General features: G+C 55.6%; 38 protein-coding genes, 1 tRNA gene and 1 pseudogene. 31 read left to right on the top strand and 9 right to left on the bottom strand.

What is annotated here, in order from left to right:
• The 17 genes and pseudogenes from Q2B33_RS05905 to Q2B33_RS05985 form a co-directional block, all read left to right on the top strand.
• Positions 1 to 797: pseudogene (locus Q2B33_RS05905) on the top strand (phage tail tape measure protein); the annotation flags it as partial.
• Between the two features lie 5 nt (positions 798 to 802).
• On the top strand, positions 803 to 1,753 hold the full coding sequence (locus Q2B33_RS05910; protein WP_172529054.1) for a phage tail domain-containing protein: 951 nt from the start codon (positions 803 to 805) through the stop codon (positions 1,751 to 1,753).
• 2 nt (positions 1,754 to 1,755) lie between these two features.
• Positions 1,756 to 2,802: a siphovirus ReqiPepy6 Gp37-like family protein gene (locus Q2B33_RS05915; protein WP_300913903.1), complete on the top strand. Its 1,047-nt coding sequence runs from the start codon at positions 1,756 to 1,758 to the stop codon at positions 2,800 to 2,802.
• A gap of 19 nt (positions 2,803 to 2,821) precedes the next feature.
• Positions 2,822 to 4,297, top strand: coding sequence for a hypothetical protein (locus tag Q2B33_RS05920; RefSeq protein WP_300815139.1), 1,476 nt, complete (start codon positions 2,822 to 2,824; stop codon positions 4,295 to 4,297).
• Positions 4,298 to 4,317: 20 nt separating this feature from the next.
• Positions 4,318 to 4,830, top strand: a complete 513-nt coding sequence (locus Q2B33_RS05925; protein WP_300822670.1) for a hypothetical protein — start codon at positions 4,318 to 4,320, stop codon at positions 4,828 to 4,830.
• A complete protein-coding gene (locus Q2B33_RS05930; RefSeq protein WP_300815137.1) occupies positions 4,827 to 5,927 on the top strand; it encodes an SUMF1/EgtB/PvdO family nonheme iron enzyme in 1,101 nt (366 codons plus the stop codon). The genes Q2B33_RS05925 and Q2B33_RS05930 overlap by 4 nt, the downstream gene beginning before the upstream one ends.
• Positions 5,928 to 5,978: 51 nt before the next feature.
• Positions 5,979 to 6,374, top strand: a complete 396-nt coding sequence (avd, locus tag Q2B33_RS05935; protein ID WP_135990098.1) for a diversity-generating retroelement protein Avd — start codon at positions 5,979 to 5,981, stop codon at positions 6,372 to 6,374.
• 355 nt (positions 6,375 to 6,729) lie between these two features.
• Complete coding sequence (locus Q2B33_RS05940) at positions 6,730 to 7,752, top strand: reverse transcriptase/maturase family protein (protein ID WP_300815136.1); 1,023 nt, start codon at positions 6,730 to 6,732, stop codon at positions 7,750 to 7,752.
• A gap of 79 nt (positions 7,753 to 7,831) precedes the next feature.
• Positions 7,832 to 8,272 carry a phage holin family protein gene (locus Q2B33_RS05945; protein ID WP_300815135.1) on the top strand — a complete coding sequence of 147 codons (441 nt, stop codon included), beginning with the start codon at positions 7,832 to 7,834 and terminating at the stop codon, positions 8,270 to 8,272.
• A gap of 87 nt (positions 8,273 to 8,359) precedes the next feature.
• Positions 8,360 to 10,018, top strand: a complete 1,659-nt coding sequence (locus Q2B33_RS05950) for an N-acetylmuramoyl-L-alanine amidase (protein WP_300815134.1) — start codon at positions 8,360 to 8,362, stop codon at positions 10,016 to 10,018.
• 199 nt (positions 10,019 to 10,217) lie between these two features.
• Positions 10,218 to 10,358 carry a protein phosphatase gene (locus Q2B33_RS05955; RefSeq protein ID WP_251206850.1) on the top strand — a complete coding sequence of 47 codons (141 nt, stop codon included), beginning with the start codon at positions 10,218 to 10,220 and terminating at the stop codon, positions 10,356 to 10,358.
• A 121-nt stretch (positions 10,359 to 10,479) separates the two neighbouring features.
• The gene (locus Q2B33_RS05960) at positions 10,480 to 10,674 is read left to right on the top strand and encodes a DUF1778 domain-containing protein (protein WP_300815133.1); all 195 of its coding nucleotides are present in this window, start codon (positions 10,480 to 10,482) and stop codon (positions 10,672 to 10,674) included.
• A gap of 336 nt (positions 10,675 to 11,010) precedes the next feature.
• On the top strand, positions 11,011 to 11,538 hold the full coding sequence (locus Q2B33_RS05965; protein WP_300815132.1) for a hypothetical protein: 528 nt from the start codon (positions 11,011 to 11,013) through the stop codon (positions 11,536 to 11,538).
• A gap of 56 nt (positions 11,539 to 11,594) precedes the next feature.
• On the top strand, positions 11,595 to 12,629 hold the full coding sequence (locus Q2B33_RS05970) for an IS30 family transposase (protein ID WP_300815131.1): 1,035 nt from the start codon (positions 11,595 to 11,597) through the stop codon (positions 12,627 to 12,629).
• 132 nt (positions 12,630 to 12,761) lie between these two features.
• Positions 12,762 to 12,834, top strand: a tRNA-Gly gene (locus Q2B33_RS05975).
• 96 nt (positions 12,835 to 12,930) lie between these two features.
• Positions 12,931 to 13,413, top strand: a complete 483-nt coding sequence (locus tag Q2B33_RS05980) for a hypothetical protein (RefSeq protein WP_296465769.1) — start codon at positions 12,931 to 12,933, stop codon at positions 13,411 to 13,413.
• Complete coding sequence (locus tag Q2B33_RS05985; protein WP_296465771.1) at positions 13,406 to 13,834, top strand: hypothetical protein; 429 nt, start codon at positions 13,406 to 13,408, stop codon at positions 13,832 to 13,834. The genes Q2B33_RS05980 and Q2B33_RS05985 overlap by 8 nt, the downstream gene beginning before the upstream one ends.
• An 89-nt stretch (positions 13,835 to 13,923) precedes the next feature.
• Here Q2B33_RS05985 and alr read toward each other — a convergent pair whose 3' ends face one another.
• The 3 genes from alr to vanG all read right to left on the bottom strand — a co-directional run bounded on the left by alr (position 13,924) and on the right by vanG (position 18,455).
• Positions 13,924 to 16,563 carry an alanine racemase gene (gene alr / locus Q2B33_RS05990; protein WP_300782937.1) on the bottom strand — a complete coding sequence of 880 codons (2,640 nt, stop codon included), beginning with the start codon at positions 16,561 to 16,563 and terminating at the stop codon, positions 13,924 to 13,926.
• Positions 16,564 to 16,567: 4 nt separating this feature from the next.
• The gene (locus tag Q2B33_RS05995; RefSeq protein ID WP_300782934.1) at positions 16,568 to 17,320 is read right to left on the bottom strand and encodes a D-alanyl-D-alanine carboxypeptidase family protein; all 753 of its coding nucleotides are present in this window, start codon (positions 17,318 to 17,320) and stop codon (positions 16,568 to 16,570) included.
• A gap of 76 nt (positions 17,321 to 17,396) precedes the next feature.
• Positions 17,397 to 18,455, bottom strand: a complete 1,059-nt coding sequence (gene vanG, locus Q2B33_RS06000) for a D-alanine--D-serine ligase VanG (RefSeq protein ID WP_300769209.1) — start codon at positions 18,453 to 18,455, stop codon at positions 17,397 to 17,399.
• Positions 18,456 to 18,710: 255 nt separating this feature from the next.
• On the opposite strand from vanG, the gene Q2B33_RS06005 reads away from it, so the two are divergent.
• The 9 genes from Q2B33_RS06005 to Q2B33_RS06045 all read left to right on the top strand — a co-directional run bounded on the left by Q2B33_RS06005 (position 18,711) and on the right by Q2B33_RS06045 (position 29,339).
• Positions 18,711 to 20,192 carry a cell wall metabolism sensor histidine kinase WalK gene (locus tag Q2B33_RS06005; RefSeq protein ID WP_300782931.1) on the top strand — a complete coding sequence of 494 codons (1,482 nt, stop codon included), beginning with the start codon at positions 18,711 to 18,713 and terminating at the stop codon, positions 20,190 to 20,192.
• 173 nt (positions 20,193 to 20,365) lie between these two features.
• On the top strand, positions 20,366 to 21,058 hold the full coding sequence (locus Q2B33_RS06010) for a response regulator transcription factor (RefSeq protein WP_296465786.1): 693 nt from the start codon (positions 20,366 to 20,368) through the stop codon (positions 21,056 to 21,058).
• A 149-nt stretch (positions 21,059 to 21,207) separates the two neighbouring features.
• Complete coding sequence (locus Q2B33_RS06015; protein ID WP_300792000.1) at positions 21,208 to 23,277, top strand: RsmF rRNA methyltransferase first C-terminal domain-containing protein; 2,070 nt, start codon at positions 21,208 to 21,210, stop codon at positions 23,275 to 23,277.
• Between the two features lie 274 nt (positions 23,278 to 23,551).
• Complete coding sequence (locus tag Q2B33_RS06020; protein WP_300782925.1) at positions 23,552 to 24,355, top strand: RluA family pseudouridine synthase; 804 nt, start codon at positions 23,552 to 23,554, stop codon at positions 24,353 to 24,355.
• A gap of 121 nt (positions 24,356 to 24,476) precedes the next feature.
• Positions 24,477 to 25,520 carry an AI-2E family transporter gene (locus Q2B33_RS06025; protein ID WP_300782923.1) on the top strand — a complete coding sequence of 348 codons (1,044 nt, stop codon included), beginning with the start codon at positions 24,477 to 24,479 and terminating at the stop codon, positions 25,518 to 25,520.
• Between the two features lie 77 nt (positions 25,521 to 25,597).
• Entirely contained in the window at positions 25,598 to 26,350 is a 753-nt protein-coding gene (locus Q2B33_RS06030) for an RNA polymerase sigma factor (RefSeq protein ID WP_300769205.1), read from the top strand.
• Between the two features lie 48 nt (positions 26,351 to 26,398).
• Positions 26,399 to 27,190, top strand: coding sequence for a hypothetical protein (locus Q2B33_RS06035; RefSeq protein ID WP_300782920.1), 792 nt, complete (start codon positions 26,399 to 26,401; stop codon positions 27,188 to 27,190).
• A complete protein-coding gene (locus Q2B33_RS06040; RefSeq protein ID WP_300782917.1) occupies positions 27,178 to 28,044 on the top strand; it encodes an ABC transporter ATP-binding protein in 867 nt (288 codons plus the stop codon). The genes Q2B33_RS06035 and Q2B33_RS06040 overlap by 13 nt, the downstream gene beginning before the upstream one ends.
• Positions 28,045 to 28,217: 173 nt before the next feature.
• Positions 28,218 to 29,339 carry a hypothetical protein gene (locus Q2B33_RS06045; protein ID WP_300782911.1) on the top strand — a complete coding sequence of 374 codons (1,122 nt, stop codon included), beginning with the start codon at positions 28,218 to 28,220 and terminating at the stop codon, positions 29,337 to 29,339.
• Between the two features lie 72 nt (positions 29,340 to 29,411).
• On the opposite strand, the gene Q2B33_RS06050 is transcribed toward Q2B33_RS06045, so the two are convergent.
• A complete protein-coding gene (locus tag Q2B33_RS06050; RefSeq protein WP_300815129.1) occupies positions 29,412 to 30,566 on the bottom strand; it encodes a helix-turn-helix domain-containing protein in 1,155 nt (384 codons plus the stop codon).
• A 55-nt stretch (positions 30,567 to 30,621) separates the two neighbouring features.
• Positions 30,622 to 30,876: a hypothetical protein gene (locus Q2B33_RS06055; protein ID WP_300815128.1), complete on the bottom strand. Its 255-nt coding sequence runs from the start codon at positions 30,874 to 30,876 to the stop codon at positions 30,622 to 30,624.
• Between the two features lie 240 nt (positions 30,877 to 31,116).
• On the opposite strand from Q2B33_RS06055, the gene Q2B33_RS06060 reads away from it, so the two are divergent.
• The 3 genes from Q2B33_RS06060 (at position 31,117) to Q2B33_RS06070 (ending at position 35,044) form a co-directional block, all read left to right on the top strand.
• Complete coding sequence (locus tag Q2B33_RS06060; RefSeq protein WP_300571711.1) at positions 31,117 to 31,284, top strand: hypothetical protein; 168 nt, start codon at positions 31,117 to 31,119, stop codon at positions 31,282 to 31,284.
• 155 nt (positions 31,285 to 31,439) lie between these two features.
• Positions 31,440 to 32,621, top strand: coding sequence for a sugar MFS transporter (locus tag Q2B33_RS06065; RefSeq protein ID WP_300571709.1), 1,182 nt, complete (start codon positions 31,440 to 31,442; stop codon positions 32,619 to 32,621).
• A gap of 50 nt (positions 32,622 to 32,671) precedes the next feature.
• On the top strand, positions 32,672 to 35,044 hold the full coding sequence (locus Q2B33_RS06070) for a LysM peptidoglycan-binding domain-containing protein (protein WP_300571707.1): 2,373 nt from the start codon (positions 32,672 to 32,674) through the stop codon (positions 35,042 to 35,044).
• A 48-nt stretch (positions 35,045 to 35,092) separates the two neighbouring features.
• Here the strand turns inward: Q2B33_RS06070 and Q2B33_RS06075 are convergent, their stop codons facing one another.
• The 4 genes from Q2B33_RS06075 to Q2B33_RS06090 form a co-directional block, all read right to left on the bottom strand.
• Positions 35,093 to 35,839 (bottom strand): HAD family hydrolase, encoded by a 747-nt coding sequence (locus tag Q2B33_RS06075; protein WP_300571705.1) that lies wholly within the window; start codon positions 35,837 to 35,839, stop codon positions 35,093 to 35,095.
• Positions 35,840 to 35,898: 59 nt separating this feature from the next.
• A complete protein-coding gene (locus Q2B33_RS06080; protein ID WP_300797351.1) occupies positions 35,899 to 36,525 on the bottom strand; it encodes a hypothetical protein in 627 nt (208 codons plus the stop codon).
• A gap of 177 nt (positions 36,526 to 36,702) precedes the next feature.
• The gene (locus tag Q2B33_RS06085) at positions 36,703 to 37,737 is read right to left on the bottom strand and encodes a PD-(D/E)XK nuclease family transposase (RefSeq protein ID WP_300571701.1); all 1,035 of its coding nucleotides are present in this window, start codon (positions 37,735 to 37,737) and stop codon (positions 36,703 to 36,705) included.
• 225 nt (positions 37,738 to 37,962) lie between these two features.
• Positions 37,963 to 38,307: an MATE family efflux transporter gene (locus Q2B33_RS06090; protein WP_296474860.1), complete on the bottom strand. Its 345-nt coding sequence runs from the start codon at positions 38,305 to 38,307 to the stop codon at positions 37,963 to 37,965.
• Positions 38,308 to 38,450: 143 nt separating this feature from the next.
• Here Q2B33_RS06090 and Q2B33_RS06095 point away from each other — a divergent pair, with 143 nt between their 5' ends.
• Both Q2B33_RS06095 and Q2B33_RS06100 read left to right on the top strand, forming a co-directional pair.
• Complete coding sequence (locus tag Q2B33_RS06095; protein ID WP_300571699.1) at positions 38,451 to 39,614, top strand: galactokinase; 1,164 nt, start codon at positions 38,451 to 38,453, stop codon at positions 39,612 to 39,614.
• Between the two features lie 242 nt (positions 39,615 to 39,856).
• The coding region (locus tag Q2B33_RS06100) for a UDP-glucose--hexose-1-phosphate uridylyltransferase (RefSeq protein WP_300913910.1) at positions 39,857 to 41,005 on the top strand (1,149 nt) is incomplete at its 3' end.

The raw sequence follows: 41,005 nt of genomic DNA on the forward strand, positions 1-41,005 counted from the left end.
GGTTTCTCACCATGTTCACCAACGCCTACAATAACGTGACCCGTGTATTTGCGGCCATTGGTTCCTGGTTTGGGGCACGGTGGAACGATATAAAGAACGCCCTGGCCCAAGTAGCAACCTGGTTTCTCACCATGTTCACCAACGCCTACAATAACGTGACCCGTGTATTTGCGGCAATCGGTTCCTGGTTCGGTGCCAGATGGACGGAAATAAAGTCCGCCCTTGCAAACGTGGCATCCTGGTTTTCAACCACATTCCAAAACGCATACCAGGGCGTGGTAAACGCATTTTCAAACGTGGTTTCGTTCTTTTCTGGCTTATGGGAGAAAATCAAGGGCTGTTTTGTGGATGTGGGCGTGAAAATCGGTTCTGCCGTTGGGGATGCCTTTAAATCGGCAATCAATAGCTGTCTTTCCACCATAGAGGGCGTGGTAAATAAATTCATAGGCATGATTAACGGCGTGATTGATGTAATCAATGAGATACCGGGCGTTTCCCTGGGGAAGATAGGAACCTTGTCATTGCCAAGACTGGCAAAGGGCGGCGTATTGAGGGAGGGCCAGGCCATGGTGGCGGAAGCCGGCCCGGAACTTTTGAGCATGGTAAACGGAAAAGCGGTTGTAACGCCGCTTACGGGGACGGCAAGGAACCACGCCATGGAGAACGCCGGAAAAGGCGGCGGTGGATATGTACAGAATGTGAATATAACAAGCCCAAAGGCGTTAAGTCCTTATGAGGTGGGCAGACAGACCAGGCTACAGACCAGGGCCATGATTTTAAGGATGCAAAGGGGGTAAATCCAGTGTCGGACATTAAAGTGATATGCACAAGCGATAAGAACGTGGCATTGACCTTTACCTGGGACGGGTTTACCCCGTTCCACCTGGTAGACATAGAGGGCATATACGGGATAGAAAGCAACGTGGTAACAAGCGAGAACACCACCACGGACGGCAGCACCTACCAGGGAGCCACGGCAAAGGAAAGAAACATTGTGCTGACCGTGGAAATGGATGGGGACTATAAGGAGAACCGAAACCTTTTATACCGCACGTTCCCCATAAAACGGACCGGGACCATGCAGTATATAGAGGACGGGGAAGCCAAGACTATTGATTATGAGGTTGAAAACATCCTGCCGGGAGCCACAACGGGCGTGGTGCGTGACTATACCATTTCCCTAAAATGCACGGACCCGTATTTCAAGGACCTGGCAGACATTGAAGTGGTGATGGCATCATGGGTGAGTGATTTCTTTTTCCCGGCGTGCTTCCCGGAAGAGGGCGTTATATTTGGGCACCGGGAAGCTGAATTGGTAAAGGAAATTGAAAATGACAGCGGAGCCGACAATATCGGCATTGTGGTAATCTTCCATGCGGACGGTGCCGTGAAGAACCCGGCCATATACCATGCCGAAAGCGGAGAATTTACAAAGGTTGGATATACGGAGAACAATTTCACCATGGCATCCGGCCAGTACGTCATCATAAACACTTATACCGGGAAAAAGAACATATATCTTTTGGACGGCGTGACCCAGGCGGAGATTGAGAACCATAAAAACAATTATGGGGTGATTGATTGGGATGCCGTGATTGAACGGTACGGAACCGTGATAAATGAATACCTGGATGAAGATGGGGACTTTATACAGTTGCAGGATGGGACCAATACCCTTACCTATTCGGCGGATGAGGGCGTGAACTATCTTTCCATATCTGTATATTACAGAATTTCATATTTGGGGGTGTAGGAATGGAAATACACGTCTATGACCGCAGCCTTAGACGGTTGGGGCACATTGAGAACCACACGTCCCTACAGTGGCACAGAAAATATTATGAATGTGGGACATTTGAACTTCACTGCCCGGTGACGGCGGAAAATCTTAGGCTTTTGAAGCCTGGGAACGTCATTACCAAAGGGGACAACAAACTGGAAGCTGCCGTGATACGGGGGGACCAGACGGAAGAGGAAAGCACGCTTGTAAATGAGATTACCAGGAATGGAAAGTTTCTTCCCGTGTACCTGGGGGACCGTCTGACCGGGCCGCTTTTCAATTACAGTGGAACCGTGGAAGATGCCATGCGCTTTATGTTGGGCAGGATGGCAGCAGTCCCCCTATTGCAGATTGCGGAGGGGACCGGGGACAAGACAAAAATACAGTTCCAGGCCACTTACAAGAACGTCCTGGAATACCTCACCAAACTGGCGAGGTATGCGGAAATCGGGTTCCGTGTGGTGCCGGATTTCAAGAAAAAGACCATGACCTTTGAAACCTATAAGGGCATAGACAGAACCCAGGCACAAGGGAAAAATCCCAGGGTCATCTTTTCGGAAAGTTACGATAATCTGAACCAGGCAAAGCATAATTACAGTGACGAAAGCATGAAAACCAAAGTAATTGTGGGAGGGGCAGGGGAGGGGTTAAACCGTGTCTATGTGACCGTGGGAGGCGGAAGCGGTTTTGACTTACGGGAAGTGTTCCTGGATGCAAAAGACATAAACAAGGACGAACTGACGGAAGCGGCATATCTGGCCGCATTGCGGACCAGGGGGCAGGAATACCTAAATGAAAACAAGGTATTTGAAAACTTTGAAGCTGAAGCCGAAGCGGATGTGAATTTCATCTATCAAAAAGATTATGACCTGGGGGATGTGGTGACGGTAAAGAAGAAAAAGTGGGGCACTTCCCAAAATCTTAGGATAACGGAACTTTGCGAGGTTTACGAATATGGGGGAATGTATGTTGTGCCCACTTTTGGGGATGCCTTGCCCACGGCAATAAAATGGGACGATTAGAGGAAAGGAGGGAAAGACAATGGCAGTAAGAGGTTTTTTCTACAACGCCACGGATTTGAACGATAAGGAGCGCAGATACAACGGCCAGGATATGAACGAAGATAAAGCCCCTTTCTACAAAGAGGGCGTTGTATACGGCCATTTACAAGTCACGGCAGGGGACGGGATGGAAGTAAGGGTGGATGGCGGAAGCCGGAAAGGGTACGCCTATATTAATCTTCACACCATACACAATACCGCAGTCCTGCCGCTTACCGTGAGCCAGGCAAGCGGAACACTCCACAGGATTGACCGGGTGATTGTGCGGAATGATGAAACGGAGCGCAGACCAAGTATTTTTATCCGGGAGGGTGCATTTTCAAGCAAGCCGCAGCCGCCGGGGCTGATAAACAATGATGTAATCCAGGAAAAGAGCCTGGCCCGTGTCTATGTGAGGGCCGGGGCGGTGGCAATTACCCAGGCAGACATAACAGACGAAAGGGCGGACGATTCCGTGTGTGGGTTTGTGGCTTCACAGTTCAAGGAACTGGATTTCTCACAATTCCTTTCACAGTTCAACGCCTGGTTTGCGGAAGAGAAAAAGGCAATGGAAAAAGACCATGCCGCCTTTGTGAAAGAGTATACCGAACTTATCCGGGATTTCATGGATGGCCGGGAAGATGATTTAGAACAGTTCAATGCCTGGCTTGCCAAAGAGAAAAAGGCAATGGAAAAAGACCGTCTTTCCTTTGTGGAAGAATACGCCGGGATGACAAAGGATTTCATGGAAACCCAGGCGGCGGAATGGGAAAAGTGGTTCCAGGGAAAGCAGGATGAACTTGCCGGGGACGTGGCCGGGAAATTGCAGTTGCAGATTGACGGCCTTAGAAAGAAAGTCCATAACATGGCGTTCAAGCTATGGATTGCCTACCGTCTGGAGAGCATCCAGGGAGCCGTTACCCTCACGCTTACCAACACCATAACGGGGAGCATCCAGACGGCGGATTTCACGGAAAGCGGCATTGGGTTTTACATCACGGAAGCCGGGGACTATACCGTGAGGACCAACAAAGGGGGCGTTGTGGCAACGCCTAACAGATTTTCCGTTGACAATGTGGACCTGATGCACACAATGACCGTTTCCTTGCGTGACGGGGCGGATAGGGGCTATATCGGAAACTATATGGGTGCCTATATACAAAGGCAGACGGTAAGGCTTTATATAGCCTATCTGTTGGAGAGCATCCAGGGAGCCGTTACCCTCACGCTTACCAACACCACAACGGGGAGGGTGCAGACGGCGGCGGTTTCGGAAAGCGGCGTTGGCTTCCATATCCAGGAAGCCGGGGACTATATCATGGAAACGGATATGGAAGCCGTGATGCCCATACCAAGGACGTTTTCCGTTGGAAATGTGGACCATATGCCGCCAGGGCATACAATGACCGTTTCCTTGCGTGAGTGCGCCAATATGGCCTATATAGGCAACTATATTGGAACCCATATATTAAGTTAAAAAGAAAGTGAGGTAAGAGGATGAAAGGATTTCCTAAAGTAATCAAAACAAAGTCGGACCTGGTAAACACGTTCAAGATGGCGAAGAAAGGGAGCCTTAAAAAGTCGGATTGGTTGGAAGCCGTGGTGAAACTGGAAAACCAGAACTGGATTATGTGCCCGGTCATCAATCTGTCAGAGGACAGAAAGGCGGTCACAATCATGTTTTGTGCCGAAGCGGCAGCAGGGCAGAGAGTCAAGAACGGGGCGGTATATCCGACCATACAGAGCGTTGAAACGGTGGAGGTAGGGAAAAGTACCACCGACACGGAAAACGCCGACACAGAGGGCCAGGAAGCGGCCAGGGAGGGCACGGGAAGCGGCCAGGCGGCAGCAGGGCAGCAGAATACCACAACCCACACTATACTGAACCTTTCCAAAGCCGTGAATATCGGCACAATGGAAATCGGCATCCCGGCGGCGGTGACGTTCTATGACCGCCTGGGGATTTCCAGGGAGGAAATAGAGGAAATGAAAGGAGAATTGGAAGCGTGAGCAGATTATTTGTGTATGATGAAAATATGTTGGATGAACGGGCGAAGATTACCGTTGCAAAGATGGCGGCCATTTCTGATATTGTGGCCCCGGACAAAGCGTACATCCAGTACAGCGGACGGGGAGAAATCACGGTCATTGGCGGATGCGTGATTGCGGTGGGTGAAACGTCCGTGTTCAAGACGGCGGAAACCATACTTACAAAGGAAAATCTGGACCAGGGAAGCGATTTTGCACATGGCAATGATTATTATATCTATATTTGTGACCCGGGAACGGATGACCAGGACGAACAGTATTTGATTTCCTTAAATTCCACGTTCCCGGACGGCGAGGGATGGGACGATACCAACACCAGGAAGATTGGCGGATTCCATTATGGCCGCGTGAGGAATACGGACGAATACGGCAGGCCAATCAATACATCCGGGGCGGTAAGGGGTGCCGGATGGGAGGGGAATACCCGTGTGGACATTATCCCCAATTCTGTATGGACAACGAAGCACCGCCCTAAATGTGACCCGTCCGGCATGGTATACCTGGGGAACGCCTTGTGGGGTGATATTTACCTTTCCAGTGATGACGGGGCCAATGGGTTGCAGTCTGTCTATTGCGGCACGCCTATCACGGGTACGGAGGGCCTTAACTGGTATATTGCAGGGGAAAGGGCAAGGCGTGTGGGGAAGCGTCTGCCGGATTACATGGAATTTACCGTGGCAGCAGACGGAAGCCCCCAGGGGTTGGATGATTCCAACACAAACGGGTGGACGGCAACCGCCAACAAGGCAAGAACCGCCGTTGGGAACATTGCAAACGCCGTGAGTGCCTTAAATATATGTGACCTGGTGGGGAACGTGTGGAAATGGTTGGTTGAACTGTTACATGACCCAACGGGGGCATCCTGGGCGTGGCATAATGTGTTAGGCAACGGTTACGGCCAGGCGTATATGGCGAATAGTACGGGCTTGCGCGCCCTCGTTGGCGGCGGCCGTTGGCGCGACGGCGTGCGTTGCGGTTCACGGGCCGTCGGTTGCGACGGTGTTCCGTGGCCCGTGAGCACGAGCGTTGGCGTGTGGTGCGTGTGTGACAGTCTGTAAATCTGTTGGGGTGGGCGAAAGCCCAACCCCGACTTGTAAAGGGATGGAGAAATGGCCCAAGAAAAAGAAACAGAAAACAAGCAAACAAACGGTTTCATGGAAAGCATGAAACTATTCCAAAAAGTTTATGATTTCCTGGTTTATATCTTTCCAATCTTAGGACAGCTTCCGAAGTTTGAAAAGTTCGCATTGCAGCTATACATAAAGCAGTCACTTTTTGAACTGGTAAAGGACATAATACGGTTCAGAAAGACGGGAACGAAAAGCCATATATATGCGGCGGACGTGGAACTGGAATTTATACGGGTGCTGATTCGGCTTGCGTTTGACTTGAAATATTCGGCGGTGAACAAACACCGATATGAAGTGGCAAGCCGGAAACTGGCAGAGGTAGGGAAGATATTGGGCGGCATTATCGGAGCCGTGAAAGACGGAAAATGGAAATAATAAATAAAATATGGGGAAACTGTTAATTCGCACCTGGCCGGGCTTGCACGCCCTCATTGGCGGCGGCAATTGGAACAACGGCGTGCATTGCGGTTCACGGGCCGTCAATTGCAACAATGTTCCGTGGAACGTGAACACGAACATTGGCGTGTGGTGCGTGTGTGACTAATCAACTTTGCAGACTTAGGGGCCTATGGGCTACTAGCAAGATTTATCAATCATTCTGATAAGTCAGACGGTTTTCCCGTTCCGGCGTTCTGTCCGGACAAAATAGAAAAGGCACCGCCTTTTGAGTAGAAGAATATTTGAAAATTGGTAGGGCAAAATGAAAACAGTTAAAGGGTTACATGAAAAAATGTATACCTTTGACAATGCCAATACATCATTCAAGAAAGCCGCAGCAAACAAGCGGTTCCATGAAGAGGTATTGGCATTTTCCATGTCAAAGGAGGATGAACTATTTAGGGCGTGTGAGGAATTGGAGAACCTCACCTATAAGCAGGGGGAATATACCGTTTTCAAGGTGTGGGAGCCAAAGGAACGGCTTATCATGGCGTTGCCGTTCTATGACAGAGTGGTGCAGCACATGATTGTAAATGCCATAGGGCCGGTATTTGAACAAAGGTTTTATACCCATTCCTATGCGTGCCGTGAGGGGAAAGGGATGCACGCCGCAAGCAACCAACTGTATAAATGGATGTATGAATTGATGACGGCCCAGGGATTGCGGCTATACGGCTTTAAAGGGGACATAAGCAAATACTTTGCATCCATTCCGCATGAAGAATTGAAAACGGAAAATAGGCGGTACATAGGGGACAGGAAAGCCCTTTATCTTATGGACAATATCATTGACAAGAACGGGATATTGCCGGACGGCGTGGGCATCCCGGTGGGAAATCTTACATCACAATTATTTGCCAATGTGTACGGGAACCGCCTGGACAAGTTCGTGAAACATACCTTGCATATCAAGTATTACATCCGATACATGGATGACTTTATCATCCTTTCCCCGGACCTGGCACAGCTAAAGGAATGGGTGAAACGGATTGAAGAGTTTTTGGAAGAGGAAATGAAATTGCACTTGAATCCCAAAAGCACCATTCTGTATGCCGGAAATGGGATTGACTTTTGCGGCTATATCCACCACCCGGAATATAGGAAAGTCAGAAAAGCATCCGTCCGGCGGCTGAAAAATGACGTGAAGCACCTGGAAGCCGGGGAACTGGACCGTGAAGCCTTTGAGCGGAAATACAAAAGCCGCCTGGGGCACATGGGGCACGCCGACACATACCACGTCACAAAGGCAATAGAATATGAATTGCTGTTTTGGGAGTGGGAGCAGAGGGAAAGCGGACTTTTGATTCCGGCATAACCGGGTCAGAATTTGAACACAAAACCGCCTACAATAAAACCGTGGCAAAAGGAATAATCCAAGAAAGGAGAAAAGGACAATGAAAAGTGAGTTGATGGAATTTCTTTTGGAAATGGCGGAGAATCCGTTTTTAAGAGCGGTGGCCCTGGCGGTTGTGTTTGATACTATCATGGGCGTACTTAGGGCGGTAAAGGAGCGAAAGTTTAATAGCTGTATCGGCATCAATGGAGCAATCCGCAAAGTGGGCATGGTTCTGTCTATTATATTCCTACGTCTGGCGGATGCCGTTATAGGCATCAACCTTATAGGATTCCTGCCAAAGGAAATGTGGGCAGCAATCGGTATGGATGCACCGCTACACTTAGGAATGGCTGAATTTTTCGCTATTCTCTTTGTGGCCTATGAAATTGTAAGCATCTTAAAGAACATGACGTTGGCCGGGCTGCCAGTAAAAGGTTTATGGCTGAAAATAAAGACCGTCCTTTCCAAGTATACCACGGAATTGCCGGATGACGATTAAGGAGGAAATGGCTATGGATGAAAAAGGTTACAACCAGGTAGAAGATGAAGTCATCCACCCGGACGAAGAAAAGGGGGAAGAGGAATAATGATTACGGTAGTAATAGACCCAGGGCATTATACCAGGTATAACAAGGGAGTGGCAGCCGGATATTATGAGGGTAACGCCGTATTCAAGTTGGCACAGTACCTTAAAGAAGAATTACAGAGTGGCACAGACCAGATAAAGGTTGCCATGACAAAGAACACAATGGCGGAAAATCCGGGCGTATTTGCACGAGGACAGTTTGCTGTAAGCAACAGGGCAACCGTGTTTTTGTCCTTGCACTCTAACGCCGTTGGGGATGCGACAAAGTATGAAAAGGCTTATGGCGTGTCCGTCTACCGCTCTTTGTTTCTCCCGGACAGTGAGGACCTGGGCAAGAAATTGGCGGATGCCATTGTGGAGGTAATGGCCCCGGTAACGGGCGTTACATATTCCAGGGGTGTATTGACCAGGAGAAGCGATACAACGGGAAGAGATTATTATGGAGTTATCCGTGGAGCGGTGAACAATGCAGGAACCGCCGCCCAGGCATCCGCCGGAGTGGTAAAGCACGCCTTTATTATCGAACATGGTTTTCATACAAATAGCCGGGAATGTGATTTCCTGGCCGTGGACGATAATTTGAAAAAGATTGCAAAAGCGGAAGCAGATACCATAAAAGAGCATTTCGGCATCATTGCCGCAGATTATGAGGGATTGCCAATCATGGGAGAATCTACGGCAACCGAAGCGCAGCTATTGGCATATCTGAAAGAAAACAATTCGGCGGCAATGGAGGAATTTGCAGGATTGCCAGGCATTTACATGGAAGAGGGAAAGGCCGAGGGCGTGAGAGGGGATGCCGCTTTTTGTATGGCGTGCAAGGAAACCGGGTTTTTCAAATTCGGTGGAGACGTGAAGAAAGGGCAGAATAATTTTTGCGGCCTGGGGGCAACGGGCGGCGGAAATCCAGGACACTCTTTTGAAACGCAACGCCTGGGAGTACGTGCCAATATTCAGCACTTGAAAGCATATGGAAGTGCGGAGCCGCTTGCAAATGAGTGCGTAGACCCACGGTTTAAGTATGTAAGCCGAGGAGCGGCATTGACTTTTGAGGAACTTGCCGGAAAGTGGGCCGTCCCCGGATATGACACCAAGAAATATGAAAGCCTAAAAGCCGCAAAAGCGGCGGTAGATGCCTATGGGGACAATATTGTGGCAATGTTGGTAAAAGCTATTTCTGGCGGACAGGAGAAGCAGCAGGAACCGCAGATAGGAGCCGCCGGAGCAATGGGAAAGATAAAGGTGATTTATGAGGGGCAGGAGGGCCTAAGCATCCACACAACGCCGGAATGGGGAAGCCTTAACCTTAATCTGAAAAACGGTCCCGTCCACGCCGGCGAGGTTTTCGGCGTGATTGAAAAGGTAACGGTGGGAGCCGGGGCAATGTATAAATTGCTTAGTGGAGCCGGATATATTACAGCTTCCGAAAAGTATGTTACTTTTACGGCATCCAAAGAAGAGAAACCCCAGGAAACGGCAAAGGAAATTAAGGCAGGGGACACGGTGAAAGTCCTTAGAAATGTAACCTACACCGGGAATAGCTTTAAACTGTATTATGACAAATATACCGTTTTGAGCATATCCGGGAACCGTGCCGTAATCGGCATAGGTAAAGTAATAACCGCCGCCGTAAATGTAAAAGATATTGCGGTGGCATAATAACCCCTTTTGGTCAAAAAAGGAAATTGATATGTCACGGGATAGGGAACACGTCAAAGTAGGCGTGTTCCTTTTTCGTAAAAAATTTTTAGGAATATGTCGGAATATGTATTGACATATGACGACATATGTTATATAATAAAGACAGTTAAGGGAGATACTTAACAAATACATGGGCAAGCATAGAAAGGAAGAACGTATGGACGAAGAAATGAACACGAGCGAACTGTTAAAAGAAGTCGTTGAGGAAAACCAGACAAGAAAGATTCTTGAAATCTTGAATGACTGTAAAGACCTTGCGGAAGCAAAGGAAAAAGTAAAAGCCTTACTTAATAAGTAAGACAAAAGGGAACCAGAAAGGGCGGTGGACTTGCCAAAGCCGCCCAATCTGCTAAACGCAATTATACACCATTTGGCAAGGGAAAGGAAGAGTGAATTTGCCGGAAGAAAGGTTGGGACGTATGCCAAGAGCAAAAAGCGGAGAATTTAACCAGATTGCTTACCAGAATGAATTTAATAAAAAAAATTATGACCGTATAGAAATTAAGGTTCCAAAAGGAAAAAAAGCGGTCATAACGGAAGCCGCAGCGGCAGCAGGACAAAGCGTAAGTCAATATATCACCCAGGCCATTGATTCACGTATGAGCCTGGATTAAGATACCCCCGGCAGCAGGACAGCCGCCGGGGGGCAATTAAAACGGCCATGCTGACCATGGGCGGCGTGAGGGTCCAAAGCCCCTACAAACTGTTGATGGGTTGCACTGGTGCAAAAAGTACCTACCAGGGAAGTGTACACGCCTATTCTTCCCAGGTAGGCCGGGAACTAGAAAACCATGCCACGCCCCGGTGAAGTTATCCGGCGTTTAAAAGGTTGTACGATAACACCCGGTATATTGCAAGCTGTCATCCTATAAAGCCGTAGGGCGTGATACGGACGGATGGCCGCTTGCGGTATGCAAAATCACAGATTCATGCAAAGGGAGGAACTTAACATGGGAATTTTAAAAAATCTATTCTCTAAAAAGCAGGAAGAGCCAACACCGACACCACCGCCCCAGGAAGAGCCAAAAAGGCCGAAAGGGATAATCAAGACACAGCGGCATAAACTGGATAATGTAGAAGCCCACATGAAAGATATTATGGAACTTGTGGAGGAAAACGAGGACTATAAACTTTCCAAAAAGGAAATCATAGAAAGCGGCCTGGAAGATGAAAAAATCTATGAATATGAATTGTGCGGAAAAATAGAACTTTTGTTCGGGGGGGTAGAACCTATTCAAGCCTTTATGGGTGATGTATGTATTGGAGAAATAAAGAAAGGCAGCAGGGCAAAGGTAAAAAAGCTGATAGAAAGCGGAACTATCCAGAAGATTGAAGCGGAGGTTTCCGGCGGAAATTATAAAATAGTACGATATGACAGCGGCAGGGACAAATATTTTTATGATTCGTTAGAAGATGCGTTTTGCATCACCATTGAAATCACTTACCGGGAAGAGATTAAAGAGGATGTAAAAAAATAGGACATTGGACGGCACGGATTCTTTCCGTGTCCGTTTCTTTTGGAGGGATGGATTTCATGGGGAAGCATTTAACTAAAAATGATAGGATAAAGATGGAAACAATGCTTAATTCCGGCCATAAGGTAACGGAGGTTGCGGCGTATTTGCACGTTCATAGAAGCACCATATACCGGGAAATGAAAAGGGGAGAATATACCCATAGAAATAGTGACTATACCGAGGAAGTGAGGTATAGCAGCGATTTGGGGCAAAAGAACCATGATTGGAACGCCCAGGGAAAGGGGCGCAGTCTTAAAATTGGGAATGATATGCCTTTAGCTGAATACATAGAGGATAAGATTGTAAACGATAAGTATAGCCCGGAAGCCGCATTGGCAGCAGTAACCCAAAGTGGGATTGAGTTTAAGACCTCTATCAGTGTGAGGACTTTATATAGATATATAGACAATGGTATTTTCTTAAAATTAACCAATAAGGACCTGCCGATAAAAGGGAAGAGGAAAAAGCATAATAAGAAAGTAAAGGTGCAGAAAAGAGCATCCGCCGGGGAGAGCATAGAGAACCGCCCGGAGGAAGTAAAGGACCGGGAAACCTTTGGACATTGGGAAATGGACACGGTAAAGGGAAAGCAGGGCATTACAAAGTCATGTATGCTTGTATTAACAGAACGTAAAACCAGGGATGAAATCATCATTAAGATGCCAGACCAAAAGGCGGCAAGCGTAGTGGAAGCCCTGGACCGGTTGGAAAGGAAATGGGGCGATATGTTCCCTAAAGTCTTTAGAAGCATCACCGTGGACAATGGGGTGGAGTTTGCGGACTATGAGGGGTTAGAACGGTCTGTTTTGCATAATGGGGAAAAGCGGACCTTTCTTTTCTATTGTCACCCATATAGCAGTTGGGAGAGGGGCACAAACGAGAATAGTAACCGCCTTATCCGCCGCCATATACCAAAAGGGGAGGACTTCGAGGAAAAACAGGATAAGGACATAGAGTATATAGAAACCTGGATAAACAACTATCCCAGGGGGATTTTGGGGTTTAAGACTTCCGCCCAACTCTTTGAAGAGGAAATCAAGAAACTGGCCTAATTTTTTCAAAAAGTTGTTGCATAACTATTGACAAAATGCAAAAATGAAAAAAATTTGAAATTCTACTTGACAGACAGGAAGATATGCCTTATACTAATACAAGTCGGGCGGTCATGGTAGCCTGTAAGCAATGCGATAGTGGCTCAGTTGGTAGAGCGCCACCTTGCCAAGGTGGAAATCGCGGGTTCGAGTCCCGTCTATCGCTTTTTTGTTATAGTTACATAGTTTTTGAGGAGGATAATCAAACTTGGGTTTGGTTATTTTTTATATATACAGATTTTTTCTGAGGAGATAATGGGACATGATAAATATAATATCTAAAGACAGGGTGGAAGACATAAAAGATAAATATGGAAACATGGTATATATCGAATTTCCCTGGCAGTTGTTCTATAATGCCTCAAAGGTGCTGAACCAACTAGGGGAATATGAGGAGATAGAGCGGGTGATTCGCGAGGTAGAGGGATGCGAACCGCTGCCGGGAAAGCAGTTCAGAAGCAAATTCAACGGTGAGACATTGGGGATAAGCGAACTGTCAACAGGAAGCAAAGTGGTCATATGTATTTATTATCTGATTAAGATAGACATGGTGCAGAACAGGATAATAGACATAACTGATTGCGGGAGCAACGCTATAAAATATATATTGACACATTATAACGAAAGCGAGTTGAACCTGTTTTTAGGGCATGAGGATTTGCGGGATGATTTTGCGTGTGAGTTCATGCTGAATGGCAATATGGCGCACCATTTATTCGAGATAAGTGAGGGGATGCATGAGTAAGAGGATACAGTTTACACTGGGGACATACCGCATAGACATTCAGTTGAATACGCGCATAACGACCATTTGGGGCTACACGGCCACTGGCAAGACCTTGATATATAATTTGATCAGGGATTATAAAATGATAACAGGAGCAAAGGGTTTTGTGCTCCTGAAGGCGGACAATGAGGATGATGTGGAACCGGTAAGCGTAATCGGCAAATTAAAGAATGCGAATGACAGCGTAGTAGTGATAGATAATGCGGATCATATATTGAGAAGCGAAGAAGTATATGAGTTCATCCTGGAGGATTATTCCAGAGGAAACTATTATATACTGCTCGGACGCGATACAAGACTTGTGCATAAAGTAAGCGACATAGCCAGGCCCAGCATTAAGGGCAATGACATATCCATAAAGTATTTGTCTGGAGGTTGAGAGATAAGTCCTGTATTTATACAGAAGCCCCGGCGCAGGGAAGGCCGGGGCTTTTCTGTCGGTGGTTTTGGGGCGGGAGCCGCGCCGTGCTATACGGTCACCCGGTCCAGGCGGGCTCCCAGGCGGCTCAGGATTTCGTTGGTGATGGTGCCGCACTGCTCGGCTATCTGGCCTGCCGTGATCTCCTCCCCCCGGTCGGTACCGATGATTACGGCCGTGTCTCCGGGCTGGATCCGGGGAATCCCACTGACGTCCACGATGGTCTGGTCCATACAGATCCTGCCGATGATGGGGGCCCTGTGGCCGCCGATCAGGACGCTGCCCTTGCCGTGGGAAAGCTCCCTGGGCAGGCCGTCCGCGTAGCCGATGGAGACGGCGGCGATCCGCATGTCCTCTTCGGCAGTAAAGGCGATGCCATAGCCTGCGCCCTCACCGGCATAGAGGGGCCTCACGGAGACCACCTTTGCCTTCAGGGACAGGACGGGCTTCAGGATGCCTTTCCAGGGGCCTGTGTCTGCCTCAGTGCTCATGACCCCGTAGAGGGCGATGCCCGGGCGGACATAGTCTGCCGCCAGCTTCAGCTCTGCCGAGGCGATCCGCCGCTCCGCAAAGCGCCTGGACTGCTCCTCCCGCAGGCCGCTGCGGCCCTGGAGGAGGGTCAGGAGGCCATAGCTGGCCAGCAGGTGGAGGCTGGGGCAGGGACAGCCCGCCTCCTTCAGATAGTCCACCACCTGATAGAAGGCCCTGACCTGGGCCTCGGTGAAGGCCCTGTGCTCCGGCAGGGGCGAATCGGAGGCGCACAGGTGGGTGAAGAGCCCGTCGATGACGATGTGGGGCAGGTCATATACGGCCCGGATATCATCGATTTCCTCACAGCGTATGCCCAGGCGGTGCATGCCGGTATCGATGCCGATATGGACATGGATGTCCGCTTCCGCCTGGCTCAGCAGGCAGGCGTACGGGTAGTCTATGACAGTCTGGATCAGCTGATATTGGGCCAGCAGGGGAAAGTCCTCGGGGGGCGTATAGCCCAGTATGAGGATTTCGCCCCGGATGTCCGCCTCCCGCAGCTCTATGGCCTCGCCGATGCCGGCCACGCAGAACGCGTCCACGCCCAGAGCGTTCAGCTCTCTGGAGATCAGGACGGCCCCATGGCCATACCCCTGGGCCTTGACGGCGGGCATCAGACGGCAGCCCTGGGGAAGCCGGGCGCGCAGCGTGTCCACATTGTGGGCCAGCGCCCGGGTGTCCACCTCGATCCAGGCCCGGGAGGCGGGGGCAGCCCTGTGCAGGGGATCTGCCGCCTCTCTGTACCCGGCATGGCTCTCGGATTGCTCCTCCGGGAAATCCTCCTCTGTGGTATAGCCGTCTGCTTCCATATGCGCCGCAGCGTCCTCCTCCGGGCCGTCCGTCAGGGGAATCCCGTCACTGAGACCGGACTCCTCCATATAGGCCTCCCCATAGGCTTCCTCCGCCTCCTGAGAGTAATCGTAATTAAACTCATCTTCGCGCGCCATATCGAATTCTCCTTCCGCCATATCTCCCATATTGTCCCAATCGCTGTCCCAATCGTCCTCCGCGCTCTCCTCCGTCCATGCGCCGTCGGAAGCCTCAGGCTGCTTTCTGTTCTGTCCGCGGGCTGCTCCGCGGGCCACAGGGCCCGTTTCCCCGGCGGACTGGCGGCGGGCTTTTAACATGCTCTGGAGCCAGACCATGGCGAAGGCTGCGGCCACGGACAGGAAAGACACCGCCAGGTAATGGACGAGGCTGTTGTCCACCAGCAGCCCCGTCAGGCGCAGGGGCTTCGCGATGCCTCTGACCACCACGATGAAGGCCGGGTGCAGCACGTAGATCCAGGTGGAGGCTGTCCGGAAGGCCCTGTCGGATTTCACCGGGATGCACAGCAGGAACCGGTACAGGAATAACATGACAGGAACCAGCAGCAGGTACATGCTGTCGTGGCGCTGGAACTGGAAATGCCGCAGCAGGAACGCCTCCCCGGTCATCAGGGCAAAGGACAGGGCGAAGAGGGAGCAGAGGAACAGCCGCTTTTCGGAGAGGGCCCTGCCGCCCTGGCCCTGGGCCGCCCCTGCCATCCAGGCTCCCAGCACCAGGAACAGGGGCGCGAGGAACAGCCCGTTCCGGGTGTAGGAGGAAATCTGGAACAGGAACCCGTAGAAGGCCTCCAGCGCGGGCACCTTCTCCACCAGCCCGTAATAGCTGTCGCCCAACAGGCCGATCGCATACAGCACGGCGGATACGGCCGTCATGGCCCCCAGGCTCAGGAACCTGCTCAGCAGGTACACCAGCGCCACTCCCATGATGCATGCCGGGAAGTACCACAGATGGTAAAAGGTGCCGTCAAAGAAGAGCATGCGCAGCAAGACGCCGACAGATATGTCTTCGTAATGCCCTGCATAGATGCCCACCGGCAGGTACAGGATGATGCAGAACAGATAGAGCATGGAAGTCTTGGCAAGAAATTTTCGGAACCGCACCATGCTTTTCGTGGAGGGCGCAGCCTTGCCCGACGGCAGGAAGCCCGCCACCACGAAATGCCCTGTCACCATGAAGAAGAAAGGCACGGCGATCCGCGCCAGCACCCTGGTGAGAAAAAAATCCGCCCCTTCATGGAATGTGGCCAGGGGCGAGGTATGGATAGCGATGACTGCCAGGGCGGCAATGATCCGAAATCTGTCCAGCCAGCCGTAATTGGGTTTCGTCCGCATCTGTCTACCTCCATTCTGTCAAAATAAAGCCGTCCGCATTGTTGCCGGACAGAGACCAGGACGCCTCTTCCGGCAGCTGTAGGGTAACCGGCTCCGGCCCTGCTTCGATATAGGAGATGCGGGCCTTCCGCCCGTCATCCGCCGTGAAGCCCAGGCCCTCTCCTCTGTAAGGATACTGTCTCAGATAATCTATGTATTCCTCCAGGGCCATATTCCGGCTCTGTATAATCGCGGCATGGGGCGTTCCCACATAGCGGAAGTGCCAGGGCTCATGGCCGATGCCGGTAATGCCTTCCTTCCCCTCCGGGTAGCGCAGGATGAAGCCGTGGCCCGCGGCGCCCCTGCGGAAGTCCCCGCAGGGACCGGTATAGGGGAAGTCCGGGCGGATGAAGTCGATCTGCTCCCGCTTTGCCCCCAGGTCGATGGCCAGGCCGGTCTGGTGCTCGCTGTGCCCCGGCAGGGCCACATAGGTGCGGGTGAACTCCGGGCCGTTCTCCCGGAGGCTGCCGTCCCAGATTTCCTGCTGCTCCCTCCGGGAGCGCCAGGCGCTGACAAAGGCGATATGCCGCCAGCCGTCTATCTCGTCCATCAGGCGTGCCAGCGCTTGGGCGGCGGGGCGCCTGAGCAGGACGGCGGGGGCGGATTCCGCCACAGGGGCCAGGTCCGCCGCCGCGCTTTCATGGAGGGCATGGGACTGATTCACCAGAATCAGGTCGCCCCTGTGTATGTCGTCGTAAGTCAAGGACAAGGTCTTCATATAACTCCCTTTGCAAATCGGTTCCGTGAAAGGACGCCGCGGTAGGCCTGCAGCCGCCCGGAATCCGTGTCTAGCGCTACGCCCGGGCCGCGTCCAGGCCCAGCTCCAGGATCCGGGAGATCACTTCCCGGAAAGGAATCCCGGCGGCCTTCATCATGCCGGGATAGCGGCTGTGCTCCGTGAAGCCGGGGATGGTATTCACCTCGTTGAAGACGACCTCGCCTTCCGGCGTCAGGAACATGTCCACCCTTGCGAAGCCCGCGCAGCCCAGGGCCCTGTAGATGCGCTTGGCGGTCTCCTTGATTTCCGCGGCCTTGGCCGGGTCTATCCTGGCGGGTACGTGGATGGCGGAGGTCTTCAGGGTGTATTTTTCCGTAAAATCGAAGAAGCCGCCGGAGAGCTCGATTTCGTCCACCTCGCCGGTGATCAGGTCCCTGTTGCCCAGCACGGCGCAGCCCACCTCGAAGCCGGGGATGTTCTCCTCCAGGAGCACCTGGCTGTCATAGCGGAAGGCCAGGGCCACCGCCGGGGCAAGCTGCTCCCTGCCGGAGACCTTGGTGACGCCGTAGGAGGAGCCTGCCTTCACGGGCTTCACATAGACGGGATAGCCGATTTTCTCCGCGAAGCGCTCCATCTCCTCCGCGGTGGTATCCGGATCCATCACCAGGTGCATGGGCACCCGCACGCCCTCCAGGCTCACCAGCCTGTGGGCCCTGTCCTTGTCCATCCCCAGGGCGGAGGACAAAGTGCCGCAGCCCGCGATGGGGATGCCGGAGAGCTCCAGCAGGCCCTGCAGGGTGCCGTCCTCGCCGTTGCCGCCGTGGAGCACCGGGAAGGCGATGTCCAGGGGCACGCGGGATACGCCCTCCTTCCCCAGCAATAGCAGGCAGTTCTCGCCGCGGTTGGGGGAGAGGACCGCGGGGGTGCAGTCCGCGGGGTTCTGCCAGGAGTCGTCCAGCAGCCTGTCCACGGGGCCCGCGTAATGGAACCATTCTCCCTTCTGGGAGATGCCGATCAGCACGGGCTCGTACTTTTCTCTGTCCAGGTTCAGGATCACCCCGGAAGCCGAGGACAGGGAGACGCTGTACTCCGGGGAGCAGCCCCCGAAGAAGATGCCTACATTTATCTTTTTCATCATAATGACCATCCTTTTCTTTGATTCTATGTTTTTGACCGTACAAGAAATATCCTACAACTAAAGGGCGGAAAAGTAAATAGCGGGAAGATTAAGATTTTTTTAATGATATTATTTTTCTTATTTTACACTTTCCTGAGAAAAATATGATATAGTAGTGCTGATAAGTTGTAAACGGCACGGAGAAGACTGTCCGGGTGGGGCAGCATTCCGGGCCTGTACCGGTTTGGCGTAACGGGCAGAAGGGAGCTGGCGATGAAATTCAGGACGCGGCTGCGGGTCACATTCATAATCATCATAGTCCTGCCGTTGATCCTGACGGCGCTGGCGTTCTGTGGGATCGGGCTGTACCTGATGAATGCCCAGAAGGGATTCCCCATCGTGCGGCTGGACTATACCACCATGACGGAGAACATGCGCCAGGTGGCGGACGCCACGGACAGCGTGTTCTTCGAGCTGAAGGAGCAGATAGAGTCGGATCCGGCCAGGCTGGCGGACATGGAATATCTGGACATGGTGAGCGCAAGGATTCCCCAAAAGACCACATACATCATCGTGAGGAAAGAGGACAGCATCTACTACGCGGGAAATCCTGAGGCGGCCGCGGCGATCTTCCAGAGTCTGCCGGGCTTCGGGGAGCGGGGCACCATAGAGAGCGCGGGCATCTATTACGATGAGATGGACAAATTCGTAAAGCAGTTGGACTTTATTTTCCCGGACGGCGGCAGGGGGAGCGCCTTCGTGGTCACCAAGGTGAATTCCCTGATTTCCAAAAAGCTGCTGGTGGACATGTTCATCGCGATCTTCCTGATCCTGATCTTTACCAGCGTGGTGCTGACCAGGTGGATCCGCAGGGGGGTGTTCAATCCCATAGGCGAGCTGAACGTGGCCATGCGCAAGATCAAGGAGGGGAACTTCGACTATTGCCTCCAGACGGACGCCAAGGGGGAGATCGGCGATCTGTACCGCAATTATGAGGACATGCGCCTTAGGCTGAAGGAGACCACCGAGGAGAACCGGGCCAGCGAGAAGCAGAACAGGGAGCTGGTCAGCAATATCTCCCATGACCTGAAGACCCCGATCACGGCCATCAAGGGGTACGTGGAGGGCATCATGGACGGTGTGGCGGTGACGCCGGAGAAGATGGACAAATACATTAAGACCATCTATAACAAGGCCAACGACATGGAGCGGCTGATCAATGAGCTGACCTATTACTCGGGGATAGATAACAACAGGATTCCGTATAATTTTCATCGGATAAATGTAGCGGATTATTTCGGGGACTGCGTGGAGGAGGTGGGGCTGGACCTGGAGCAGAGGAGCATCGAGCTGAACTATTCCAACCTGGTGCAGCCGGACACGGTGGTCATCGCGGATCCGGAGCAGATGAAGAAGGTCATCAACAATATCATCAGCAACAGCGTGAAATACATGGATAAGCCCCGGGGGACGATCGACATCCGGATCCTGGACGAGACGGAGTCCATCCGGATTGAGATCGAGGACAACGGCAAGGGCATCGCCCAGAAGGACCTGCCGAAGATATTCGAGCGGTTCTACCGCACGGACGCTTCCCGGAACTCGGCCCAGGGGGGCAGCGGCATCGGCCTGTCCATCGTGCGGAAGATTATCGAGGACCACGGCGGCTATATCTGGGCCACCGGCAGGGAGGGCGAGGGCACCTGCATCCATTTCGTGCTGCGCAAGTATATCGAGCTGCAGGACGACAAATAGAGCGGCATGGCCTGTGGGCGGAAGCGGCCTGCACGGGACAGGGGGCCGGAGAAACCGTCGGGCGGGGGACATGCGGGCAGCGGCCTTCATGGAAAGAGGACATGATATAGTCAATAAATGATTGCAAAAACGACATAAGGAATATAAGAAGCGTAAGAAAGGGCGGGCGGAGTATGAGCAGGATATTGATTGTAGAGGATGAGGTGGCGATTGCGGATCTGGAGAAGGATTATCTGGAGCTGAGCGATTTCCAGGTGGACATCTGCAACAGCGGGGACGAGGGGCTGGACATGGCCCTGAAGGGGGATTACAATCTTGTAATCCTGGACCTGATGCTGCCGGGCATGGACGGCTTCGAGGTGTGCCGCAAGATCAGGGAGGAGAAGAACATCCCCATCCTGATGGTATCGGCCAAGAAGGACGACATCGACAAGATCAGGGGGCTGGGCCTGGGGGCGGACGATTATATGACCAAGCCCTTCAGCCCCAGCGAATTAGTGGCCAGGGTAAAGGCCCATATGGCCCGGTACGAGCGGCTGGTGGGCACCAACCAGAAGCCTCAGAACGACATCGTGGAGATCCGGGGCATCCGCATCGACAAGACGGCGCGCCGTGTGTATGTAAACGGCGAGGAGAGGACGTTCACCACCAAGGAGTTCGACCTGCTGACCTTCCTGGCGGAGAATCCCAACCATGTGTACACCAAGGAGGAGCTGTTCCGGGAGATCTGGGACATGGATTCCATCGGCGACATCGCTACTGTCACGGTGCATATCAAGAAGATTCGGGAGAAGATTGAGAAGGATACGGCGAAGCCCCAGTATATCGAGACGATTTGGGGGGTGGGGTATCGTTTCAAGGTGTGAAGATACGGTTTCTGTATGGTTTGGGCGGCTGCGCCGATGTGCCCGGAGACAGGAGGGATTCAGGGTTCCGGGCATATACGGAGAGAGGGCCGCGATGCTATGACCGGATTTTGCGGAGGACATGCCGGTATGACGGACGAGGAGGGGATATGCTGCCGAGGGCTTTTTTGGAGAGGATGCAGGAGATGCTGGGGGAGGAATATGCGGCTTTTCTGGAAAGCTATGGGAGGGAGCATGTTCAGGGCCTGCGGCTGAATCCCGGGAAAATCGGGGCGGACGGGCGCAGCGCGGCGGAGATGTATGGCATTCGGCCGGATGGGCGCAGTGCGGCGGAGGTGGCATGTAGTGGAGCGGCCGGGCAGTGTGCGGCGGAGGTAGCAGGTAGTGAATTGGCTGGGCAGTGCGCAGTGGAGGTGGCAGGCGATGCAGCGGCCGGGCAGTGTGCAGCAGAGATAGTAGGCAATGGAGTGGCTGGGCAGTGCGCAGTGGAGGTGGCAGGCGATGCAGCGGCCGGGCAGTGTGTTGCGGAGTCTGCAGTTAATGTAGCGGCTGGACAGTGTGCCGCGGAGGCAGCAGGCGCTGGGGCGGCTTGCCGGGATGCCGGATTCGCCCGTCTGTCCCGGGTTCCCTGGGCGGAGGACGGCTATTACTATGAAGCGCCGGACCAGCCCGGGAAGCATCCCTTCCATGAGGCCGGGGTCTACTACATCCAGGAGCCCAGCGCCATGGCCCCCGTGGGGCTGATGGATGTGCGGCCCGGGGAGCGCATCCTGGACCTGTGCGCGGCCCCGGGCGGGAAGAGCGTCCAGATAGCCGGGAAGCTGGGCGGCAGCGGCCTGCTGGTCTGCAACGAAATCCACCCGGCCAGGGCGAAGATTCTGTCGGAGAACATAGAGCGGATGGGCATCGGGAACGCCTGCGTGCTGAACGAGACGCCGGAGCGCCTGGCGGAGGCCTTTCCGGGGTATTTCGATCGTGTACTGGTGGACGCGCCCTGCTCCGGGGAGGGGATGTTCCGCAAGAGCGAGGCAGCCAGAGAGGAGTGGAGCCCGGAGAACGTAAGGCTGTGCGCGGAGCGCCAGGACGGCATCCTGGACTGCGCCGCCGGGATGCTGCGCTCCGGCGGGCGGCTGGTGTATTCCACCTGCACCTTTGCCCCTGAGGAGGACGAGGGGAGCGTCTCCAGGTTCCTTAGGCGGCATGGGGAATTCCGGATACTGCCCGCGGAGAAGGAGCGGCTGGGGCTGGAAGGCTGTGACGGGATGCCGGATGTCCTGGAGGAAGCCCTGGAGCAGCGGGATTGCCATGGGCTGGCCGGCAGTCCGGAAGCCGTGGACCGTGGGTCCGGCCTGGAGAATGCCCTGCGGCTGTGGCCCCACCGGATACGGGGGGAGGGGCATTTTGCGGCTGTGCTTGAGAAAGATGGGGCTGCCCGTGAAAATTATCGCAATACAGAATATAATTATACTACAAAAAGTATAACGGAGGGTATGGCAAAAGGGACTGCAAAAGGAGCGGGCACAAGCCTGCCGGAGGAGTTCCTGCGCTTCTGCGCCGAGAATCTGCGGTTGCCGGAGTCCCCTTTGAGTCGGGACCCGGCATCGGTTTTGGCAGAGGCGGGGGAGAGGGCTGGCCTGAGCGCCGGAGGACAGGCACCGGAGAGTAAGACGCAGCCGCCGGAGAATAAGGCGCAGCCGCCGGAGAGTAAGACACAACCGCCGCAGCCGGGGAGAGCGGCCGGAGAGAAGCCGCCGACCGCCGCAAAAAGGATGGCGAAGGGGAAAGCCGGAGCCGGGACAAGGACGGCAGTGGATCCGGGAGCCGAAGAGGTGCTGCCGGGGCTGGGAAGGGCCGCCGGGTTCACGGGCGCTGTCAGGTGCATGCGATTCGGGGACAATCTCTACCTGATCCCGGCGGACATGCCCTCATTCAGGGGGCTGAAGGTGCTGCGGCCCGGCCTGCACCTGGGAGAGGTGAAGAAGAACAGGTTCGAGCCCTCCCATGCACTGGCCCTGGCCCTGCGTCCGGCATGTGCGGCCCACGTCTGGAACCTGGATTCCGACGGGCCGGAGATTGCCGGGTATTTGGGGGGCCAGACCTTCCCGGCGGAAGGGGAGAAGGGCTGGTATCTGATATGCGCGGACGGCTTCGGCACAGGCTGGGGGAAGCTGGCCGGGGGCATTATGAAGAACCATTACCCAAGAGGCCTGCGCAGGTGAGCGCTCGGGCCGTATAAGTATAGCGGGGAAACGCGGCTTCCCGCATCCGGCGGGCTGCATGTGGGCCGTATCCGGGGACAGGCTGTCAGGTTTCCACGCAACGGATGATGCAGATAGCGGCCCGGTTCGGTTGCGGAGCGGCCATGGCAGCGGGAATAGCCGCATACAGGCACGGAATTCCCCGTGCAGCCGCGTTTGCGCTTCACCGGCGGTGACTGTTGCATGGGAATCTTTTTGCCGTATGTATACAAACGAAATGAAGGATGCAGTGGATATGCTGAGTCGAATCCTGTATGAAGACAAAGATATAATCGTGGCGTACAAGCCCGCCGGGCTTGCGGTGCAGACTGCCAGGCTGGGACAGCAGGACATGGTCAGTGAGCTGAAGAACCGCAGGGAAAAGGGCGGCAATAGTGCGGCTGCCGGGCGCGGCGAGCCCTACTTGGGACTTATCCACCGCCTGGACCAGCCCGTGGAGGGGATTCTGGCATTCGCCAGGACCAGAGCCGCCGCGGCCTCCCTCACCGGACAGCTCCGGGCCCAGGGAGACGAAGGGGGCTTTTGCAAGCACTATTACGCCGTGCTCTGCGGCGTGCCGGATTGCCGGGAAGGGCGGCTGGAAGACTATCTGTACAAACAGGCGTTGAAGAACGGAAAACATACGGATTACAGGGCGGTGATTGTAAATCCGGATACCGCGTCAGCGGAATCCGCCCTGGGGGAAGCCGCGAAGGCCCGGCGCGCAGTCCTGGAGTACCGCATCCTGGAGCCGAATAAGGAGCAGGGGCTTGCGCTGGCGGATATCCGTATCCGCACAGGCCGCTTCCACCAGATCCGGGCCCAGATGGCCCACGCGGGCCTGCCTCTTTTGGGCGACCTGAAATACGGCAGCCCGGAGGCGAGGGCGTTGGCCGCAGCCTGCGGTGTCCGGAACGTGGCCCTCTGCGCCTATAGTCTGGGCTTCGTCCATCCCGTGTCCGGGGAGAAGATGGATTTCCGGATCAAGCCGGAGAACCCCGCTTTTTCCTCTTTTCACCTTACAGAAAAGTCCGTCGCCAGACCGACATGGAATCAGTAAGGTGCCATAGGCACTTTTTTACAGTTATGATTTTCCCGAAAGCTACCATACTAATACGAGAAGCCGGTTGGGGGCGCAGGCATGGCGCGCTCCAGGTTCGCGGAAAGGCATGGTGGTCGGTATGGCAGAGAAAATCAAAGAAAACAGATTCGTAGTACTGCTCCTGCTCACAGGGGCAGTTTATTTTTTCCTGAAGGTCATCACGCCGCTGACCGCGCCTGTGCTGACGGCCATGCTCTTCGTGACCATCTTCGGGCCCCTGCTCCAGAAGATGCAGAGGAAGCTGAAAATCCACAGGCAGATAGGGACATTGCTCCTGCTGCTCCTGGCCTGCGGGATCCTGGGCGTATTGCTGTGGATCCTGCTCTCCTGGATCATCGGAAGCCTCCCGGGCCTGGTGGAGGGCCTGGATTCCCTGGAGGCGGAGCTGTCCGGCTTTGTCCATGACACCTGCGGCGTGGTGGGGAGGGCCCTGGGGATAGACAATCTGTACCTGGAACAGCTCCTTCTGGCCAGAATCCAGGACGCAATCGACTATTTCCAGCTACAGTTCCTGCCGGGGATGCTCTCCCAGTCCCTGGCTTATGTGAAGATGTTCGCCTCCGTGGGGGGCTTCCTGGTGACATTCCTGATAGCGGCGGTGCTGCTGGCCAAGGATTATGACGACATCATGAACCGGCTGCTGGAGCGGGAGGAATGCTATGTGTTCCTGGAAATCGTCTGCGGCATCATACGGTACATCGCCACCTTCGTGAAGGCCCAGCTTATCATCATGAGCATCATCGGGGCGGCGGCCGCGGCGGCACTGGGCATCAGCGGGATACGGAACGGTATCCTCTGGGGGCTGCTGGCGGGATTTCTGGACGCGCTGCCCTTCATCGGCACGGGGGTGGTGCTGGTGCCCCTTTCCATACAGCAGTTCATCGGCGGAAGCTATGTCAGGGGGGCGGTGTGCCTGCTGGTGTACGTGGCTTGCATCTTCATCCGGGAGCTGCTGGAGCCCAGGCTGATCGGAAAGAAGATCGGGGTGTCCCCCATCGCGATCCTGCTGTCCATCTACGCGGGAATCAAGCTCTTCGGCATGTGGGGCATCATCGGCGGCCCTCTGGGCTTCATCATCATCTACCAGGCTTTCATGAGCCTAGAGCGGCGCAGGGATTTCTGATTTTTTTCTCTTTTTTTTAAAACCTTTTCCGGGCGGGGGAGGTTATATATAGTGAAAAGGGATACAAAGGAGCCATCGTGGACGAGCGTCAGTGGATTCATGCCATTCAGAAGGGGGATAAGAGATACCTTGAAGATATCGCGGAGAAGTATTATGATGATATCTTCCGTTTCTGCGCCTTTCAGACGGGCAGCAGGGAGGAGGCTTACGACCTGGCCCAGGAGACCTTCCTGCGGTTCATCCGGTATGTGGAGAGCTATCGTGACAGGAACCTGAAAGGATATCTGCTGACCATCGCCATGAACGTGTGCAGGGACTATCTGCGGAAAAGGGGCGTGGAGGAAAGGATGACTCTGGGGCAGACGGACTGGGAGCGCACGGCGGACTGCGGCGGGCCGGAGGCAGGGCGGCCGCGCGGCGGCAGAGCAGCGGAAGCATGTACGGGGCAGGAGAAGAGCCGTGGCGGAGCGGAAGCGGGGATGGGCTGCGGGCAGGGCCACGGTGCGGGGCAGGGAGGCATCTGCCGGGATTCGGATGAGGCGCAGAGGAGGGAACGGGCCGGACAGAAGGGCGTATCGCCGGAGCCGCCGGCAGATTCCGATCCGGAACAGAGAGCGGTGGATGCGGACGTCCACCAAAGGCTGATGGAGGCTTTGGCGAAGCTGCCCCCGATGCAGAGGGAGGCCATCCTGCTGCACTATCTATACGATATGAAGTACCGGGAAATCGGGCGGCTGACGGAGGCTTCGGTGTCCACTGTGAAGTCCCGGGTCAGGCAGGGGATGGACAGGCTGAAGGGGCTGCTGCGCAGGGAGGATTTTCTGGATTGAAGGGGTACGTAGAGGGCAGGGGGACTGTGCCGGTAAAAGGAGAGTGCTATGGGCGATAGAAGGAAGACAGGAAGAAAGCGGGATGACGGGGGCCTTTTTATCAAGGCGGCATCCCTGGCCTCGGGGGAGGCGGGGCGGTCGCAGGCCCTGGCGGGAATACGACAGGCCGTGCAGGAAAAAACCATATACAGGCATCCGTCCCCCCGGGAGCTGCTCCTGGTGGAGCTGCGGTACATCTCCCCGGGGTTCTGGATCCTGCAGGGGAGCCTAGTGGCGCTTCTGGCGGCGCTCCTTGAGAAGACGGCGCTGGACGGGGGGGCGCTTCCCGATTATCTGCGCTGGATATCCGTGCTGGCGGCGTGGATGGGGGTGCTGGGCTGCAGCAGCCTGGGGCGGCACTTCTCCAGGGGGATGGCGGAGCTGGAGCAGAGCTGCTATTTCAACCTTCCCCAGCTTTGGACGATCCGCATGGCGCTGTCGGGGGCTGTGGACATACTGGCGCTGGTGCTTGGCAGCGGCCGGATCGCCGAGCGGACGAACCTGCCCCTTGCGCAGGTATGCGTGTATGTGCTGGTGCCCTTCGTACTCTCCAATGTGGCCGTGCTGCTGCTCTTCACGGCCCTGCGGGGCGGGCGGGGGCGCTACGGGCTGCTGGTGACGGCCCTGGCGGCGGGCCTGCTGGCGGCAGTCCCGGGCCTGGCGTCCGGCGGGGAGGCTTACGGGACAGCAAGGCTGTGGGCATGGACGGCGGCGCTGTTTGCGGGGACCGGGCTATATCTGTGGCAGCTTAAGGTGATGTACGGGAAAATCAGAAGAGGTGAGACGATATGCTGGAACTGACCCTGGAGGGCGTGACGAAAAAATATGGGAGCAAGGTGGCTGTAAACGGAATTTCGTGCACCATGAACCGCGGGATATACGGGCTTCTGGGGGCCAACGGCTCCGGCAAGACCACCCTGCTGCGGATGATCTGCGGCATCCTGGAGGCCACGGAGGGCACCGTGCGCTACGGGGGCAGCGCCATCGGGAAGCTGGGGGCGGACTACAGAAGGGTCCTGGGCTATCTGCCCCAGGATTTCGGGTATTATCCGGAGTTCACCGCCAGGCGGTTTTTGCTGTACCTGGCGGCGCTGAAGGCTATCCCGAAAAATGAGGCGGAGCGGAAGGTGGAGGAGCTGCTGGAGATGGTGGAGCTTTCCGCGGTCCGGGGGAAGAAGATCAAGACCTTCTCCGGGGGGATGATCCGGCGGCTGGGAATCGCCCAGGCCCTTTTGAACGACCCGGAGATTCTGGTCCTGGATGAGCCCACGGCGGGGCTGGATCCAAAGGAGCGCATCCGTTTCCGAAATATCGTCGGTTCCCTGTCGAAGGAGCGCATCATCATCCTGTCCACCCACATCGTGTCGGACGTGGAGTACATAGCGGACGAGATTCTCCTGATGAAGGGGGGAGAGCTGCTGGCCATGGGGGACATCGGGCGGATGCTGGAGCGGGCCAGGGGCAGGGTGTGGGAATGCGTGGTAGGCCCGGAGGAGACGGAGCGATATCAGGCCTACTTCAACGTCAGCAGCCTGCGCAACACCCAGAAAGGCGTGAGGCTGCGCATCGTCTCCGACACCTGCCCCATGGAGGGCGCCCGGCCCGCGGATCCGGATCTGGAGGATGTGTATCTGTATCACTTCCGGGAGCAGTGAGGGGGACGGCGGCTGGGGGGCAGGGCATGGGAAAAAGCGTGCTGGCCCTGGCCAGGGGAAGGAACTGGGGCAGAGCATGGAAAAGCGTAGGCTGGCCCGGCCCTGGGGAGGAACGGCAGAGTATGGAATAGTGCAGGACGGGAGAGCCTGGGGAGCCGGGAAGGAGGACAGGGATGTTTAGGACAGAAATATACCGGATATTGTCCAGGAAAGTGGGAGTGGCCGCCATGCTGGCGGGCCTGCTGCTGTTGCTGTACATGGCCATGGGCATTACGGTGTGGGGAGAGGGACTGATCGATGAGGGAAGGATATATTACGGGGCCCGGGCCATCGCCAGGGATAAGGAGATCGCCGCCGAATTCGCAGGCCCTCTCACAGAGGACACCGTCAGGGCAATCTGGGAAAAATACGGCCCTCCGGTGAACTGCGCCATGCGCAGCACCACCATGGAAAGCCTCCGGGCTGCGGCGGCATCGGGGGGAAATGACAACTACTGCAACCGTTTCGTGGCAGAGCATTTCGGCACCCAGGTGCAGGGAGAGGACGGGCGGATCACCTATGTGCTGGCGGAGGGCTGGAACGAGAGCGCCTGCCTGGACGGGACGTATATCTTCGGGTACGCGGGCACCGGGACTTACTGGGACAGGTTCCTGATGGCCTATGTGCTGGCCCATATCTCGATCATCGTGCTGCTGAGCCCTGTGTTCTCCGAGGATTACGCCTACCGCACGGCGGACATCATACTGCCCACGGTGAACGGCCGCTTCATCCTCTGGAGGCGCCGCATGGCCGTGGGCTGCGCCCTGGCATCGGCCTGCTACCTGCTGGCGGGCGGCAGCATCTTCCTCCAGCACATCGCCTGTTACGGCACGGAGGGCTTTGTGGTCAGCAGCAGGATTGCCGGGATGCCCATGTTCTTCGGGAAGGATTACCTGCCCATGGGCACAGCCCTCCGGGAGCTGTATCTGTGCGGCTGGCTCTCCGCCCTGGCAGTGGCGGTGCTGACCTGCTCCGTGTCCGCCCTGTGCAGGCAGTCCTTTTCCTCGCTGGTCAGGTCCCTCCTGGTATACATAGGCCCCTATGCGTTCCTGCGGCTGGTATTGGACGCGCTGCCCGTGGGAAGGGTCAATGCCCTGCTGCACTATCTCTGCTACAGCGCCCCCATTTCCTACCCGGGCACCTTCTCGGAGGCCCCGGGGAACGCCAGGCTGCTGCTCACCGCCATGGCGCTGGCCGTGCCGCTGTCGGCGGCTGCGCTGGGGGCATACCGGTACTGCAACCATCAGGTGAGGTGAACCGCCGCCGGGAACAAGGCGGATATGGGCCGTGTTCCCGGGACGGGGCACTGTTTTTCCCATGAGGCGTCATCAAAGAAACGGCGCAAGGGACTTCAGGGCGTGGAGATCGCCGCCCCGCATAAGGCTTTCGGCCATCTTCTGCAGGGTCTTCTGAGGCAGGAAGGGATAGAGCCCGGAAATGTCCACATGGGCATCGTCAGGCAGCTTTTCCAGGAATCTGGCCAGAGCCTCTTCTCCCAGGAACGGCGCCAGGGCAACGATGTGGGACATATCCTGCCGGGGATCCGCGTTTTCTATCAGAGCGCCCAGGGCATCGCTGCTAAGGAAGGGGGCCAGTCCCCTGATGCCCTCCCAATCGTCCAGAGGCAGCATTTTCTGGACGAGCCTGTCCAGGGTGCCGCTGCTTAAAAAGGGAGCCAGACCGCGGACTTCGCGGATGTCCCCTTTTTCCTCCATTTTATCCACCAGGGCGTCCAGGGTGTCGCTGCCAAGGAAGGGTGCCAGCCTCTTGATGCCCTTCCAGTCGTCCAGAGGCAGCATCTTCTGGACGAGCCTGTCCAGGGTGCCGCTGCTTAAAAAGGGAGCCAGGCCGAAGATTTCGCCAATGTCCCCTTTTTCCTCCGCTTTATCCACCAGAGCGTCCAGGGTCTCGCTGCCAAGGAAGGGGGCCAGGCTGATGATGCCGGATATGTCCCCCTTTATGTCGGCCTCTGCCACCAGAACGTCCAGGGTCTCGCTGCTGAGGAAAGGGGCCAGCCCGGCGAGGTCCTTCAGGCTGTGCACCTGGGCCCTTTTGATGAGGGCATCCAGATACTTCTCGTCCAGAAAGGGGGCCAGCCCCGCGATTGCCTTCAGGTCGAGCTTCTCCCCGTCCTCCTGATTGTCCAGGCTGTCGTCCACCAGCCGGGCCATGTCGGCGGGGGGCAGGAGCGGGGCCACCTCCTGGATTTCCTCTATGGTGACGGGCTCCGCGTCCGCCTTGGAGGGCTCTTCCTTTTCTATGATCCGGCTCAGCGTCCTGGAAGCGCTGTCCGTGCCCAGGAGCTCATCCACGCCGATTTCCAGGATCTGACAGAGCTGCTCCAGCTTGCCGATGTCCGGGCAGGAGCTGCCCCGCTCCCAATTCGAGACGGCCTGATAGCTGACCTCCATGGCGTCCGCCAGGTTCATCTGGGTCATGTTCCGGGCAATCCGGGCCTCTTTGATTTTCCGTGCTACTTTCATGGTATCGAACATAATCTTTCTCCTTTTCTTCTTCGCGCTTTTCGCGGGTGATGGTTCAGGAATGTGCTGCCGGTGACGCGCCTGCCGTCCGTTCCATGGTACCAGTATAGCCTATCCGCCTTAAAATGGGAATCAAGAGTTGCTTGAGGCGGTATCTTTCCAGGGGCTTCCCGGGCGCGCCCGCGCTGTCCTTCATGGCGGCACGGCGGGGAGGCCGGCCCAGGAAGGGTAGGGGGTGGATGGCGGCGGGGGAAGTGAACAGGGGCACGTCAAATACATAGTCTTCTTTAAGCAAATTCGTTTCAAACATGGTTTCAAGCATAGGTTTCTCCTCTTTTCCTTTTACGCAGTATAGAAATACCGGTGCATCGGTGGCGGTTGGGCTCACCGGGTTCATGCTGGCAGTATAGCCCATAGACGGGGAACTGGGAAGAAAGCGCTGCTTGAGTTTGGGACTAAACAGGCGCTTGAGGCCGGGATTGGCCGGGGGTATGCCGCATATCCGCGAAAGATTCTTGACAGGGCGGCGTGTTTTCATTATACTGAAACTGTGGATCGGGGAGGGCACCCATGGCAAAAAACGGCATTCACGGGGAACATCCAGGGACAGGCCAAAGCGTCGGCGCTGGAGAGGATCGTGATCCGCAGGGAAGTCGCGAACCAACAGCTCCTGGAGTTCTATATGAACGTGTACAAGGATTTGAAGGCCCAGTCGTGAGTTTGTAAAAGCATCCCACAAAAATGCAATGTGAAGAGCATTCATTTTTGTGGGAGTTTTTTGTCTGGAGAAATGGATATCGGTATTGATAAGTGCCAGGCCATGGGATATAATCTCATCATGAAGGGATTATGGGACGGAGGAAAAGCATTTTCATGAAAAACCGATATGACAAAACGATCACAGCCTGCTTCGTGGGATATATCGTACAGGCGATCGTCAACAATTTCACGCCGCTATTGTTCCTGTTCTTCCAGAGGAGCTACCGGATTCCTCTGTCCCAGATTACGCTGCTGGTGACGTTCAACTTTGGGGTACAGCTGCTGGTGGATCTGCTCTCCGTGGGATTTGTGGATAAGATAGGGTACCGGGTGTCCATGGTCATGGCCCATGTGCTGTCGGCGGCTGGGCTGATACTGCTCACAGTTCTGCCGGAGGCGTTGCCCTCTCCCTTTGCGGGAATCCTGATTGCGGTCATGATCTACGCAATCGGGGGAGGGCTCCTGGAGGTCCTGGTGAGCCCGGTGGTGGAGGCGTGCCCCTCGGACAATAAGGAGAAGGCAATGAGCATGCTCCACTCCTTTTACTGCTGGGGACATGCGGGGGTGGTGCTGATCTCTACGGTTTTCTTCGGTGTGGCAGGGATCCAGAACTGGAAGATACTGGCTGTCATCTGGGCGCTTATTCCTATGGGGAACGCGTTCGCCTTTGCGAAGGTGCCCATCGCGCCGCTGATCGAGGACGGGGAAGCGGGCCTGGGATTAAAGGAGCTGTTCCGGATGAAGGTGTTCTGGATTCTGCTGGTGATGATGGTATGCGCGGGGGCCAGCGAGCAGGCGGTGAGCCAGTGGGCCTCCACCTTTGCGGAGAAGGGGCTTGGCATCTCCAAGACTGCGGGGGACCTGGCCGGGCCTATGGCCTTCGCGATTCTCATGGGGTCCGCCAGGCTGTTCTACGGGAAATACGGAGACCGGATTCACCTGGAGCGCTTCATGGTCTACAGCTGCTGCCTGTGCATCCTGTCCTATCTGGGGGTGGCCCTTTTGGCGATTCCCCAGCTGAACCTCATTGCCTGCGCCGTCTGCGGGCTGTCAGTGGGAATCATGTGGCCGGGAACCTTCAGCAAGGCGGCCGCGGCGCTGCCAAGGGGCGGGACGGCCATGTTCGCGCTGTTGGCCCTGGGCGGGGACATCGGCTGCTCCGGCGGGCCTACGCTGGTGGGGATGGTGTCGGGAGCGCTGGGGGACGACCTGAAGATGGGGGTATTGGCCGGCGTTGTCTTCCCGGTGCTGCTGTTGGCGGGAATCGCTCTTCTTGGGAGGAAAAGGGGGGCATAAAAAGGCAGGGCAGTTCAGGGAGAATGCGGGTGGCCGGAAGGATAAAACATATGGCAAAAAATTTATATCGGAATACCGGAACCCTTACCGTCTGCATGGCGGCGCTTGGCCTGCTGCTCACGGCCTGCGGCGCGTCTGCGGGAGGGGCAGGCGAAAACGGATGGGAAGCTTCCGATACGGGAAAGGCTCCCGGCGGAGACGGTATCGGGGGAGAGGCAAAAAGCGCCCAGCCGGAGGAAGAAGCGAAAGAATGGCCGGGGGAGCAGGATAGCTGTAAGGTACAGGAGCTTGGAGGATATCTGTATGGGCATGTTTCCGCAAGTCCCTATGCCAGCGCGGAAATTATGATAAAGGGCTATGAGGGGGAAGCGCTGGAAAGCGACTGGGACGCGCCGTCGGCTTTTCGGTTTGCGGGAGAGGCGGAGGTGACATGGCGTTTCTACAGTTCTCTTGCGGAAATGGAGACGGCGTTGAATGAGGTTTCCCGGCGGGAAGCGGAGGGAGCCTCGCTGCGCTTTCTGTACTATACTTTCCCCATGACGGAGAACGTCCACGCCCTTGAGCTGTACCATGATCTGAAGAGGAGATTCGATACGGAAGAGCATCCCCTGACGGTATGGAGCATGGACAATGGGAAGCTGCTCTGCTTTTTACAGGAAACGCTGAAAATGGAGGACGGCTATGAGCTTATCTATCTGCGCCACCAAAGCTCGAAGGTCAATCTCTATGTGAAGGATAGGACGGCATACGGGCTTACCCTGCTGGATGCGCCGTCGGAGGAGGATGAAACTCTGGAGTATGTGTTTACGGATATTTTCCAGAGCTACGGCAGTTTGGGGAGCGGCTGGGGGCTGGATGAGGAAACTCTATACTGGATTGACCATGATGAACGGCTGACCGAGCTGGAGGATCCGAAGCGCAGCTTTCTGGAGGTCCGTGGAATCGATGAGAATTGGGAATATGCCGGGGACGAAGGGGTTATGCGGTATTTTGGCCTGCTTGTGGAGGCCGATTACGAGCTGGCGCTGACGGAGGGCGGCAGGATGCTTTCTCTGCACTTCTCGCTTTCCGAGGAGGAGGGGCAGGAAGAGGATTCTGTTTCCGATTACATATATGACTTCAGGAAGGACGCCATTATTTCCGCCATCGGTTCTCTGGCGGAGAGCGGGGACGGGGCTTCCGCGGAGGAAAAGGAAACGGCGGCAAAGGAGGATGCGGAACCTCGCTACTATCTTCTGAACGGCTTTTGTATGAAAGAGCCCTATGACATGACGGTCACGGATATGGAGACCGGGGAAACGCTGCAGGAGCAGAGGATATCCCTGAGCATTGAGCTGCCGGACACGATTACTTATCCGGACCTGAACGGCGACGGTTACGCGGATATGCGGGTCGGTGCGCCGGTTCATCAAAACGGCGCAAAAGCGGAGGAGGAATCTTTTACGCCGCCCTCTTATCTGCTCTGGGATTCGCGGACGGAGCAGTTTGTGCGCAAGACGGAAAAAGAGGTGGAAAACAGCAGGCGGGCGGTGGCGAACGGCTTAACGGAGGAAGAGCAGGAGGAAAAGACAAAGCGGGAAAGGCGTAATCCTTTCGAGCCGGTTCAGGAGCTGCCGGAAGGAGCCGAGCCGGAGGACTATATCAGGCTCACAGGGGATAAGCTGCTGGAATACCAGGCGCGGGAAGGAGACAGTCTATGGCGCATCAGTGAACGCTTTTACGGAGACGGATGCCTGTGGGCCACCATCCTGCGGGCCGGGGATGCACCGGAGGATCCTAATTATCTGCCTGTGGGCGAGACGGTGTCCATGCCGGAGGTTTCCTATATCCGCAGGAATCCGTATTCCAGGGGCGGCCTGCGCTCCGAGGGGAGCTTCCAGATAGAAAAGCCGGACGGGTTTGCCCATTATTTTCTGGCCAGCGATGTGGCTTATGTCTCCTGGAAAGAGGAGAATCAGATTCACAGTCTGCCGGTGACGAACCCCGTGGGAGAAAATCCCTTTCGGGAGCCAAAGGACTGGGAGGCGTTTCAGGCGGAGGCCATACGGTGCAGCCAGGAGCTTTGTCCGGGAAGGGTGTCGGACCTTACCTTTGAAAAGTATCATATGGAGGATGGCTGCGATTTGTATGGGTACTCCTTTGCGTATGATACGGGGGAAGAGATTATAGAGTATGTGGACTTCTTCAAGTTCGGCAAAGCCAATATGGCGGAAGTGATCGGCGTGCGCCAGCAGGAGCCGAACACTGTGCTGGTGAATACCGTCCGGTACATGGCGGCCAGCTTTACCGATTACGGAGGCAGGCCGGGCATGGGCTGGGGGGATGATGCGGGGCCCAACGTGGGGGCGGATCTATGGGAGTATCCTTACCTTCACAACCTGTTTGAGGCGGCCAGGAAGCAGTTTGAAAATCCACAGTTCTAATGAGGATTCGCACCGTACATCCCCGCGCTGTGAAATCCCTGCTATTTACTACTCCTCGTCAAAGCCTTTTTGTTTTGAAGTAAGGGGCGTATAACCCGGGAGTGGCGGAAAGTCAAGCCCTTTTTCAAAATACCGCAAAATGTCAAAAGGCTCTTCCGCCGTCAGGAAACCGGGCAGGCTGTCGCGCCTGTGGGGGAGTTCATTGGTGTACCATTTGGCCTGGATGGCCTCCATTCCTGCCGCTCTGGCGCCGGGAAGCTCATTGCTGCCGCCGTCCCCCACGAAGACGCACTCCTTTGGGGAGACGCCCAGCAGGTCGGCGGCCTTTCTGTAGATGCGGATATCCGGCTTCTGCAGCTTTGCCTCGTAGGACAGAATCACCTGGTGGAAATAGCCGTATATCCGGCTCTGCCTGATGACAGTCACTTCTTCCGAGGAGCAGTTGCTGACGATGGCCAGCTTGTATCCCGCCGCTTTCAGGCGGTCCAATAGCCCATATACATCCGGGTGGACATGCTCGAAGCACAGGGACTTGGTCTCTGTCCGTTTGCGGATGATCAGGGAAAGGGTGGAATCATCGACAGGCTTGCCGCATTTTCCGCAGACATACAGGATGGATTCAGGGAAGCTTATCTCGCCGATATATCGTTCCGCCTCCTTTTCGTCCCAGTAGGCATCGAAGCGCCCTCTTTCCAGGCCTAAATCGGCGCACATTTCGTTTTTGGTATATTTTTTATGGCCCCATTCGGTGATTAGGGTTTCAAACAAATCGAAGATGACTGCTTTGCGCTCCATGGATGTCCCCTCTTTCTCTATCCGCTTTCCATCGCTTTTCCTATGCTATGGGGCGTTCCTTATTCCGCTTTCCTCTTCACGGCGCAGTAGGCAAAACAGGAAAGGGTGCTGTAGTATTCGAACTCGACGCTCACGGGAGAGATTGGTTCATACCCATGTTTCTCAGCCTGCTCATGGATGGGCCCGTACAGCTCGAACACTTCGCACTGTTCCTTGCCAAGCAGCTTTTGCGGAACCTCTGCGCTGTCATAGTGGACGCGGATGTACAGGGAGGCGGGCGTCCGGTATAGGTTGTACTGTTCATCCTGCTGCGCAGTGGCAACCTGCTGCGCAGTGGCAACCTGCTGCGCCGTGGCAACCTGCTGCGCCGTGGCAACCTGCTGCGCCGTGGCAACCTGCTGCATGAACATGATTCCCCGTGGCGCGCTGCCTCCCGGCCAATAATCCAGGCTGATGCAGCCGCTCCAGGACGGGGCCAGCAATTCCCGCTTCTCCACAGGCACAAGGGCCTGATACGCCGCCAGCAGCCCCGGGATGTCCGGCTCCCCCGTGGGGTTGGTGGCATGCCCCAGCGTGCCGCACCAGATGGCCTCCTCCCGTTCCACGATGTCGAAGCGGATGCCTTTGTCATGAATCGTGTCTACCAAGGTCTCGCCGGGGAATAGGAAAATCTGTTCTCTGTCCATTGCTTGTCCTCCTAGCATCATACATGAATTTATCGTTCGCGGCAGCCCTCCCGTTCTTCCATGAGGGTGTCAAAGATATGGTTCAATCTCCTGACGATACCCTTGTCTTCTGTAGGCTGACGAAAAAGCCATAATCTGTCCCCAGCCCCTGGAAGATGGCAAGGAGGGCTGGGGGAGTCATGTTTTCTGGGATTCCCTGTCTGGCATGGCCAGGGAGATGAACTGTTCCAGGCTTTCGGCCCGTTTGAGGGCCAGGATCCAATAGTCGAGGGTTTCCGGATTCATCTCCGCGAGGATTCTGGATTTCACGGCCTCCGGTATCTGGCCGAAATCTGACAGTTGCAGAAGTATCATTTCTGCCTTGGCTTTTGCGACCAGATATTGCTCAGCTTTTGCCATGGCATCCTCATACCAGCGTTCCAGAACCTGGAGGTTCCGCTCCGCCAGGATGCGCTCCCGCTCTTCCTGGGAGACAGTGCCAGTCTTTTCCAGTAGGCGTATGGCTTCGTTCGCTTTTTCGGCTGCGGTAGCCCTTGCCCTGATAACCTCTTCGCCTTCCCACATCTTCATATACGCTAACCCCACTTCCCTGTCTGCCTTCACTTTCGTCACCATCTCATGCAGCCGCCTCAGGCCCTTCGTCCGCGCGTTCGCTTCGGTGGATTCCGCCATGTACCGGGTGAGCTCCCGGAGCTCCTCCGGTGGATTCCCCTCCTGCCCCTTTATGTAGAGGAACAGCGTCCTGGCGCCGTCCTCGTAGGGCATTACGGGCACTTCCACGCAGCCGTTCTTCACGGTATACACCATCCGGTCCAACCCGAAGGGGTCATAGGTGGTGATGAAGATGACCACCACATTCCGGAGCGTGCCGTAGCCTTCCCCGGCGGTCAGGTTCCCGGCATCAATCTTGGCATGGTAGAACCGGGCCCTCCTGGGCAATGCCTTCACATCCGCGGAGCTGCTGTTCTGGTCGGGCTCGATATCGAAGAGCTCCCCGTCCTCCTCGTCCAGGCAGACATTCAGCCGCACGCCGTGCTTCTCCGGACTTTCGCCATACCAGGTCTTCTGGGGCACCACCGTCAGGTGCCGGATGCTGCGCTGCAGGATGCACTCTAAGATGTAGCGGGCCGCTTCCTCCCCGTAGACCTTGTGGGAGGTCAGGCTGTAGACTAAAAAATCGTCCACCAGGTTCATTTCTTGCAGTTGTTTCATTTCTCCTCCTTTTCTAGGCAGGAAATACGGACTGCTGCGCCAGAAGCTCCTGCCTTGTAAGTTTAATGGGTTTCAAAGCATAGAGTTTCTGAATGAGACCTTTAGATGGTTGAGATGATTTAAGCGTCTTCAAGAAATATGCTTTATGATTACATCATAGCATATCTGGCCGTATTGTCAATGCAGCTTGTCGGTTTTTGTCAAAATTCTTTGAAGCCAGGCCTTTTATGGACGGGCTTGCCTGACGGCTTTCACATCCCTGTGGTACATTAAGCTGCAGATGACTGCCAATACGGCTTCCACCACAGGCTGCACCGCTATGACGCCGTCCAGCTGCCAGAAGCGGTTCAGGAGGATGACGCCCGGGATGAACGGCACGGCGTTGCGCAGCACCGTGATGGTCAGTGACTTCACTGCCTTCCCCAGCGCCTGGAAATAGCTGGTCATCATATTGATGATGCCGAGCAGCGGGACGGACAGGCAGAGGATTGTCAGGAAATATCCGGTCTGCCGGATCAGGGCGCTGTCCTGGAGGAAGATGGAGGCAAGGGGCTTTCCGAATTGTCGCATGTATATTGTCCGCGGGACATCTTTCTCCATCATTTAACATTTTGACAGGTACAAAAAACAAATGAATGTGGCGGTCCCACAGCTTTTCCGTGTATAATGGATTTCAGATGACAGCGCATGGAAGGGCGCGGAACGGAGGCAACATGAAGAACGAGATTTTGAAACGGTTTGAGGAAGTATTTGGAGGCGGCGAGGGCGTGAAGGCCTATTTCGCGCCGGGCAGGGTGAACCTGATCGGAGAACATACCGACTATAACGGCGGGCATGTGTTCCCCTGCGCCCTGACCATCGGCACCTACGGCGCGGCCAGGAAGCGGGAGGACAATAAGCTGCGCTTCTATTCCATGAATTTCGAGAAGCTGGGCATCATCGAGTCCTCTTTAGATGAACTGGTGTCCGCCAAGGAGGCAGGCTGGACCAACTATCCCAAGGGGGTCATGTGGGCCTTCGGCGAGAAGGGCATGAAAGTGCCTGGCGGCATGGACCTGATGCTGTACGGGAATATCCCCAACGGCTCCGGCCTGTCCTCCTCCGCGTCCGTGGAGGTGCTCACCGGGTACATCCTGCGGGATTTCTTCGGCTTCGACGTGACGAACCAGGACCTGGCCCTGATCGGACAGTACGCGGAGAACAACTTCAATAAAGTGAACTGCGGCATCATGGATCAGTTCGCCATCGCCATGGGAAAGAAAGACAACGCCATCTTCCTTGACACGGCTGATCTTTCCTTCGAGTACGCGCCCATCGTGCTGGAGGGGGCGAAGATCGTCATCGCCAGCAGCAACAAGAAGCGGGGCCTTGGGGACTCCAAGTACAATGAGCGCCGCAGCGAGTGCGAGACGGCCCTGGCGGAGCTGCAGCAGGTGGTACAGATAAACGGCCTGGGAGATTTGGACGAGGAGACGTTTGAAAAATATCAGTCCGCCATCCAGGATGATGTGCGCAGGAGGCGGGCGAAGCACGCGGTGTATGAGAACCAGCGCACCGTCCGGGCGGTAGCGGCCCTGAAGGCCAACGATGTGGCCCTGTTCGGCCAGTTGATGAATGCCTCCCATGTGTCCCTGCGGGACGACTACGAGGTGACGGGCGTCGAGCTGGACACGCTGGTGGAAGAGGCCTGGAAGGTGGAGGGCGTCATCGGCTCCAGGATGACCGGCGCGGGCTTCGGCGGCTGCACCGTCAGCATCGTGAAGGACGAGGCCATCGACAGCTTCATCGAGAAGGTGGGCAAGGCCTATCAGGAAAAGATCGGATACGCGGCGGACTTCTATGTGGTGGAAGTGGGCAACGGGCCTGTGGCGCTGTAAAACTGCGGCTCCGGTGTCTTCTTGAAATCTCGCCGGGGAGCAGGGGAAAGGGGATAGCCCATCCGCTGCTTGACAGGATCCTTCAGGACGCCGGGTTTTCAGATGGTCTTAGAAGGAAACGGATTCTGCATTATGCAGAAAAACTGCAGGAATTGAATACAGGCAATGAATACAGGCATTTTACAGGTCGGGAGCTTACAAATCAGGAATCATACAGGTTACGGAAAGGCGGCGTGGCAGGGATGGAGAGAATAGGAACTGATATCAGAAAACTGGTGTCCTACGGAATCAGGACAGGACTGGTTCCCAAAGAGGATGAGATTTTTACCATAAATAGATTATTGGAGCTGTTCGGGCTGGAGGAGATAGCGGAGCCGGAAGAGGGCGAGGATGGGAAATGCGGCGCGGCTCCCCAGGAAGAGGCTGCCACGGATCAGGCCGGAGAGGCCGCGCTTGCCGGGGAACTGGAGGAGATTCTGAACCGTATGTGCGACTACGCCTACGAGAACGGCCTCATCGCGGAGGACGGCATCGTGTACCGCGACCTCTTCGACACCAAGGTCATGGGGCTCTTGATGCCCAGGCCCAGCCAGGTCATCCGCAGGTTCCGGGAGCTGTACGAGAACGAATCCCCCAAAGCGGCCACCGATTATTATTACAGGCTCAGCCAGGATTCCGACTACATCCGCAGATACCGCATCGCAAAGGACATGAAGTGGATAGCGCCCACCAAGTACGGCGACCTGGACATCACCATCAACCTGTCCAAACCGGAGAAGGATCCCAAGGCCATCGCCGCCGCCCGGAACGCCAGGCAGTCCGGCTACCCCAAGTGCCTGCTCTGCCGGGAGAACGAGGGCTACGCGGGCCGGGTGAACCATCCCGCCAGGCAGAACCACCGGATTATCCCCGTGACCATAAACGGCAGCCAGTGGGGCTTCCAGTATTCGCCCTATGTGTACTACAACGAGCACTGCATCGTGTTCAACTATCAGCATGTGCCCATGAAGATAGACCATGCCGCGTTCTGCAAGCTGTTCGATTTCGTGAAGCAGTTCCCCCACTATTTCGTGGGCTCCAACGCGGATCTCCCCATTGTGGGCGGCTCTATCTTAAGCCACGACCATTTCCAGGGAGGCCATTACGAGTTCGCCATGGCCAGGGCCAAAGTGGAGAGGCGCTTCACGGCGGAGGGCTTTGAGGATGTGGCAGCGGGCGTGGTGAACTGGCCCATGTCCGTCATCCGCTTAAACGGTAAGGACAGCGACCGGGTCATCGCCCTGGCAGACCGGATTCTGGAGAAATGGCGGGAATATACGGACGAAAGCGCATTCGTATACGCTTACACGGATGGAGAGCCCCACAACACCATCACCCCCATCGCCAGGAAG

The organism is uncultured Acetatifactor sp. (genome assembly GCF_948601915.1).
In the GTDB taxonomy this organism is placed as follows: domain Bacteria; phylum Bacillota; class Clostridia; order Lachnospirales; family Lachnospiraceae; genus Acetatifactor.

What these genes read in the sequence shown, in the direction of transcription:
- Q2B33_RS06020 (WP_300782925.1), top strand. Translation starts at nt 23,552, where the DNA reads ATGCTGAGTCGAATCCTGTATGAAGACAAAGATATAATCGTGGCGTAC.
- Q2B33_RS06015 (WP_300792000.1), top strand. Translation starts at nt 21,208, where the DNA reads ATGCTGCCGAGGGCTTTTTTGGAGAGGATGCAGGAGATGCTGGGGGAG.
- Q2B33_RS05965 (WP_300815132.1), top strand. Translation starts at nt 11,011, where the DNA reads ATGGGAATTTTAAAAAATCTATTCTCTAAAAAGCAGGAAGAGCCAACA.
- Q2B33_RS05945 (WP_300815135.1), top strand. Translation starts at nt 7,832, where the DNA reads ATGAAAAGTGAGTTGATGGAATTTCTTTTGGAAATGGCGGAGAATCCG.
- Q2B33_RS05950 (WP_300815134.1), top strand. Translation starts at nt 8,360, where the DNA reads ATGATTACGGTAGTAATAGACCCAGGGCATTATACCAGGTATAACAAG.
- Q2B33_RS05995 (WP_300782934.1), bottom strand. Translation starts at nt 17,320, where the DNA reads ATGAAGACCTTGTCCTTGACTTACGACGACATACACAGGGGCGACCTG.
- Q2B33_RS05980 (WP_296465769.1), top strand. Translation starts at nt 12,931, where the DNA reads ATGATAAATATAATATCTAAAGACAGGGTGGAAGACATAAAAGATAAA.
- Q2B33_RS06095 (WP_300571699.1), top strand. Translation starts at nt 38,451, where the DNA reads ATGAAGAACGAGATTTTGAAACGGTTTGAGGAAGTATTTGGAGGCGGC.
- Q2B33_RS06045 (WP_300782911.1), top strand. Translation starts at nt 28,218, where the DNA reads ATGTTTAGGACAGAAATATACCGGATATTGTCCAGGAAAGTGGGAGTG.
- Q2B33_RS06035 (WP_300782920.1), top strand. Translation starts at nt 26,399, where the DNA reads ATGGGCGATAGAAGGAAGACAGGAAGAAAGCGGGATGACGGGGGCCTT.
- Q2B33_RS05925 (WP_300822670.1), top strand. Translation starts at nt 4,318, where the DNA reads ATGAAAGGATTTCCTAAAGTAATCAAAACAAAGTCGGACCTGGTAAAC.
- Q2B33_RS05955 (WP_251206850.1), top strand. Translation starts at nt 10,218, where the DNA reads ATGGACGAAGAAATGAACACGAGCGAACTGTTAAAAGAAGTCGTTGAG.
- Q2B33_RS05985 (WP_296465771.1), top strand. Translation starts at nt 13,406, where the DNA reads ATGAGTAAGAGGATACAGTTTACACTGGGGACATACCGCATAGACATT.
- Q2B33_RS06005 (WP_300782931.1), top strand. Translation starts at nt 18,711, where the DNA reads ATGAAATTCAGGACGCGGCTGCGGGTCACATTCATAATCATCATAGTC.
- avd (WP_135990098.1), top strand. Translation starts at nt 5,979, where the DNA reads ATGGCCCAAGAAAAAGAAACAGAAAACAAGCAAACAAACGGTTTCATG.
- Q2B33_RS06085 (WP_300571701.1), bottom strand. Translation starts at nt 37,737, where the DNA reads ATGAAACAACTGCAAGAAATGAACCTGGTGGACGATTTTTTAGTCTAC.
- Q2B33_RS06070 (WP_300571707.1), top strand. Translation starts at nt 32,672, where the DNA reads ATGGCAAAAAATTTATATCGGAATACCGGAACCCTTACCGTCTGCATG.
- Q2B33_RS06065 (WP_300571709.1), top strand. Translation starts at nt 31,440, where the DNA reads ATGAAAAACCGATATGACAAAACGATCACAGCCTGCTTCGTGGGATAT.
- Q2B33_RS05960 (WP_300815133.1), top strand. Translation starts at nt 10,480, where the DNA reads ATGCCAAGAGCAAAAAGCGGAGAATTTAACCAGATTGCTTACCAGAAT.
- Q2B33_RS06025 (WP_300782923.1), top strand. Translation starts at nt 24,477, where the DNA reads ATGGCAGAGAAAATCAAAGAAAACAGATTCGTAGTACTGCTCCTGCTC.
- Q2B33_RS05940 (WP_300815136.1), top strand. Translation starts at nt 6,730, where the DNA reads ATGTATACCTTTGACAATGCCAATACATCATTCAAGAAAGCCGCAGCA.
- Q2B33_RS06055 (WP_300815128.1), bottom strand. Translation starts at nt 30,876, where the DNA reads ATGTTTGAAACGAATTTGCTTAAAGAAGACTATGTATTTGACGTGCCC.
- Q2B33_RS05970 (WP_300815131.1), top strand. Translation starts at nt 11,595, where the DNA reads ATGGGGAAGCATTTAACTAAAAATGATAGGATAAAGATGGAAACAATG.
- Q2B33_RS06050 (WP_300815129.1), bottom strand. Translation starts at nt 30,566, where the DNA reads ATGAAAGTAGCACGGAAAATCAAAGAGGCCCGGATTGCCCGGAACATG.
- alr (WP_300782937.1), bottom strand. Translation starts at nt 16,563, where the DNA reads ATGCGGACGAAACCCAATTACGGCTGGCTGGACAGATTTCGGATCATT.
- Q2B33_RS06090 (WP_296474860.1), bottom strand. Translation starts at nt 38,307, where the DNA reads ATGCGACAATTCGGAAAGCCCCTTGCCTCCATCTTCCTCCAGGACAGC.
- Q2B33_RS05915 (WP_300913903.1), top strand. Translation starts at nt 1,756, where the DNA reads ATGGAAATACACGTCTATGACCGCAGCCTTAGACGGTTGGGGCACATT.
- Q2B33_RS06040 (WP_300782917.1), top strand. Translation starts at nt 27,178, where the DNA reads ATGCTGGAACTGACCCTGGAGGGCGTGACGAAAAAATATGGGAGCAAG.
- Q2B33_RS06080 (WP_300797351.1), bottom strand. Translation starts at nt 36,525, where the DNA reads ATGGACAGAGAACAGATTTTCCTATTCCCCGGCGAGACCTTGGTAGAC.
- Q2B33_RS06075 (WP_300571705.1), bottom strand. Translation starts at nt 35,839, where the DNA reads ATGGAGCGCAAAGCAGTCATCTTCGATTTGTTTGAAACCCTAATCACC.
- Q2B33_RS05920 (WP_300815139.1), top strand. Translation starts at nt 2,822, where the DNA reads ATGGCAGTAAGAGGTTTTTTCTACAACGCCACGGATTTGAACGATAAG.
- vanG (WP_300769209.1), bottom strand. Translation starts at nt 18,455, where the DNA reads ATGAAAAAGATAAATGTAGGCATCTTCTTCGGGGGCTGCTCCCCGGAG.
- Q2B33_RS06010 (WP_296465786.1), top strand. Translation starts at nt 20,366, where the DNA reads ATGAGCAGGATATTGATTGTAGAGGATGAGGTGGCGATTGCGGATCTG.